45 protein-coding genes and 1 pseudogene (1 of these 46 running past the window's edge) are annotated in these 46178 nt (G+C 63.9%); 19 read left to right on the top strand and 27 right to left on the bottom strand.

Features of this window, described 5'->3' with window-relative positions; translation table 11 throughout:
* Positions 1 to 126: 126 nt before the first annotated feature.
* Positions 127 to 435, bottom strand: a pseudogene (locus tag C2862_RS15390) (integrase); the annotation flags it as partial.
* 180 nt (positions 436 to 615) lie between these two features.
* On the opposite strand from C2862_RS15390, the gene C2862_RS15385 reads away from it, so the two are divergent.
* Together C2862_RS15385 and C2862_RS15380 are read left to right on the top strand one after the other, a co-directional pair.
* Positions 616 to 1134: a hypothetical protein gene (locus C2862_RS15385; RefSeq protein ID WP_136221008.1), complete on the top strand. Its 519-nt coding sequence runs from the start codon at positions 616 to 618 to the stop codon at positions 1132 to 1134.
* Between the two features lie 198 nt (positions 1135 to 1332).
* Positions 1333 to 2070: a hypothetical protein gene (locus C2862_RS15380; protein WP_136221007.1), complete on the top strand. Its 738-nt coding sequence runs from the start codon at positions 1333 to 1335 to the stop codon at positions 2068 to 2070.
* A gap of 172 nt (positions 2071 to 2242) precedes the next feature.
* Here the strand turns inward: C2862_RS15380 and C2862_RS15375 are convergent, their stop codons facing one another.
* Complete coding sequence (locus C2862_RS15375) at positions 2243 to 2866, bottom strand: N-methyl-D-aspartate receptor NMDAR2C subunit (RefSeq protein WP_136221026.1); 624 nt, start codon at positions 2864 to 2866, stop codon at positions 2243 to 2245.
* A gap of 139 nt (positions 2867 to 3005) precedes the next feature.
* On the opposite strand from C2862_RS15375, the gene C2862_RS15370 reads away from it, so the two are divergent.
* The 5 genes from C2862_RS15370 (at position 3006) to dnaJ (ending at position 8975) form a co-directional block, all read left to right on the top strand.
* Positions 3006 to 3434, top strand: coding sequence for an organic hydroperoxide resistance protein (locus C2862_RS15370; RefSeq protein WP_136221006.1), 429 nt, complete (start codon positions 3006 to 3008; stop codon positions 3432 to 3434).
* A 154-nt stretch (positions 3435 to 3588) separates the two neighbouring features.
* Positions 3589 to 4692: a ferrochelatase gene (gene hemH / locus C2862_RS15365; protein ID WP_136221005.1), complete on the top strand. Its 1104-nt coding sequence runs from the start codon at positions 3589 to 3591 to the stop codon at positions 4690 to 4692.
* 459 nt (positions 4693 to 5151) lie between these two features.
* Positions 5152 to 5706, top strand: a complete 555-nt coding sequence (gene grpE / locus C2862_RS15360; protein WP_136221004.1) for a nucleotide exchange factor GrpE — start codon at positions 5152 to 5154, stop codon at positions 5704 to 5706.
* Positions 5707 to 5806: 100 nt separating this feature from the next.
* A complete protein-coding gene (gene dnaK / locus C2862_RS15355) occupies positions 5807 to 7747 on the top strand; it encodes a molecular chaperone DnaK (protein WP_136221003.1) in 1941 nt (646 codons plus the stop codon).
* 103 nt (positions 7748 to 7850) lie between these two features.
* Positions 7851 to 8975 carry a molecular chaperone DnaJ gene (gene dnaJ / locus C2862_RS15350; RefSeq protein ID WP_136221002.1) on the top strand — a complete coding sequence of 375 codons (1125 nt, stop codon included), beginning with the start codon at positions 7851 to 7853 and terminating at the stop codon, positions 8973 to 8975.
* A gap of 72 nt (positions 8976 to 9047) precedes the next feature.
* Here dnaJ and C2862_RS15345 read toward each other — a convergent pair whose 3' ends face one another.
* The 4 genes from C2862_RS15345 to C2862_RS15330 all read right to left on the bottom strand — a co-directional run bounded on the left by C2862_RS15345 (position 9048) and on the right by C2862_RS15330 (position 13155).
* Positions 9048 to 10106 carry a porin gene (locus C2862_RS15345; protein WP_136221001.1) on the bottom strand — a complete coding sequence of 353 codons (1059 nt, stop codon included), beginning with the start codon at positions 10104 to 10106 and terminating at the stop codon, positions 9048 to 9050.
* Positions 10107 to 10121: 15 nt separating this feature from the next.
* A complete protein-coding gene (locus tag C2862_RS15340; protein WP_136221000.1) occupies positions 10122 to 11438 on the bottom strand; it encodes an MFS transporter in 1317 nt (438 codons plus the stop codon).
* 32 nt (positions 11439 to 11470) lie between these two features.
* Positions 11471 to 11986, bottom strand: coding sequence for a gluconokinase (locus C2862_RS15335; RefSeq protein WP_229467452.1), 516 nt, complete (start codon positions 11984 to 11986; stop codon positions 11471 to 11473).
* Between the two features lie 146 nt (positions 11987 to 12132).
* Entirely contained in the window at positions 12133 to 13155 is a 1023-nt protein-coding gene (locus C2862_RS15330) for a LacI family DNA-binding transcriptional regulator (protein WP_136220999.1), read from the bottom strand.
* A 176-nt stretch (positions 13156 to 13331) separates the two neighbouring features.
* On the opposite strand from C2862_RS15330, the gene can reads away from it, so the two are divergent.
* Together can and C2862_RS15320 are read left to right on the top strand one after the other, a co-directional pair.
* A complete protein-coding gene (gene can, locus C2862_RS15325) occupies positions 13332 to 14009 on the top strand; it encodes a carbonate dehydratase (protein ID WP_136220998.1) in 678 nt (225 codons plus the stop codon).
* A complete protein-coding gene (locus C2862_RS15320) occupies positions 14006 to 14380 on the top strand; it encodes a nucleotide pyrophosphohydrolase (RefSeq protein WP_136220997.1) in 375 nt (124 codons plus the stop codon). Before can ends, C2862_RS15320 begins: the two co-directional genes overlap by 4 nt.
* 151 nt (positions 14381 to 14531) lie before the next feature.
* Here C2862_RS15320 and C2862_RS15315 read toward each other — a convergent pair whose 3' ends face one another.
* The 5 genes from C2862_RS15315 to C2862_RS15295 form a co-directional block, all read right to left on the bottom strand.
* Positions 14532 to 16253 carry a carboxylesterase/lipase family protein gene (locus C2862_RS15315; protein WP_136220996.1) on the bottom strand — a complete coding sequence of 574 codons (1722 nt, stop codon included), beginning with the start codon at positions 16251 to 16253 and terminating at the stop codon, positions 14532 to 14534.
* A 197-nt stretch (positions 16254 to 16450) separates the two neighbouring features.
* Positions 16451 to 16723 carry a hypothetical protein gene (locus C2862_RS15310; protein ID WP_136220995.1) on the bottom strand — a complete coding sequence of 91 codons (273 nt, stop codon included), beginning with the start codon at positions 16721 to 16723 and terminating at the stop codon, positions 16451 to 16453.
* A complete protein-coding gene (gabD, locus tag C2862_RS15305) occupies positions 16724 to 18178 on the bottom strand; it encodes an NADP-dependent succinate-semialdehyde dehydrogenase (protein ID WP_136220994.1) in 1455 nt (484 codons plus the stop codon).
* A 79-nt stretch (positions 18179 to 18257) separates the two neighbouring features.
* Complete coding sequence (gene uraH, locus C2862_RS15300; protein WP_136220993.1) at positions 18258 to 18668, bottom strand: hydroxyisourate hydrolase; 411 nt, start codon at positions 18666 to 18668, stop codon at positions 18258 to 18260.
* 23 nt (positions 18669 to 18691) lie between these two features.
* Positions 18692 to 19186 (bottom strand): heme-binding protein, encoded by a 495-nt coding sequence (locus C2862_RS15295; protein ID WP_136220992.1) that lies wholly within the window; start codon positions 19184 to 19186, stop codon positions 18692 to 18694.
* 117 nt (positions 19187 to 19303) lie between these two features.
* On the opposite strand from C2862_RS15295, the gene C2862_RS15290 reads away from it, so the two are divergent.
* The 5 genes from C2862_RS15290 to C2862_RS15270 all read left to right on the top strand — a co-directional run bounded on the left by C2862_RS15290 (position 19304) and on the right by C2862_RS15270 (position 25297).
* Positions 19304 to 19996: a heavy metal response regulator transcription factor gene (locus C2862_RS15290; protein ID WP_136220991.1), complete on the top strand. Its 693-nt coding sequence runs from the start codon at positions 19304 to 19306 to the stop codon at positions 19994 to 19996.
* A complete protein-coding gene (locus C2862_RS15285) occupies positions 19993 to 21354 on the top strand; it encodes a heavy metal sensor histidine kinase (protein ID WP_229467451.1) in 1362 nt (453 codons plus the stop codon). The genes C2862_RS15290 and C2862_RS15285 overlap by 4 nt, the downstream gene beginning before the upstream one ends.
* A 205-nt stretch (positions 21355 to 21559) precedes the next feature.
* Positions 21560 to 22318, top strand: a complete 759-nt coding sequence (locus C2862_RS15280) for a gamma-glutamyl-gamma-aminobutyrate hydrolase family protein (protein ID WP_136220989.1) — start codon at positions 21560 to 21562, stop codon at positions 22316 to 22318.
* 122 nt (positions 22319 to 22440) lie between these two features.
* Positions 22441 to 23811, top strand: a complete 1371-nt coding sequence (locus C2862_RS15275; RefSeq protein WP_136221024.1) for a glutamine synthetase family protein — start codon at positions 22441 to 22443, stop codon at positions 23809 to 23811.
* Between the two features lie 37 nt (positions 23812 to 23848).
* On the top strand, positions 23849 to 25297 hold the full coding sequence (locus C2862_RS15270; protein ID WP_136220988.1) for an aspartate aminotransferase family protein: 1449 nt from the start codon (positions 23849 to 23851) through the stop codon (positions 25295 to 25297).
* A gap of 87 nt (positions 25298 to 25384) precedes the next feature.
* Here C2862_RS15270 and C2862_RS15265 read toward each other — a convergent pair whose 3' ends face one another.
* On the bottom strand, positions 25385 to 26845 hold the full coding sequence (locus C2862_RS15265; protein ID WP_136220987.1) for a sodium:solute symporter family protein: 1461 nt from the start codon (positions 26843 to 26845) through the stop codon (positions 25385 to 25387).
* 131 nt (positions 26846 to 26976) lie between these two features.
* Between C2862_RS15265 and C2862_RS15260 the strand changes: the two genes are divergently transcribed.
* Positions 26977 to 28464, top strand: coding sequence for an aldehyde dehydrogenase (locus tag C2862_RS15260; protein WP_136220986.1), 1488 nt, complete (start codon positions 26977 to 26979; stop codon positions 28462 to 28464).
* A 44-nt stretch (positions 28465 to 28508) separates the two neighbouring features.
* Here the strand turns inward: C2862_RS15260 and C2862_RS15255 are convergent, their stop codons facing one another.
* Both C2862_RS15255 and C2862_RS25275 read right to left on the bottom strand, forming a co-directional pair.
* Positions 28509 to 28982, bottom strand: coding sequence for a hypothetical protein (locus C2862_RS15255; RefSeq protein ID WP_136220985.1), 474 nt, complete (start codon positions 28980 to 28982; stop codon positions 28509 to 28511).
* 255 nt (positions 28983 to 29237) lie between these two features.
* A complete protein-coding gene (locus tag C2862_RS25275; protein WP_168710073.1) occupies positions 29238 to 29738 on the bottom strand; it encodes a hypothetical protein in 501 nt (166 codons plus the stop codon).
* Between the two features lie 284 nt (positions 29739 to 30022).
* Here C2862_RS25275 and C2862_RS15245 point away from each other — a divergent pair, with 284 nt between their 5' ends.
* From C2862_RS15245 to C2862_RS15235, 3 genes are all read left to right on the top strand, one after another.
* Positions 30023 to 31372 carry a glutamine synthetase family protein gene (locus C2862_RS15245; RefSeq protein ID WP_136220984.1) on the top strand — a complete coding sequence of 450 codons (1350 nt, stop codon included), beginning with the start codon at positions 30023 to 30025 and terminating at the stop codon, positions 31370 to 31372.
* Positions 31373 to 31451: 79 nt separating this feature from the next.
* Positions 31452 to 31736: a type II toxin-antitoxin system Phd/YefM family antitoxin gene (locus C2862_RS15240; protein ID WP_136220983.1), complete on the top strand. Its 285-nt coding sequence runs from the start codon at positions 31452 to 31454 to the stop codon at positions 31734 to 31736.
* Entirely contained in the window at positions 31702 to 31995 is a 294-nt protein-coding gene (locus C2862_RS15235) for a Txe/YoeB family addiction module toxin (RefSeq protein WP_136220982.1), read from the top strand. Before C2862_RS15240 ends, C2862_RS15235 begins: the two co-directional genes overlap by 35 nt.
* Before the next feature lie 18 nt (positions 31996 to 32013).
* Here C2862_RS15235 and thpR read toward each other — a convergent pair whose 3' ends face one another.
* From thpR to hda, 7 genes are all read right to left on the bottom strand, one after another.
* On the bottom strand, positions 32014 to 32523 hold the full coding sequence (thpR, locus tag C2862_RS15230) for an RNA 2',3'-cyclic phosphodiesterase (protein WP_136220981.1): 510 nt from the start codon (positions 32521 to 32523) through the stop codon (positions 32014 to 32016).
* A gap of 10 nt (positions 32524 to 32533) precedes the next feature.
* Positions 32534 to 33391 carry a 3-methyl-2-oxobutanoate hydroxymethyltransferase gene (panB, locus tag C2862_RS15225; RefSeq protein WP_136220980.1) on the bottom strand — a complete coding sequence of 286 codons (858 nt, stop codon included), beginning with the start codon at positions 33389 to 33391 and terminating at the stop codon, positions 32534 to 32536.
* 79 nt (positions 33392 to 33470) lie between these two features.
* The gene (locus C2862_RS15220; RefSeq protein ID WP_136220979.1) at positions 33471 to 33818 is read right to left on the bottom strand and encodes a DMT family protein; all 348 of its coding nucleotides are present in this window, start codon (positions 33816 to 33818) and stop codon (positions 33471 to 33473) included.
* A 1-nt stretch (position 33819) separates the two neighbouring features.
* Complete coding sequence (folK, locus tag C2862_RS15215; RefSeq protein WP_136220978.1) at positions 33820 to 34299, bottom strand: 2-amino-4-hydroxy-6-hydroxymethyldihydropteridine diphosphokinase; 480 nt, start codon at positions 34297 to 34299, stop codon at positions 33820 to 33822.
* Positions 34296 to 35684 carry a polynucleotide adenylyltransferase PcnB gene (pcnB, locus tag C2862_RS15210; RefSeq protein ID WP_136220977.1) on the bottom strand — a complete coding sequence of 463 codons (1389 nt, stop codon included), beginning with the start codon at positions 35682 to 35684 and terminating at the stop codon, positions 34296 to 34298. Before pcnB ends, folK begins: the two co-directional genes overlap by 4 nt.
* A complete protein-coding gene (locus C2862_RS15205) occupies positions 35677 to 36351 on the bottom strand; it encodes an HAD family phosphatase (protein ID WP_136220976.1) in 675 nt (224 codons plus the stop codon). The genes pcnB and C2862_RS15205 overlap by 8 nt, the downstream gene beginning before the upstream one ends.
* Positions 36348 to 37058: a DnaA regulatory inactivator Hda gene (gene hda / locus C2862_RS15200; protein WP_136220975.1), complete on the bottom strand. Its 711-nt coding sequence runs from the start codon at positions 37056 to 37058 to the stop codon at positions 36348 to 36350. Before hda ends, C2862_RS15205 begins: the two co-directional genes overlap by 4 nt.
* A 283-nt stretch (positions 37059 to 37341) precedes the next feature.
* Between hda and purM the strand changes: the two genes are divergently transcribed.
* A complete protein-coding gene (purM, locus tag C2862_RS15195; protein WP_136220974.1) occupies positions 37342 to 38385 on the top strand; it encodes a phosphoribosylformylglycinamidine cyclo-ligase in 1044 nt (347 codons plus the stop codon).
* A gap of 69 nt (positions 38386 to 38454) precedes the next feature.
* Here the strand turns inward: purM and C2862_RS15190 are convergent, their stop codons facing one another.
* The 6 genes from C2862_RS15190 to C2862_RS15165 form a co-directional block, all read right to left on the bottom strand.
* Complete coding sequence (locus C2862_RS15190; RefSeq protein ID WP_229467450.1) at positions 38455 to 40485, bottom strand: S9 family peptidase; 2031 nt, start codon at positions 40483 to 40485, stop codon at positions 38455 to 38457.
* Between the two features lie 106 nt (positions 40486 to 40591).
* The gene (locus tag C2862_RS15185) at positions 40592 to 41815 is read right to left on the bottom strand and encodes a 6-phosphofructokinase (protein ID WP_136220973.1); all 1224 of its coding nucleotides are present in this window, start codon (positions 41813 to 41815) and stop codon (positions 40592 to 40594) included.
* A gap of 173 nt (positions 41816 to 41988) precedes the next feature.
* On the bottom strand, positions 41989 to 44037 hold the full coding sequence (locus C2862_RS15180; RefSeq protein ID WP_136220972.1) for a sodium:solute symporter family protein: 2049 nt from the start codon (positions 44035 to 44037) through the stop codon (positions 41989 to 41991).
* Complete coding sequence (locus tag C2862_RS15175) at positions 44034 to 44360, bottom strand: DUF4212 domain-containing protein (protein ID WP_136220971.1); 327 nt, start codon at positions 44358 to 44360, stop codon at positions 44034 to 44036. Before C2862_RS15175 ends, C2862_RS15180 begins: the two co-directional genes overlap by 4 nt.
* A complete protein-coding gene (locus C2862_RS15170; protein ID WP_229467449.1) occupies positions 44350 to 45897 on the bottom strand; it encodes a sensor histidine kinase N-terminal domain-containing protein in 1548 nt (515 codons plus the stop codon). Before C2862_RS15170 ends, C2862_RS15175 begins: the two co-directional genes overlap by 11 nt.
* Positions 45894 to 46178, bottom strand: partial view of a response regulator transcription factor gene (locus C2862_RS15165; protein WP_136220970.1) — the end only. The gene runs 426 nt beyond the window's last position; only the last 285 of its 711 coding nucleotides appear in the window; its start codon lies beyond the right edge, outside the window; it ends in the stop codon at positions 45894 to 45896. Before C2862_RS15165 ends, C2862_RS15170 begins: the two co-directional genes overlap by 4 nt.

Genomic DNA, 46178 nt, shown 5'->3' with positions numbered 1-46178 from the left:
CCTACTCGCACCGCTCGGCTATATACCGCCAGCCGAAGCTGAGGCAAACTATTACAAGCAACTGAGCAGTCAAGCCATTCCGGCCTGACTCACACTAACCGGCCTCCACGAAAGCCGGGGCGATTCAGAGTTCCGGGTTTGCTCCGTAATCTCGAACTGAACCGGCCGACCGGTCTTACGCTGCATGACGATCGCGCGGTGAAAGATGCTTCGCCCCTGCGAAACGTCCTTGACGCGCAGACTGACGAGGTCGCAGCCGCGCAGCTTACTATCGATAGCGAGGTTGAACAGCGCGAGGTCCCGCACCCGCGCGGACAACTGTAGACGAATGCGAATCGCCCAAATTTCCCGTAACTTCAACGGGAGCTTTTGCCCGACAAGACGTCCCTTGTTCCAGGGTCCTGCACTTTTGGCTTTGCTAGAGATCGAATCCATGAGGCCTCCGTGGTTGTGGAGTCCCATTGTGGGCACCTGGTGGTCCAGCAACCCCTAGCGCAGCCTTTGCTTGCCTTGGGAACAACCACGGCTGTACACTGAGCTGTATCGAACGGCCGAGATCGGCCAAAAACGGCCCTTCAACACATCCCAGCGAACGAACTACCGATCCAAAAAACTATGTCGAGCCGCCGCGTTGCTAATGTCCCAAAAGTTCGTCAACGTGATCTCGCCATCCAGTTTCCTTGGCTAATGGAGGTCGACCTGAGCGAGCGGCCCGAGAACGTTCAAACACTCTCGGTCTCGGTATTCGACCACTGGCTGTCGCAAGAAGAAGCGGGTGAGAAGCTAGAAAATGTTCCTGCAGTTGAACAGGCGCGTCGCGACGCCTTGCTCGGAGATTTTTGTTCTCGGATGGTTGGCTCAACTGAAGTAATCTCGTTCGTGCAGCGCGGCCGTCAATGGCGCCGCATAATTTTTCGCAGATTTTTGTCTGACGCAGTAATCTCCGAGTATTGCAGACCAGGCGGAGGTAGGGTCTTCGGGCACCGTCACTTTCAGGTCGTGCTTCCAGAATTTCGGTGTGCGTTTTATGAAAGCTGGGACGATACGTACCATTTTTTCTTTGTGCAACCGGGGATAGCAGAAGCTGCACGTGTTTGGGCGAGTCAGAGCGGTGTCTACCTGCTTGATCGATGACCTCACCTCGAGCGTCTGCAACGGGTCGTAAGCGGACGCTACAATACGTCTGCAACCGGCCAGAAGCAGTCGTTCAACTACCTTCGTATAGAAAGACATTTTCGCGCCGGCAATTGATCGGTATATTACCGCTTGCCTAGTAAGTGTTATCCGAACAAGAATTTCTATCCTCATCCATAAAAACAGGGGTGTATTTGCATGAAATCTCTACGTGTCCTGGCCTTTTCTTGCGTGGTTCTCATCGCTGGCTGTGCAGTGGACAAATACCAGTTAGCGACCCCCAGCTTCAAGCGAACACCTGCGGGGAACAATGGTGATGAGGTCGTCGTGTTGCTCCAACCAGTTTTTGCTGGTAAGCCCTTTTCGGAGATCGTGTGCGATAACACCGTCGGTGTCACATGGAGCCCGGCGGAATCCCGGAATATCGGATTTACCCAGCGCTATGCCAACTCAATCGCAAAAAATGCTCCCCAGCTGACCATGCTGGCTGCGTTGCCGGCCAATCAGCGCATCGGCATGTCTGCATCGGGAACCCTGCAGCCACTCAATGTCGATTCGCGGATTTTGGTACCGGTTGGACGCTACATTGCGGAGAACCTCAAGCTGGCGATTGGTGCCAACGGGCAGGTCTGTGAAGATCAGGAATGCTTCCGTCAGGCCATGCAGGAGCGGCCGGCCGCGCGCTTCGTCTCTGTCGAGTTCACAAAATTTCGCGTTGCAGAGGATCAACGCAACATGTTGACGATTGAAGCTGAAGGCGCAGCCACGGTAAGCGGTATCAATATCGCAAGAACAACTGTCCCAATTCGCAGTGTGGTCAACCGTAGCATTACCAGCGAAGGCATGTGGCATAGCGATTTTTTGCGGGCGATGAATAATATCGCGAACGAAAGCAGCTCAATAGTCGCTGAAAAAATCCGAACTGCCGGCCACTAATTGCTGCATAACGGACTGCCGAGGAGGGACTCAGCCTTTTCGATAAGGCGTTGTCTGCTTCGGGTCGAGAGCTGACATTCAGAAGACGAATCCTATTGAACAGGTCAGCTCTGGCATTCAAACTCGGCCTCAATACGAGTAGAGTGGGTAAGACGAAGGCTTGGTCCAAAAGTCAGGCTTGACTTCGTGTTCTGACTGTTTGACACAAATTCATTCGCGCTCGTCCCTCCAGCCTCGCATGCAGTTCAGCCGTCCTGTAAATCGCAGGCCTTTGCAGGAAGCGCGCCAGCAGCTCGCCGCGCTTTTGCCGGTACAGCTCATCAGGCACGCTGGCGTATTCGGCACGCACCTGCTCTTCGTATTCGGCGAAGCGCGCCGGTTCCGCGCCGAGGATCGCCAGGTCGACGTCGATCACCAGGCGGGCATCGCTTTCTTCCTCGGCCTGATGATGCGCCGTCGCCATGATCAACGCCTGGATGCGTGCAATCACATCCTGATCGGCACCGGCCGCGAGCAGCGCTTCGGCCGCCCACGTCGCACTGCGCGCCTCGTTGTCTGCTGCCTGCGGCACGTAGACGGCGTCGTGGAACCAGAGCGCGAGCGCCGCTTCGCCGGGGCGTTGGGTCAGGTGCGCGACCTGGTCGAAGAGGTCCAGGCATTCCGCCAGATGCTGCAGCGTATGGTTGTGGCGCTGCGGCTGCGCATAGCTGGCCAGCAGCCGGTCGAGCAAGGCGGCGTCCCCGGTCCGGCCGAGACTGGTCCAGTCACGTTTCCAATGTTGCTTGAAATCGATCATGGCGTTCACGATAACAGATCCGGAATCAGGGGCGGGAAGCGGGCGGCACGAATCCGGTGTCGCCGCGGTGACGCTACCGGGCGCTCCGCCATTTCTACCTCTGCCAGAATCTCCTTCCAACCAAAACAAGGAGGTTCGCATGAGCATCGACAAAGTCCTGTACCGCGCCAAGGCCACCTCGCAAGGCGGCCGCGAGGGAACATCGCGCAGCGACAACGGCGTGCTGGACGTCAAGCTGACGACGCCGAAAGAGCTGGGCGGAAATGGCGCGACCGGTACCAATCCCGAGCAACTGTTTGCGGCCGGCTATTCGGCCTGCTTCCTGGGAGCGCTGAAATTCGTCGCCGGCCAGGCCAAAGTAAAGCTGCCGGAAGAACTGACCGTCACCGGCGAAGTCGGCATCGGCCAGATTCCGACCGGCTTCGGCATCGAAGTCGACCTGACGATCCATGGTCCCGGCATGGAGCAGCAGCAATTGCAGGAGCTGGTCGACAAGGCCCACATCGTCTGTCCGTATTCGAATGCGACGCGCAACAACATCGACGTGCGCCTGAAAGTGACGACCTGATGTGATGTACACGGCGCGCCGGCCGCAGCGATTCGTGGCGCCGGCGCGACCACAACATTGCTGAACGGCTGGGCTATCGCACCGATCGAAAATATCGATTCGAGGCGGGTAGGCACCCACATATAATGGAGGCCCCTTAGCCTCCTATTCGCTCATGCCCTTCAGAAAAGAACCGGCCCACACCCACGGCGCGATTGCGCGCAGCGCGATTGTCCTCGTCAACCTCGGCACGCCTGACGCGCCGACCCGATCGGCGGTCAAGCGCTACCTGAAGCAATTCCTGTCCGACCCGCGCGTGGTGGAAATCCCGCGCCTGGTGTGGTGGTTCATCCTGAACCTGATCATCCTGCCGTTCCGCTCGGGTGCGTCGGCGAAAAAGTACCAGACGATCTGGACGCGTGAAGGTTCCCCTTTAAAAGTGCACACGCAGAAGCAGGCCAACCTGCTGGCCGAAACGCTGGAAGAGCGCGGCCACGAAGGCGTGCAGGTCCGCATGGCCATGCGCTACGGCTCTCCCTCGCTGCCGGAAGTGCTGGACGAACTGAAGGCGGAGAACTGCGACCGCATCGCCGTGCTGCCGGCCTATCCGCAGTATTCGGGCACGACCACCGGCTCGATCTGGGATGCCGTTTTCGCTCACTACAAAGACATCCGCAACGTGCCCGAGCTGCGCCTGGTCAAGCACTACCACGACCACGACGGCTACATCGACGCGCTGCACGACACGGTGCTCGCGCACTGGGACGCCCACGGCCGCGGCCAGAAGCTGGTGATGAGTTTCCATGGCGTGCCGAAGCGCACGCTGCTGCTGGGCGACCCCTACTATTGCGAATGCCAGAAGACGGCGCGCCTGCTGGCGAGCCGCCTGCGCCTGACGCCGGACGAGTACGTCGTCACTTTCCAGTCACGCTTCGGCAAGGCCGAGTGGCTGCAGCCCTACACGGCGCCCACCGTCGCCGAACTGGCGCGCCAGGGTGTGCAACGGGTGGACGTGATCTGCCCTGGCTTCACCAGCGACTGCCTGGAAACCTTGGAAGAAATTTCGATGGAAGTGAAGCACGATTTCGAGGCGGCGGGGGGCAAGGAATTTCATTACATCCCTTGCCTGAACGAGTCGCCGACCTGGATTATTGGCATGGCGGAGATTGCTGAACAGCATCTGATTGGCTGGCCGACCATGATGAGTCCGTCGCAGCGCGAGGCGGAGCGGCGCGATGCCGAACTCGGGCGCGAGCATGCGCTGCGGTTAGGCGCTTAAACCCAATTCGATTGCCGGCACCGGCGCATCATATCGGGCACTACCTATCACCACTGGGCGGGAGACCCGCCCAGCCTACGCCTCCCGGTCCGCTTTGCGGACCTGTTAAAATGGCACGTTTTGACGGCGCGTTCTACACCCCGGCGTAGCAGATGCACGCTACCGCAAGCGCGGTATAGACCACGACGGCGCTGCTGATCAATCGCAATTTCATGATGGCTCCCTTGGCCCTGGTTCTTGTTCTTCGCATGTTCTGATGCCTTGCAAGAATGGTAGAGCTTCCGGTCCGGGGAAGGATTACCTCATCGGTAAATCTTGTAACAATTGTTGTCAGGTTTTCTGCTGACGGCCTTGCAATACCCCTTGAATTTGTAGGAGATCGCCCCATATGCGGCGCTGTACGACAAGCAGCATCCGTCTAATTATTCAGCCAAGTATTTGATTTCAGGAGTGTTTTCGATGCAAGATCAAGAAAATCCAGAGGTGATTCCCCAGCCGGAGAGCGACGCCGCTGCCTCGGCATCTGCCTCCCAGGCAGCTGCCGCCCCCGCAGAGCCCGGCCTCGAAGAACAGCTGAGCGCGACCGAAGCCAAGCTGGCTGAAATGCACGACGCGTTCATGCGTGCCAAGGCCGACGCCGAGAACATCCGCCGCCGCGCCCAGGAAGACGTCAGTAAAGCCCACAAATTCGCGATCGAGAGCTTTGCCGAGGCCATGGTGCCGGTGCGCGACAGTCTCGAGATGGCGCTGAAGGTCGAAGCGCCGACGGTCGAATCGATCAAGGAAGGCGTCGAGATGACCCTCAAGCAGCTCACCGCCGCGTTCGAAAAGAACCGCCTGGTCGAAGTGATGCCGCAACAGGGCGACAAGCTCGATCCGAACAAGCACCAGGCCGTGGCCGTCGTGCCGGCCGACCAGGAAGCCAATACCGTGGTCAGCGTGCTGCAAAAGGGTTACATGATTGCCGATCGCCTGTTGCGCCCGGCCATCGTTACCGCAGCAGCACCAAAATAAGAAAAATTTCAGTGTGCTGACCGGCAAAAACCCTTGAAAGCACGCAGTTTTTCCCAATATTCCAAAACATCCGAAACTTAGCATTTAAAGGAAAATAATCATGGGCAGAATTATCGGTATCGACTTGGGCACCACCAATTCGTGCGTCGCGATCATGGAAAATGGCCAGCCTAAGGTCATCGAAAACGCGGAAGGCGCGCGTACCACCCCGTCGATCATCGCTTACCAGGAAGATGGCGAGATCCTCGTTGGCGCCCCGGCGAAGCGCCAGGCCGTCACCAACCCGAAAAACACCCTGTTCGCCGTCAAGCGCCTGATCGGCCGCAAGTTCGACGAAAAGGAAGTCCAGAAAGACATCTCGCTGATGCCGTACGCGATCACCAAAGCCGACAACGGCGATGCGTGGGTCGGCGTGCGCGACAAGAAGCTGGCTCCGCCGCAGATCTCGGCTGAAGTCCTGCGCAAGATGAAGAAGACCGCTGAAGACTACCTCGGCGAAGAAGTGACCGAAGCCGTCATCACGGTGCCTGCTTACTTCAACGACTCGCAGCGCCAGGCAACCAAGGATGCCGGCCGTATCGCGGGCCTGGACGTCAAGCGCATCATCAACGAGCCGACCGCGGCCGCACTGGCTTTCGGCCTGGACAAGACCGACAAGGGCGACCGCAAGATCGCCGTGTATGACCTCGGCGGCGGCACCTTCGACGTCTCGATCATCGAGATCGCGGACGTGGACGGCGAGAAGCAGTTCGAAGTGCTGTCGACCAACGGCGACACCTTCCTCGGCGGCGAAGACTTCGACCAGCGCGTGATCGACTACATCATCGACGAATTCAAGAAGATGAACGGTCTCGACCTGTCGAAAGACCCGATCGCCCTGCAGCGCATCAAGGCCTCGGCCGAGCGCGCGAAGATCGAACTGTCGTCGTCGCAGCAGACCGAAATCAACGAGCCGTACATCGCCATGGCGAACGGCGCGCCGGTCCACCTGAACCTGAAAATCACCCGCGCCAAGCTGGAGTCGCTGGTCGAGGAACTGATCGCCAAGACGATCGAGCCATGCCGCACCGCCATCAAGGATGCCGGCGTCAAGGTTTCGGACATCGACGACATCATCCTGGTCGGCGGCATGACCCGTATGCCGAAGGTGCAAGAGAAAGTCAAAGAGTTCTTCGGCAAGGATCCACGCAAGGACGTGAACCCGGACGAAGCCGTCGCCGTCGGCGCTGCGATTCAAGGTTCGGTCCTGTCGGGCGAGCGCAAGGACCTGCTGCTGCTGGACGTGACCCCGCTGTCCCTGGGTATCGAAACCCTGGGCGGCGTGATGACCAAGATGATCCACAAGAACACCACGATTCCGACCAAGTTCTCGCAGGTGTTCTCGACCGCCGACGACAACCAGCCAGCGGTCACCATCAAGGTGTACCAGGGCGAGCGTGAAATCGCTGCCGGCAACAAGGGCCTGGGCGAATTCAATCTCGAGGGCATCCCGCCGGCACCACGCGGCACCCCGCAGATCGAAGTGACCTTCGACATCGACGCCAACGGCATCCTGCACGTCGGCGCGAAAGACAAGGCCACCGGCAAGGAAAACAAGATCACCATCAAGGCGAACTCGGGCCTGACCGAGGACGAAATCCAGAAGATGGTGAAGGACGCCGAGCTGAACGCCGAGGAAGACAAGAAGGTCAAGGAACTGGCCGAGTCGCGCAACCAGGCCGATGCGCTGGTGCACTCGACCCGCAAGTCGCTGACCGAATACGGCGACAAGCTGGAAGCCGGCGAGAAGGAAAAGATCGAAGCCGCCATCAACGACCTGGAAGGCGCGATCAAGTCGGGCGACAAGGCCGACATCGACAACAAGACGGCCGCCCTGTCGACCGCTGCGCAGAAGCTGGGCGAGAAGATGTACGCCGACATGCAGGCACAGCAGGCAGGCGGTGCCGGCGCCGAAGGCCAGCAAGCCGGTGGTGCGGATTCGTCGGCCCAGGCTGACGACGTCGTCGACGCCGACTTCAAGGAAGTGAAAGACGCGAAGTAATTTGTAAGCGCGTACAACGGCCGAGCCGATGAATCCTAAAAGGTTCGCGGCTCGGTTTTTTTGCTCAGACAGTTTCGTTAAGTAGACAACAGCAAGGTGCCAAATGGCAAAGCGTGATTTTTACGAGATCCTTGGGGTCGCAAAGGGTGCTTCGGAAGAAGAGATCAAGAAGTCCTATCGCAAGCTGGCGATGAAGTACCACCCGGACCGCAACCCTGACAACAAGGAAGCGGAGGAGAAGTTCAAGGAGGTCAAAGAGGCCTACGAGATGCTGACCAATCCGGAGAAACGCGAGGCCTATGACCGTTACGGTCACGCCGGCGTCGACCCGAACATGGGTGGCGGCGGAGGCTTCGGCGCCGGCGGTTTCGGCGACGCCTTTGGCGATATCTTCGGCGACATCTTCGGCGGCGGCCGCGGCCGCGGCTCGAGCGGCCCGCAGGTCTACCGCGGCGCCGACCTGCGCTACAACCTCGAGATCACGCTGGAACAGGCGGCCAACGGCTTCGACACCACCATCCGCGTGCCGAGCTGGGACAAGTGCGACACCTGCCACGGCAGCGGCGCCAAGCCGGGCACGCAGCCGGTCACCTGCACCACCTGCGCCGGCCACGGCCAGGTGCGCATGCAGCAGGGCTTCTTCAGTATCCAGCAAACCTGCCCGAAGTGTCACGGCAGCGGCAAGATGATTCCGGAACCCTGCCCATCGTGCTCGGGCGCCGGCCGCATCAAGCGCAACAAGACGCTGGAAGTCAAGATTCCGGCCGGTATCGACAACGGCATGCGCATCCGTTCGACCGGCAATGGCGAGCCGGGCACGAACGGCGGTCCTTCGGGAGATTTGTACGTCGAGATCCACATCAAGCCGCATCCGGTGTTCCAGCGCGAAGGCGACGACCTGCATTGCGAAATGCCGATCTCGTTCTCGAAAGCGGCCCTGGGTGGCGAGATCGAAGTGCCGACGCTTACCGGTAAAGTCTCGTTCACGGTGCCGGAAGGTACGCAAACGGGCAAAACCTTCCGCCTGAAGGGCAAAGGCATCAAGGGCGTGCGCTCGGGTTATGCCGGCGACCTGTTCTGCCACATGATCGTCGAGACCCCGGTGAAACTCACCGAAAAGCAGAAGGACCTGCTGCGCGAGTTCGATCGTCTCACCAACGAAGGTGGCGCCAAGCACAGCCCGCAAAGCAAGGGCTGGATGGACAAGGTCAAGGACTTCTTCGAGTAAGCCGCTTCAAGACAAAACCGCCGGGTGGCATCAGCCCCTGGCGGTTTTTTCATGCCTGTGCGCGCTGCGCGTTCAGAAGCGGTGGCGCAGCCCCAGGGTAAATTGGCGGTCGCCCGTGCCGGCTTCCTCGCTGTTGCCTTCGGTGTAGGCCGCGCCATGGAGGTTGTGGATGCGTGCGAACGAGGTGTAGACGTCGCTGCGCTTCGAGAACGCATACATGTAGGCCAGGCCGAGCTGGCGCGCATCCTGGTCGAAGCGGGTGCGGTCATCCTTGCGCACGTAGCTGGCCACGACTGTGCTGGCGCCCAGCGGCATGCTTGCCGCCAGCAGCAGGTCGCGGCTGTCGGTGGACGCTACCGGCGCGGCGCCACCGAACAGCGCCTGCGTATTGTTCAGCGGCGAGCTGCCCGGTCCCCGGTTGAGCTCGTAGCCGAGGTGGGCGCGCAGCGGACCGAAGTCGTAGTTCGCACCCACCAAGGTATTGCGCGCGTCTTCGCTGCCTTTGACGATCGCCGTGTCGTTGTTGCGGCGGTGGTAAGCCACACGCGCATTGAGCCGGCCTCGGCTGTAGCCGAGCGAGCCGCCCCAGGCGCGCGCCGCCGCGCTGTCGCCGGCCACCTCTCCCGGCACATACATCAGGTCGCCGCTGAAACCGCTGAAGTCGGGCGAGCGGTACAGGACCGAATTGCCGGCCCGAAAGCCGGTCGGCGCCATCAGGTTGTTCGAGCGGATGATGCCGTTGCGCAGCGGGTCGACCACCACGTTCAGCGTCGTAAACAGCGGCGTGTCCTGCAGGCCGATCGACAGCGCGCCGTAGCGCCCGCGCAGGCCGACCAGCGCGGCGCGGCCGAACAAGGTGTTGTTCTGGGTCGAGTCGCCCTTGTCGGCGTGGATGCCGCCTTCGAGGACGAAGAAGGCGCTCATGCCATTGCCGAGTTCCTCGCTGCCGCGAAAGCCCCAGCGGCTCTGGGTCGCCATGCCGCTGGTGACGCGGGTTGCGCTGCCGCCCAGGCCGCCGCCGTCGACCGACAGGCCCAGGTCCATCACACCATAAAAATTCACTGCGCTTTGCGCGCACGCGGCGCCGCTGCCCAGCGCCAGCAGGACAAGGGAAAAACAGGTTTTGATCATGTTCGTCCCGTTGGCTCAGGTGGCAGGCAAGGCGTTGGCGCGGGCCTGCGGCTCCGGGATCGGCTCGATCTTGCCCATCACGAAGACAAAGCAGACGATGCCGATTACCAAAATCACACCAGCAACAAAGAACGCATTCGTGAAGGAATTCGTCGCTCCGACGATGATACCGGTGACGATGGGCGCGGCCGCTCCCATCAGGTTGTTGGCGAAGTTCATGATGCCGCCGATGGTGCCGGCGCCGCCTTTCGGGGCGATCAGCGAGGGCAGGGACCAGCCTACCGGCGCCGCCGAGGCCAGTCCGCCGAGCGCGATCGAGATCCAGAAGATCGCCCAGGCCGGATTGGTGGTCTGGGTCGCGCCGAACACGGCCAGGCCGAACATCATCCCGACCACCAGCACGGTTTTACGGACCTTGGATTCGTCCTTGCCCTTCTTGACCAGGTGGTCGATCAGCCAGCCGCCGACGAACAGGTCGGTGAGCGTGGCGAAGGCCCAGGGGATGGCGGCATAGCCGGCCGACTTCAGGATGCTCATGTGCATGGTCTGGACCAGGTAGCCGGGCAGCCAGGTCAGGAACAAATAAAAGGTGTAGCCGTAGGCGGCGAAGCCGATGGTCAAGCCCCAGACTTTGGACCGGGTGAGCAGGTAGCCGAGCATGCTGACGGCGCCGGCGTCGGACGGGCCTTCCGGCGCACCGCCGTTGTCCTTGATGTAGGCGTATTCGGCCTTCGAGAGCCGGGTGTCGGCGCTTGGGTCGCGGTAGAAGAAATAAAAGGCGAAGAAATAGCTGAAACTGAGCGCCGCGGTCAGTGCAAAACCCCAGCGCCAGCCCAGGGTCACCACCGTGATCGCCACCAGCGGCACGCCGATCACGTTGGAGAACTTGGCGGCGGCATCGAAAATGGCGGTGGCCAGGCCGCGCTCGTTGCGCGGGAACCAGTAGCCGGTCGCCTTGGCGCTGACCGGGAAGGCCGGCGCCTCGGCGATGCCGAGCAGGACACGGGCGGCGAAGATGCCGGCAAAGCCGCTCGAGAGCGCGGTAATGACCGAGGCCATGCCCCACAGGAAGGCGCCCCAGCGGCCCACCCGGGTAGGGCCGAAGCGGTCCATCACCATGCCGACCGGGATTTGCAGCAGCGAATACGACCAGGCGAAGGCACTGAACAGCAGGCCCATTTCGACAGCCGTCAGCGCGAACTGTTCCTGGATTTGCGGCCCCGCGACCGACAGGCCGATGCGGTCGATGTAGTTGACCAGCACGCCGATGCCGAGCAGTGCGCCGATGCCCCAGCGGCGGCGGCCGATGCCTTTGGTGGATGTGAATCTCATGTTGTCTCCTTGAATGTCATTGTGGATGGGCTCTAGCGGCCCTGGGTGTGCAGGATTTCCTGTGCCAGGTCGGCGGGATCCTTGACGATGTCGAGCCGCAGTCCCTGTTCGTCCGGCCCCAGTGGTTCGAGGTCGGCCAACTGGCTGTCGAGCAGGGAAGTGGGCATGAAGTGGGCCGTGCGCGCCAGCATGCGCTGGGCGATCAGGGGCCGTGCGCCGTCCAGGTGGACGAATTGCAGGGCCGGATCGGCCTCGCGCAGCAGGTCGCGGTAGCGCCGCTTGAGGGCGGAGCAGGCCAGCACCAGCCCCTCGCCGCGGGCATGGGCGGCGGCGATTTCGTCGCGCAAGGTGGCGAGCCAGCCGGCCCGGTCCGTATCAGTGAGGGGAATGCCGGCGGCCATCTTGGCGACGTTCTCGGCGGGATGGTAGGCGTCGCCTTCGAGGAAGGGCACGCCGAGCGCGGAGGCGAGGCGCCGGCCGACTTCGCTCTTGCCGCAGCCAGATACGCCCATCACCACCCAGCGCAGGGGAGGCTTGCTGTTGTTCATCGAAACTGTCTCGTGTTGGGTTGACGCTTTTGGTAGCGCTAACATTTTCGGGCAAGTCTACGCCGACGAGAAAATTTGTAAACAATTATTTATGCTGCAATGCAGCGTGCGCGCTGGAGCGCGTAGCAAGCAAAAGCCGCGTGGAATCAGGCGCTTTCGCGCGCCATCAGGGTGAAGCCGAGGTCGATCCGGGTCTGGGCAGGAACGGTGCCCTTGATGATAGCGCGCAACAAACTGGCCGCTTCATAACCCACGCGGTAGCGCGGGGTGCCGATGGTGGTGACGGACGGATTCATCCAGGCCGAGGCCGGCAGATCGTTGAAGCCGCAAATGGCCAGGCGCTCCGGTACGGCGATTCCGCGCCGCTGGCACTGGTAGATCGCGCCGTGGGCCAGGTCGTCGTTGCAGCAGAAAATCGCGTCGCAATCCGGGGTGACCGCCAGCATGCGGCCCAGCAGTTCGGCGCCAAGTGCGATGGTCGACGGATCGGACACCATGGTTTCCAGCTGTGGATCGTAGAGGCCGGCTTCCTGCATCGCCTTGCGATAGCCCTCGGCGCGCTTGAGCGTACGCTCGTCGAGCTGGGCGCCCATGAAACCGATGCGTTTGCGGCCCTTGTCGATCAGGTAGCGCGTCATGGTATAGCCCGCCTGCAGCTGGGAAAAGCCGACCGAGTAGCGGTTCGGATCGCTGGCCAGGTCCATCATCGACACCACGGGCAGGTTCGAGCTGGCAAGCAATTGCGTCACTTTCTCGCTATGGGTGAGGCCCGAGAGCAGGATGCCGGCCGGATGCGACTGCAAATAAATGCCCAGCAGCTTTTCCTCTTCCGCATCCGAATAACGCGTGTTGCCGATCAGGATCTGGTAGCCGTCGGCCTCGAGCGCGTCCTGGATGCCGGCCAGCACCGCGGTGAAGACGGCGTTCGAGAGCGAGGGCACCAGTACCACGATGACATTCGATTCCGCCGTGGCCAGCGCGCGGGCCGCGCGGTTGGGCACATAGGCCAGGTCGGCAACGGCTTGTTGCACGCGGGCGCGCAGCGCGGCGGACACCTGATCGGGGTGGCTGATCGCACGCGATGCGGTCATCGTGGCCACGCCGGCACGGGCCGCAACGTCGGCGAGGGTGGCGCGGCCGCTGGTGCGGCTTCTGGCGGTCTTGGTCATGGAAACAGAGGCAGGTTTGGTATCGTTATCATACCTTGACTGAAGCATAGGGAAGCAGTGGGCATTGCGACGCTTTCGACTTTCACTGTGTGCTTCCGGTGTTGCGTTTACAATACGCAAAGTTCACCAAATATCACAGGGCGCGTTCCGCGCCTTTCCTTCAGCAGGAGAATCCAATGGCGAAAACACCGACCGGCCTGACAGCTGCCGACCTCTTCGAACGCAACCGCAAGTGGGCGGCCACGATGGTCGAGGAAGACCCGGGCTTCTTCAAGGATCTGGCTTCGCAACAGGCGCCGGAATACCTGTGGATCGGCTGCTCGGACAGCCGCGTGCCGGCCAACGAACTGCTCGGCATGGCGCCGGGCGAGCTGTTCGTCCACCGGAATATCGCCAACGTGGTCGTGCACTCGGACCTGAACTGCCTCTCCGTATTGCAGTTCGCGGTCGACGTCCTGAAGGTCAAGCACATCATCATCTGCGGCCATTATGGCTGCGGGGGTGTGCATGCGGCCCTCACCGATACCCGCGTCGGACTGGCCGACAACTGGCTCGGTCACGTGCGCGACGTGCGCGAAAAGCATGGCAAGTACCTGGGCAACGTGGCCGGCGTCTCGGCCACCAACCGCCTGGTCGAACTGAACGTCGCCGAGCAGGTGATCAACGTGGCGCAGACGACCATCGTGCGCGACGCCTGGGAGCGCGGCCAGCCGCTGACAATCCACAGCTGGGTCTACGGCGTGCACGACGGCCTGCTGCGCGACCTCGGCATTACCGTCAGCAGCTTCGAGGAAATCGCACCGAAGCTGGCCTCGGTGCTGGACGGCTACCGCGACCGCGGGGAAGAGCTGTGAGTGAAGCAGCCGGCCCGGGAGAGCTGGCCCGGCTGCGCGAGCTGGTGCGCACTTTCGTGGACGAGCGCGACTGGGACCAGTTCCATACGCCGAAGAATCTGTCGTCGGCGCTGGCGGTCGAGGCGGCCGAGCTGCTCGAACATTTTCAGTGGCTGCAGCATGGGCGCATCGAGGAACTGGGCGACGAGAAACTGGTGCAAGTGCGCCATGAGATGGCCGATGTGCTGGTCTACCTGGTGCGCCTGGCGGATAAACTCGACGTCGACCTGATGGCGGCGGTCGAGGAAAAGATGCTCCTCAACCGCGCCAAGTATCCCGCCGACAAAGTGCGCGGCGACGCGCGCAAGTATTACGAATACAAAGACGTTTAACGAGGCAGTTGCGTACGTAGGGTGGGCTCTCCGAGCCCACGCGTTACGCACGTTCCCACTGTGCGTTGGCTGTGACCTATCGCCGTATGGTGGTCAAATCGTCCGCACGTAACGCGTGGGCACGGGTGCCCACAGGCAGGGAACAAGGCCGTTAGAACGTCACGATTCTTCCCCAAGCTGTCGTGCACTTGTGGTCCGCATCGAAGCTCGTCAAGGCTCTTACTCCGCCACCCGAGGCTACATCCAGCCCCAGCACCCGATTGTCCGTTACCGTGAACGCCGGCCACTCCGCCGGCACGCTGCCGCCGCTGTTCGGATTGCCCGTCTTCGCAAAATTGCTCCAGTAGGTCGTCATCGCCGTCTGCAGCGTGCGCCGTTCCTCGTTGCGCAGGTCTCCCAGGTTGTACAGGTATTGCAAGTCATACGAGTGCGCGGCGCCCTGCGGGAAGCTCAGGTAGTAATTGCCGTTCGCCACACCGACAGTCGGCAGCGCCGTCTGGTCGCGGAATTCGTACATGTAGACCGGTGAACCCTGCGCGGCGATGCGCTGCGAGGTGCGTAGCGCCGGGCAGGAGAAGCCGAGGTCGGTCGCCAGGCTTGATGCGGCCAGGCTCGGCTGGGTGGCCGGATTGCTGCCGTAGTTCGACAGCGGATAGAAGTTCGCAATGACCGCGTTCACGTCGATGCCGGTGCCCGCGGTCAGGCCGGCGATCGTTGGCGCATAGCCGGCGGCCGGCAGCGAGAAACTGGTGTTGGCCGGGTCGAAGTTGGCAGCCGCGGCGCGGCGCCCCGCTTCGTTGATGGCGATGTACAGCGCATACTCGTCCTCGTTGGTGCCGTTGACGGTCGGCACCTTGATGTTTTCGCCGGCGGCGAAAGTCGCCTTGACCGACTTCGGCAGCACTTTGCCGTCCACCGAGGGCACCATGATCGGTAGCGCCGTGCTGATGGCGTTAGCGAGATAGGTGCGGATGACCGAGTCCGGCAGGCTGCGCAGGCAGGCGGCCGTGACCGCGCCGGGATCGCAGTTGATGCCGGTGACGCCCGCTGCCCTGGCGCTATTGATCGCGGTGTCGACGATGGACTGGCTGACCGCCCCCATCTGCGCCGCGCTCAGTTGGCGGTCGTTGCCGTAGTTCCCGCTCTGGATCATCGCCTTCTGGAACAGGCCTTTCGAGCCGGGCGAGGCGAGGTGCGTCATGACGCTGAAGCCGCCGGCCGACTCGCCGAACACGGTGACGTTGTTCTTGTCGCCCGCGAACTGGACGATATTGTCCTGTACCCATTTCAATGCCGCCTGCTGGTCCATGATGCCGTAGTTGCCGGCGGCGCCGTCCTGCGCCAGCGTCGGGTGCGCGAGGAAGCCCATCGCGCCCAGGCGGTAGGCGACGTTCACGACGATCACGCCCTTGGTGACAAGCGGCGAGGGATCGGCATACACCGAGGCGCCGCCCGTATTGAAAGCGCCGCCATGCAGGTTAACCATGACCGGGAACGGGCCGAGTCCGGTCGGCGCGTGCACGTCGAGGTAGAGGCAGTCTTCGCTGTCGCCGGACAGGCGGAAGGGGCTGGCGCTCGTTTGCAGGCAGGGCGCCGCCGATTTGGTGGCGGCCAGCGTCGCCGTCCAGGGCTGCGCCGGCGCCGGCGCTTGCCAGCGCCGCTCGCCGACGGGAGGCGCCGCGAAGGGAATGGCGAAATAGCTGCGCATGCCGAGGCGGTCGACGGCGCGGACTTCGCCGCCGGCGGTGCGCACGACATCCATGGCGACGCGCGACGGCGGTGCCGTGTCGTTGTCGTTACCGCCGCAGGCGGCAAGCAGTACGACGACGCTCGAGGCGAGCAAGGGTTTCAGGTGCCGGGGGTGTTTCAACACGTTCTTTTCCACTGCATGTCTCCTGTTATGTTGGCCCGTGACGTGGGTCAATTGATCATAACGACTTATTGAACAGTGCGGAGCGAAGACGGCGCGCAAGGACGCCGGATCATGCAGCGTGGGTAAGAGGGGTGCAGTCAGCGGTGGTCGGGCCCGAGGATGCCGTCCGAACTGCCGATGCCGAGGATGTCCATCAGCTACTCGAGCGCGCTGCGGAACTGCGTGCGCGCTTCCAGGTCTTCGCCCTCGACGGCCTGCAAGGCGTCCCGGAACTGCCGCATCACCCAGAACTTGGTCGGATGCGCCGCCACGCCAGCGAGCAGGCGATCGAGCAGCGCATCCAGCTGGGCGCCGGCCGGGTTTGCGGACCGCGGCCGCTCACGGTAGGCCCGCAACGCGTCGAGCACCCGCGGCACAATGAACAGCGGGGCGTCGACGACGCTGGAGAGCGGATCGCGCGTGATTGTCATTCAAACGCCGCCCATGCAGATGTATTTCACGACCAGGTAATCGTCCATCCCGTAAATGGAACCTTCGCGGCCCAGGCCCGATTGCTTGACGCCGCCGAAAGGCGCGACTTCGGTCGAGATCAGGCCGGTGTTCACGCCCACCATCCCGGTCTCGATCTGCTCGGCCACGCGCCAGACGCGCCCGATGTCGCGCGAATAAAAATAGGAGGCCAGGCCGAACTCGGTGTCGTTCGCCATGGCGATCACCTCGTCCTCGGTCTTGAAGCGGAACAGGGGCGCCAGCGGTCCAAAGGTTTCTTCGCGCGCGACCGCCATGCTGGCATTGACGTCGGCGAGAACGGTCGGCTGGAAGAAGCTGTGGCCGAGTTCGTGGCGCTTGCCGCCCAGCAGCAGGCGCGCGCCCTTGCCCAGCGCGTCGGCGATGTGCTGCTCGACTTTTACCACGGCCTTCTCTTCGATCAGCGGCCCCTGGTTGACGCCCGCCTCGACGCCGTTGCCGACTTTTAGTTTGCCCACCGCGGTCACCAGCTTCTGCGCGAATTCCTCGTAGACGCCGTCCTGCACGTAGATCCGGTTGGCGCAGACGCAGGTCTGGCCGGCGTTGCGGTACTTGGAGGCGATCGCTCCCTCGACGGCGGCATCGATGTCGGCGTCGTCGAACACGATGAAGGAGGCGTTGCCGCCCAGTTCCAGCGAGACCTTCTTGATCGTCGGCGCGCACTGTTCCATGAGCAGGCGGCCGACGGCGGTCGATCCCGTAAAACTGAGCTTGCGCACCAGTGGGTTGCTGGTCATTTCGCCGCCGATCGCCTTGGCGTCGCCGATCACGACACTGAACACGCCTTTCGGTACGCCGGCGCGCTCGGCCAGCACGGCCAGGGCCAGCGCCGAATACGGCGTCAGCTCGGCCGGTTTTAAAACGATCGGGCAGCCGGCTGCCAGTGCCGGCGCGACTTTCCTCGTGATCATCGCGGCAGGAAAATTCCAGGGCGTGATGGCCGCGCAGACGCCGATCGGTTCCTTGGTGACGACGATGCGGCGGTCCGGCCAGGGCGACTGGATCGTCTCGCCGGCGACACGCTTGGCTTCTTCTCCGAACCACTCGAAGAAGGAGGCGGCGTAGGCCACCTCTCCTTTCGCTTCCGCCAGGGGTTTGCCTTGTTCGGCCGTCATCAGGAGCGCCAGGTCGTCGGCGTTTTCCAGCATCAGGTCGTTCCACTTGCGCAGGACGAGGGCACGTTCGCGCGCGGTCTTCCTGCGCCAGGCCGGCCAGGCCGTGGCGGCGGCCTCGATCGCACGCCGGGTTTCCTGCGCGCCCATGTGCGGCACGGTGCCCAGCTTCTCTCCGGTGGCCGGATTGATCACGTCGACAGTGGCGCCTTCGTTGGCATCGCACCATGCGCCGTCGATATAGGCTTGCTGGCGCAGCAGGGTCGGGTCTTTCAGAGTCAGCATGGGATCCTCGTTAGTATTCAGACACGTTCGATCCCACATGGTAGACCTTTTTCGGTGCGTTTGCCCCGAACGAAACCGCTCAGTTGCCGCGGTAGGTCGAGTAGCCATAAGGGCTCAGCAGCAAGGGGATATGGTAGTGCTGGGCCGTATCGTCGACCTTGAATTCGACGGGGATCTGCTCGAAGAAGGTCGGCTGGCGCAGGCGTGCATAGTGTTCGCCGGTATTGAAAACGATCCGGTAGACGCCTTTGCTGATCGGCTTGCCGGCCGGGTAGAGCGCGCGCACGCGGCCTTGCTCGTCGGTGACGGCATTGCCGAGTGCGCGCCAGGCTTGCCCGTCGCGCTGCTCGAGGGTGACGCCGACCCCGGCGGTGGGTTGGCCGCTCTGCAGGTCGAGGATGTGGACACTGAGCGGGTTGTCGGCAGCGGCGGCCAGCAGGGAGGCGCTTGCCAGGGTGGCGCCGAGGAGGATGCGGGTGATTGTTTTCATGGTGGGTTCCTTCAATGCGATGCTTAGTTGATGGATGGGCGCTCGAACACGGCATTGGTGGAGATGGCCGCCGTCGCGCAGGCATGGTCGTTGCGCGCGCCGCCGCCACCGGCCACGCCGATAGCGCCAACGACCTGGCCCTGCACACGCAGCGGCACGCCGCCGCCCAGCAGCAGGAGTTCGGGTAGGTAGGCCAGGTTGCGCGCATCGGGCTCGGCGGCGGCGTTTCTCGCCAGGTCGAGCGTGGCGCTGCGGGTCGATAAAGCCGTGTACGCCTTACGACGGCTAGCTTCGGTGTTATGCGGGCCGACACCGTCGGCGCGCTGGACGGCGACCAGGTTGCCGCCGCGGTCGACGAGGGAGACGACGATGGCGCGTCCCTGCGCCGCGCAGGCGGCGACCGCGGCGCCGGCAAGACGATTGGCGGCCTCGAGTGACAGGTCGGTGAGCTGGGGTAGCGCGGCCGAGGCCGGCTGGGCGAGCAGGGCGGCGCACAGCGCCAGGATGGGCTTGACCATGGAATTCCTTCGTTCGGTGATGCGGCTACTGTAGAGGCGCCTACCCCACAGGCGCGTGACGCGAAGATGACAATTCCGTCATGTTCGAACCAAGGAGCGCAGCTTAGAATGCGTCGCATGCACATCCTCATCATCGAAGACGAACCGAAGACCGGCGACTACCTGCAGCGCGGCCTGCGCGAGTCCGGTTTCACGGCCAGCCTGGCGCGCAACGGCCGCGATGGCCTGCACATCGCCGGCGAGGAAGAGGTGGACTTGGTCGTGCTCGACGTGCTGCTGCCGCGCATGAACGGCTGGGAGGTGCTGGCCGCCCTGCGGGCGAACGTGGCGACGGCCAGGCTGCCGGTGCTGTTCCTGACTGCGCGCGACGAAGTGCAGGACCGGGTGAAAGGGCTCGAACTGGGCGCCGACGATTACCTCGTTAAACCCTTCGCCTTCGTCGAACTGGTCGCCCGCATCCGCACCCTGCTGCGGCGCGCGCCGGTGCGCGAGGACGAATTGCTGCGCGTGGGCGACATGGAGATCGACGTCATCGCCCGCAGCGTCAAGCGCCAGGGCAGGGCCGTTGCACTGACGGCCCAGGAATTCAACCTGCTGCACCTGCTGGCGCGGCGCCAGGGCCAGGTGCTGTCGCGTTCCCTGATCGCGTCGGCGGTATGGGACATGAACTTCGACAGCGATACCAACGTCATCGATGCCGCGATCCGGCGCCTGCGCCGCAAGATCGACGATCCCTTCGCCCTCAAGCTGATCCATACGCGGCGCGGCATGGGTTATGTGTGCGAGGCACAGGCGGAGCCGTCCGCGTGAAGGGTTCGCTCACCCTGCGTGTCAGTCTCGCCTTCGTGCTGATCGTGGCCGCCAGCGCGGCGGGACTGGGCCTCTACCTGTATCACGCCTTCACCGGCGAGATCGTGCGCCGCGACGAGATCGCCCTGCGCGGCAAGCTGCGCCAGGTCCAGCAGCTGCTCGGTACGCCGGACGCCCAGACCCTGCTGCACGAACGGCCGCAATATTTCCGCGACACGATGAGCGGACAGGAGAATGCGCTGGTGCGCATCTTCGATGCCGCCGGCCGACTGCTGCTCGACATCAATCCATTGGACGAGCGCTATCCGGTGCCCTTGCTCGCCGAGAGGGTGGAGCAGACGCCGGTCGTGGCCTGGACCAGCCGCGCGGGTGCGCCGGCCCAGGTCGTCTCCGGCAGTGCCCGACTGGGCGGACAGCCGGTGCGCATCGTCGTGGCGCGCGTGTATGCCGACCGCACGGCCATGTTCGCGCGCTACCGGCGCCAGATCGTGCTGGCCTGTGGGGCAGCGGCCGTGCTGGCCGGCCTGCTGGCTTTCCTGATGCTGGTGCGGGGCCTGCGGCCACTGCGCGCGATCGCGGCCCACGCCGCCCTGGTGCGGCCTGGCCGCCTCGACAGCCAGCTCGACAGCGCAGGCGCACCCAGCGAGCTGCAGCCCCTGATCGGGACCCTGAACGCGATGCTGACGCGCCTGCACGACGGCTATACGCGCCTGTCCGGATTTTCCGCCGACCTTGCACACGAGTTCCGCACCCCGGTCAACAACCTGCTCATGCAGACGCAAGTGGCGCTGGCGCATCCGCGCAGCCAGAGGGAATACGAGGAATTGCTCGCCTCGAACGTGGAAGAATTGGAACGCCTGTCGCGCATGGTCGACAGCATGCTGTTCCTGGCGCGCGCCCAGCAGGAAGACGTGGTGCCGGTGCGCCAGCTGCTGTCGATCGAGGACGAGTTCGCCCGCATGGCGGAATTTTTCGAGGGCATGGCCGAAGAGCGCGAGCTCGAGCTGGCCTGCGCCGGCGTTGGCAGCGTGCAGGCCGATGCCCAGCTGCTGCGCCGCGCGCTGGCGAACCTGCTGTCGAATGCGATCCGCCACGCCCATCCAGGGACCACCGTCACCCTCGCGGCCGGCGTGCACGCAGGCTGGACCGAGCTGACGGTCACGAACCAGGGCGATCCGATTGCCGCAAGCGACCTGCCGCACCTGTTCGAACGCTTTTATCGGGCCGATGCATCGCGCGGCGCGGGCTCGACCGGGCTCGGCTTGTCGATCGTCCGCGCCATCATGATCCTGCACGGCGGCCGGGCAGAAGTACGCATCGCGCCGGGAACGGTCAGCTTCGTCTTGCTATTTCCTTGAAGCAAGCGCCGCTGCCGGGGCAGCCGTGTTGGCATGCTTCTTCAGTTAACGTTACCCTTTTGCCATGAAACTGCGAATTCGTTAGCAGATCCGCACGCTGTTTGCGCAGTAAAAGCATCGTGTTTGATCTGGATTAATGGCCTCTCGCGCTCGGACCAGATTGCTCGTATGATGATCCCAGTGCGCTCACGACAAGGTAGACACCATGCGCCCCATCGTCATCGTTCCAGCATGCACGCGTGATTTCGGCGAACACCCGTACCACGCGGCCCAGCACAAGTATGTCGACGCCATCGTCCTCGGCGCTGACTGCGCGCCCATGATCCTGCCGTCCCTCGGCAAGGACCTGGACCTGGAGACCATGCTGCAGCTGTGCGATGGCATCATGCTCACCGGTTCCGCTTCCAACGTCCACCCCAGCTATTACTCCGAAGAGGTGCTCGACCCTTCGCTGCCGCAGGATCCGGCGCGCGACGAAACGACCTTGCCGCTGATCCGGGCGGCGGTCGGACGAGGCATCCCGATCATTGCGATCTGCCGCGGTTTCCAGGAGATGAACGTGGCCCTGGGCGGCTCGCTGCACCAGGCGGTGCAGCTGGTGGAGGGTAAATTCGACCACCGCGAAAACCCCGAACTCGGCATGGATGAGCAATACGGCGATGCCCACAAGATCACCCTGGTCCAGGGCGGCATGCTGCACGGGATCGTCGGCGCCGATGAAATTCCCGTCAATTCCCTGCACGGACAGGGCGTCAACGAACTGGCGCCGGGGCTGGTGATCGAAGCGACCGCCGAAGACGGCCTGGTCGAAGCATTCTCGGTCGGCGCCGCACCCGGCTTTACGCTGGCGGTGCAATGGCACCCGGAATGGCGCATCACGCACAACCCGTATTCCATGAAGATGTTCGGCGCCTTCGGCCAGGCTTGCCGCGACTACCGCGCCAAAAAGCAGGGGCGATCATGACCACTGGCGTCCATTGGGAAATGCGCTGGGTGGCGCGCGCCGTTCCCTAGCTTGCCTCGTTCTCTCCCCACGTGCAGGACGCGCGTCGCGTCCTTGCGACTTCGAACAATTGAGAGGCAATGATGGCAATCCGCGAGAATTTTTCCTACACCGACATGGACGAGTGGCTCAATGCCAAGCGCGTCACCGAAATCGAATGCCTGGTCCCCGACCTGACCGGCGTTGCCCGAGGCAAGATCCTGCCCCGGGTTAAATTTACCGAAGAGCGCGGCATGCGCCTGCCGGAAGCCGTGCTCGGCATGACCGTGACCGGCAACTCGCCGGTCGGCGACGAGGCCTACGACCAGGCCATTTCCAGCACCGACCGCGACATGATCTTAAAAGCCGATCCGACTACCATCACGATGGTGCCGTGGGCGGTCGATCCCACCGCACAGGTGATCCACGACTGTTATTTTGCCGATGGCGAGCTGGTCGACTTCGCCCCGCGCTCGGTGCTGCGCCGGGTCTTGAAACTATATGCGGAGAAGGGCTGGAAGCCGCTGGTGGCGCCCGAACTCGAGTTTTATCTGACGGCGAAGAACATCGACCCTGACTTGCCGCTGGCCGCCCCGATCGGCCGTAGCGGCCGCGCCGAAACCAGCCGCCAGGTCTACAGCATCGACGCCGTCAACGAATTCGATCCGCTGTTCGAGGACATCTACGATTACTGCGACCTGATGAACCTCGACGTCGACACCCTGATCCACGAGATCGGCGCCGGCCAGATGGAAATCAATTTCCAGCACGGCGACCCCCTGGGCCTGGCCGACAAGGTCTTCTATTTCAAGCGCACCCTGCGCGAAGCGGCGCTGAAGCACGACATGTACGCCACCTTCATGGCCAAGCCGATGGCGGGCGAGCCAGGCTCGGCGATGCACGTGCACCAGAGCGTGGTCGATGTGAAGACCGGACGGAATATCTTCAGCGGCGAGGACGGCAAGGAATCGAAGCTGTTCCAGCAGTACATCGGCGGCCTGCAGCGCTACATGCCCTCGGCCATGGCGATCGTCGCGCCCTACGTGAATTCCTACCGCCGCATCGTGCGCCACACGGCCGCGCCGATCAACCTGCAGTGGGGCATCGACAACCGGACGGTCGGTTTCCGGGTGCCGGTCTCCGGTGCCCAGGACCGCCGCATCGAAAACCGCATCATCGGCGCCGACGCCAATCCCTACCTGGCCCTGGCCGTGACCCTGGCCTGCGGCTACCTCGGCATGGTCGACGCGCTCGAGCCGACCCCGATCGTCGAAGGAAGTGCCTACAAGATGCCTGTCGAACTGCCGCAAGGCCTGCCGGAAGCATTGAATCTGGTGCGTAACGAAACGCGCCTGCGCGAAGTGCTGGGCGACCGTTTCATCGACGTTTATTCCGCGATCAAGGAACTCGAGCACCAGGAGTTCATGACCGTGATCAGCCCATGGGAGCGCGAACACCTGCTACTGCATGTCTGACCAAACTAGGGTTTTCTAAACTAAAAGAGGTGCCATCATGGCAACCGACGAAACGGCGGTCCTTGCCGCCAGCATTGCTTCCTTGGGTCCATCTGGTGTGGCGGCGTTCGACACGCGCGCCATCCAGGAGCTCGACGCGGCCCACTTCCTCCATCCCTTCACCGATCACGCGGCGCTGCGAAGTCGCGGTGCGCGCGTCATCGTACGCGGGCAGGGCGTGTACCTGTGGGATTCCGACGGCCACCAGCTGATTGACGGCATGTCGGGTCTCTGGTGCGTGAACGCGGGTTACGGCCGCACGGCGATCTCGCAGGCGGTCTACCGCCAGATGGAAACGCTGCCTTTCTATAACAGCTTCTTCAATACCACCAACGTCCCGGCCGTGCAGCTGGCGGCCGAACTGGTGGCGCTCGCGCCGCCCCAGTTCAGCCACGTGTTTTTCACCGGCTCCGGCTCGGAAGCGAACGACACGATCGTGCGCATGGTGCGCCGCTACTGGGACATCCTCGGCCAGCCCGAGCGCCAGGTCATCATCAGCCGTCACAACGCTTATCACGGCAGCACCATGGCCGGGGCTTCGCTGGGCGGCATGGCCGGCATGCACGCCCAGGGCGGACTGCCGATCCCGGGCATCCGCCACATCGGCCAGCCGAACTATGCCGAACACGGGCAGGGCCTGAGTGAGAACGCCTTCGGCCTGGTGGCGGCCGGCTGGCTGGAAGACGAGATCCTGGCAGTCGGGCCGGACAAGGTGGCCGCCTTCATTGGCGAGCCGGTACAGGGCGCCGGCGGCGTCATCATTCCGCCGCCGACCTACTGGCCGGAGGTGCAGCGCATCTGCGACAAGTACGGCATCCTGCTGGTCGCCGACGAGGTCATCTGCGGCTTCGGGCGGCTCGGCACCTGGTTCGGTTCGGAACTGATGGGCATGCGGCCCGACCTGATCAGCTTTGCCAAGGGCGTCACCTCCGGCTACGTGCCGCTCGGCGGCGTGCTGGTGGGAAAACGCGTGGCGCAGGCCCTCATCGAGCAGGGCGGCGATTTCAACCACGGTTTTACCTATTCCGGCCACCCGGTCGCCTGCGCGGCGGCGCTGGAAAACCTGCGTATCCTGCGCGAGGAAAAGCTGATCGAGAACGTGGCGCTGGAAACCGGGCCGCATTTGAAAGCGGCATTCGCCGAGCTGGCGACGCATCCGCTGGTCGGTCACGCCGAGAGTTGCGGCATGGTGGCGGGGCTGAACCTGGTGCGCGAGAAGGGGACCACGGTACACGACTGCGTGCGCTTCGATCCGGCGCTGCACGTCGGCATGGTCTGCCGCGGCTACATGTTCGACAATGGCGTCATCATGCGCGCGGTGGGAGACCGGATGATCGTCGCACCGCCGCTGGTGATGACGAAGGCGGAGATCGACGAGATGGCGCTGCGGATCTGGAATTGCCTGGATCTGACGCTCGCCGAATTACGAACGCGTGGATGGATGTAGGCCGTAGGGTGGGCGCCCCGTGCCCACCAAAACGATGCGCCAACGCGGCGCATGTTCTCGGTGGGCACGGGGCGCCCACCCTACCGCTTACGCGTTGACCTGGATATGCTTCGGCGCTTCCGTGCGGTTCTTGAGCACCTGCGGGGCCAGCGAACCGACGAACATGCCGGCAAATGCCGCCAGCAAGCCGGCCAGCTGCCCCGGGAAGACTTCGCCCAGCGAGGAAATCTGCGGGAAGAACAGGATCCACACGAACAGGCCGGCCGCGATCGAGAAAATCGCGCCCTGGGTCGTCGCGCGCTTCCAATACAAGCCCATGACCAGCGGTACGAAGGCGGCGACCAGGGTCACCTGGTAGGCCGAGGACACCAGCTCATAAATCGAGGTGCCTTCCATCGCGATCGCATAGGCCAGCACCAGGGCCGCGAAGATCACGATGGTCATGCGCATCGCGAACAGCTGCTGCTTGTCGTTCATGCCGGGACGCAGATTCTTGAGGATGTTTTCCGTAAAGCTGGTCGATGGCGCCAGCAGCGTCGCCGACGAAGTGCTTTTAATCGCCGAGAGGAGGGCGCCGAAGAACAGGATCTGCATCACCAGCGGCATTTTCGTCATGACGAAGGTCGGCAGCAGGCGCTGGTAATCGTTCTTGGCGATGTCCATGGCGTTATCGCCCATCACCACGACCGCGGCGGCGACGATGAACATCGGCACGAAGCCGAACAGGATGTAGCTGGCGCCGCCGATCACGGCGCCGGTGCGCGCCGTCGGGGCGTCCTTGGCCGACATCACGCGCTGGAACACGTCCTGCTGCGGGATGCTGCCGAACATCATGGTGATGGCGGCGCCGAAGAAGAAGATGATGTCGGTGAAAGTCGGCTCCGGCCACAGGCGCCAGAGGTCGGCCTGCTGCGCCATGCCGAGCACGCGATCGGCGCCGCCGGCGAGGTCGGCCGCGAAGAAGGCGATGACCGACATGCCGATCACCAGCACGATCATCTGGACGAAGTCGGTGAGCGCGACGGCCAAGAAGCCGCCGACCACGACGTAGATCAGCACCGCCAGGGTACCGATCACCATGCCCATGGCCGGCGCCATCGCGCCATTGGTCAGCACCGAGAATACGAGGCCCAGCGCCGTGATCTGCGCCGCCACCCAGCCCAGGTAGCTGAGGATGATGGCCACCGAGCAGAACACCTCGATGCCCTTGCCGTAGCGCTGGCGGTAATAGTCGCCGATGGTCAGCAGGTTGAGCTTGTACAGTTTAGTGGCGAAAAACAGGCCGACCAGGATCAGGCAGGTGCCGGCGCCGAACGGGTCTTCGATGACGGCATTCAGGCCGCCCTGCACGAACCTGGCGGGGACGCCCATCACGGTCTCCGCCCCGAACCAGGTGGCGAAGGTGGTGGTAATCACCATGATCAAGGGCAGGCTGCGTCCGGCCACCGCGAAGTCGCTGGTATTCTTGATGCGCGTACCCGCCCACACTCCCCGCGCGAGCGTGCCCAAGAGGTAGAGCACGACACAGGTAATCAAGGTGTAGTTCATTTAGAAGCAGCTCCGGGGAGTGAAAAATTATCGGGCGGAAAATCGGCGATTATAGCGGCAGAAGCCCGTCGTAGGATGGGGTCTGCGCCGTTTTTCCTCGTGTTTTTATTCAGTTTGAAAGGAACACTGGCATGCCAACAACACCATGGCAGGAACGGGCCGCCACGCTGCGGATCGATGGCCGTGCTTTCATCGATGGCGAACGGCTCGATGCCCGCTCGGGCGCCCGCTTCGATTGCGTTTCTCCGGTCGACGGCCGCAAGCTGGCCGAGGTGGCGCGCTGCGACGGGCCTGATGTCGACGCGGCGGTTGGCGCCGCCCGCGCCGCTTTCGAGGATCGGCGCTGGGCGGGAAAGGCGCCCAGCGAGCGCAAGAAGATCCTGGTCCGCTTTGCCGACCTGATGCTGGAACACCGCGACGAGCTGGCGCTGCTGGAAACCCTCGATATGGGCAAGCCGATCCGCTACAGCCGCAGCGTCGACGTCCAGCTGGCCCAGAACTGCATCCGCTGGTACGGCGAGGCGATCGACAAAGTGTATGACCAGGTCGCGCCCACGGGCGAGGACAGCCTGGCCCTCATCACGCGCGAGCCGGTCGGCGTGGTGGCGGCCATCATTCCCTGGAATTACCCGATGTTGATGGCGGCCTGGAAGATCGGCCCGGCGCTCGCCGCCGGCAACAGCCTGGTGCTGAAGCCATCGGAAAAGGCGCCATTGACGTCGCTCAAGTTGGCCGATCTGGCACTGGAAGCGGGCGTGCCGCCGGGCGTGTTCAATGTGTTGCCCGGCTTCGGCCAGGAAGCCGGCCGCGCGCTCGGGCTGCACATGGACGTCGACTGCATCGCCTTCACCGGCTCCACCCGCACCGGCAAGGACATCGTGCAGATGGCGGGCCAGTCGAACCTGAAACGCGCCTGGACGGAATTGGGCGGCAAGTCGGCGAATATCGTCTGCGCCGATTGCCCCGATCTCGACGCCGCGGTCGCCGCCGCCATCGGCTCGATCTATTTCAACCAGGGAGAAAGCTGCAACGCGCCCTCGCGCCTGTTCGTCGAGGCCTCGATCAAGGATGCCTTCCTCGACAAGGCTTTACGCATGATCCCGGACTTCGCGCCCGGTGATCCGCTCGACGACGCCACCGTGATGGGCGCGATCGTCGACCCGGTCCAGATGAAGACCGTGCTCGGCTATATCGAATCGGGCAAGTCGGATGGGGCGCGCCTGCTGGCCGGCGGCAGGGCGGCGCGGGTCGAGTCCGGCGGGCTGTATATCGAACCGACCCTGTTCGATGGCGTCGAGGCGTCGATGCGGATCGCACGCGAGGAAATTTTCGGGCCGGTGCTGTCGGTGCTGTCGTTCACCGAGCTCGACGAGGCCGTGCGCCAGGCGAACGCCACGCCCTACGGCCTGGCGGCGGCGGTCTGGACGAGCGATATCGGCAAGGCGATTCGCACTTCACGCGCGCTGCGCGCCGGCACCGTCCACGTCAACCAGTACGACAACGACGACATCACGGTGCCCTTTGGCGGCTATAAGCAGTCGGGCAACGGGCGCGACAAGTCGCTGCATGCCTTCGATAAATACACAGAGCTGAAGACGACCTGGATCCAGGTCGGGTAAGAAAAAAGCGGGTTCGCGTCGGCGAAACCCGCTTGGCTGCCCGCTCAGGGCTTGTAGTACTTGACGGTGCTCTGCGCCGCGCCGGCGCCGCTGAGGGCAATCTTCGAACCTTCCGGGAAATAAAAGGTATTCGCCGAACCGGTGACGGTGACGGTGGCCGGCGTCGCGCTCGGCTTGAAGACGAAGGTGTTCTGGCCGCCGCCAACGGTGACCGTACCGCCGGCCTGGGCAGCATCGATCCAGAAGCGGTTCAGATTGCCGCCGACGTTGAGATCGGTCGCGCCCTTGAAGCTCAGCTGGTAGTCGCCGCTCGATGCGGTGGTCGACATGCTCGCGGTCGAGACGGGAATCCCCGCAGCCGTGGGCGGCGTCGCCAATGTCGTCGCAGGCACAGCGGCGGCGGGTGCCGGCGGATTGGAAGTCGCGGCCGGTGCGGCACCAGAGCTCGCGCCACCGCCGCCACCGCCGCAGGCAGTAAGCAGGGCGGCAACGAGCACATAGGAAAATGATTTAATCATGACAGTTCATGAAGTTGATTGAGGGAAATTCATCCTAGCAAGCTCCTGATTGCGGCCGCTTCACTCTTGCTACTCAATGATCTGCGCCAATGACCGGGGGGCATATTGCAGCGTATTGCATACGTTTCTCCAAAGGGGGCACCACATTCCCGGCCGAGTTCACGAAGCTGACCATCACCTGGATCCAGCGTGGATAAGAAAAAAGCGGGTTCGCGTCGGCGAAACCCGCTTTCTGTCGTAGCAGATGGCTATTGCTTACGGCTTGTAGTACTTGACCGTGCTCATTTCTGCGCCGGCGCCGTCGAGCTTGATCGGCGAGCCTTCCGGCATGTAGAAGGTGTTGGCCGAACCGGTGACGGTCACGGTGGCTGGGATCGCGGTCGGCTGGAACACGACCGTGTTCTGGCTGCCGCCGATGAGGACCGTGCCGCCCGCTTCGTTCGCGTTCAGCCAGAACGAGTTCAGGTTGCCCGAGGCGGTCAGGTTGGTGCCGCGGTTGAACTGGATGGCCATGGTGCTGCCGGAGCTGTCGGTATTGACCGAGCCGGCATAGAAGCCGATACCGGGAGAAGCCGGACGCGTTGCCAGGGTGGTCGTCGGGGCGGGTGCCGGGGCCGGTGCTGGCGCGGCTGCCGGCGCCACAGCTGGGGCCGGTGCCGACGTTGCACTTGCCGCAGCGGCGGTGCTGTCGCTACCGCCGCCACCGCAGGCGGTCAGGGAAGCGGCGATCAGGATCAGAGGGAAAAAGTGTTTCATGATTCAGGATGCGAAGTTGGCTTGGGGAAACAAATGTTAGCACCACGATTTTCCATGTGGAAATAAATTGCGTGGTTTTGCCGTGTTTCGAGAAAACTGTGCGTTTTTCCCGACAGTGGCGCAATAAATTACCTCGGCAATTCTCGCCAATTGTTTCATCTAGAGTCGCTTTGCTGCCTGTCTTTTAATGTTGCATGTGAATATTCACACTACTTGAGCAGTACACCGGACGGCCCGCAATACCGCACCGTGCTACATTGACCGGTCCAGAGCCGGGAGCCCAGATGAGTGCTGCGACGCTTGACGCCATGCGCGAATTCCTGCGCGAGCACGGCATCCACGAAGTCGAGTGCGTCATCACCGATATGACGGGGATCGCGCGCGGCAAGATCCTGCCGAAGGATCTCTTCCTCGACGGCGAGCACATGCGCCTGCCGAAAAGCGTCTTGCTGAATACCGTCAACGGCGAGCAGCCGAACAATCTGCCCTATGTCGGCGCGACCGATCCCGACATGGTGTGCGTACCCGATGCGGCGACGATGCGCGTCGTGCCCTGGGCTTCGGAGTCGGTCGCGCTGGTGATCCACGACTGCATGAATTTCGATGGTTCCCCGGTCGATCTGGCGCCGCGCGCCGTCCTGCGCCGCGTGCTCGGCCTGTATGCGGCGCGCGGCTGGAAGCCCGTGGTGGCGCCCGAAATGGAGTTCTATCTCGTCGCGCGGAATGTCGACCCGAACGTGCCGCTGATGCCGCCCATGGGCCGCAGCGGCATGACCGAACTCGGCCGCCAGTCCTATTCGATCGACGCCGTCAACGATTTCGATCCCTTCTTTCTCGAGCTCTCAAGTTTCTGCAAGACCCACGGCCTGGGCGTGGAGACCCTGATCCACGAAGCGGGAGCCGGGCAAATGGAAATCAATTTCGCCCATGGCGACGCGCTGGAGCTGGCCGACCGCGTGTTCCTGTTCAAGCGCGCGGTACGCGAGACGGCGCTGCGCCACGGCATCTTCGCCACCTTCATGGCGAAACCGATGGAAACCGAACCCGGCAGCGCCATGCACGTGCACCAGAGCGTCATCGACACCGCGAGCGGCCGGAATATTTTCACGCAGTCCGACGGCGGACCGAGTCCGCTGTTTTTCCATTTCATTGGCGGACTGGAAAAGTACGTGCCCTCGGCATTATTGATGTTCGCGCCCCACGTGAACTCTTACCGGCGCCTCTCTCGCTTCCAGTCGGCGCCGACCAACGTGCGTTGGGGCTACGACAACCGTACCTGCGGCATCCGCGTGCCGAACTCGTCGCCGGAAAACCGGCGCGTCGAGAACCGGGTGCCGGGCGTGGACGTCAATCCCTATCTCGCCATGGCGGCCACGCTCAGTTGCGGCTACCTCGGCATGATCGAAGGAATCGAGCCGTCCGAACCCACCGCCGACAGCGCCGAGCACATCCACGACGACCTGCCGCGCAACCTGGAAGACGCGATTTTGCGGATGCGCCAGTGCCCGCCGCTGTCGAACATGCTGGGAGACTTATTCGTGCAGGCCTTCTGCGAAGTGAAGGAACTGGAATTCGCGACCTTCAGCCGCGTGATCAGTTCGTGGGAGCGGGAGCACCTGATGCTGCTGGTGTGAAAAAGCGATCAGTCCCGGCTTGGTTTGACCGCTTGTACAAGATTACGTACAATTGGCTATTCCTTGGAGATTTAAACCTATGAACATCCTCACTTTTAGCGAGGCACGCGCCAGCTTGAAGACGGTGATGGACGACGTATGCAAAGACCATGCACCAACGGTTGTGACCCGGGTCAACGGCGAACACGTGGTGATGTTGTCACTTGCGGATTTCAACAGCATGGAAGAGACAATGTACCTTCTGAGCTCGCCGAAAAACGCAAGCCGTCTGATGCAATCCATTGCCCAGCTCAAGGCCGGCAAAGCCCACATCAGGGAATTACTGCGTAATGAACAAGAAGGTCCAGAACAAGAAGGAAGCTAAGCAATTCGCGTTTGCGTGGACTGATAACGCCTGGGAAGACTATCTCTACTGGCAAGAAGAAAATCCGAAGATCGTCGACGAAATCAACCGGCTTCTGGAGGAGTGCCGTCGCGATCCCTTTCGTGGCACCGGCAAGCCCGAGCCGCTCAAGGGCGACTTGACCGGCTACTGGTCACGACGAATCACCAAAGAGCACCGCCTCGTTTATCTCCCTGCAGACAACGGCATCTATGTCGTGGCCTGCCGCTACCACTACTGAAGCTGCGTTAAAAGCGATTCAGTATTGCTGTATCACCGTATAGCCGCCGCCATTCGCCGGCTTCGATTCAACGAGCGCAAAGCCGTCGATCTTCCAGACCAGCGGCTCTGCCTCGGGCGGCACGACGGCATTGTTGGCGCGCCGCGCCAGCGTCACGTGCGGTTTGTAGCTGCGCGCCTCGGGCTGCAGGCCGAGCGCAAGCAGGGCAGCAGACAGATTCGCGTGCAATTCGATCAGCTCGGCCGGCTGCTCGTGCGGTTCCAGTACGGCCACGCCATGCGGCCAGAGTTTCGGCACGCCGATCGACAGCGTAAATGGCTGGAACGGCACCGCAAAGCCGCGCCGCAGTTCCGGCACCCGTTCGCTCGGCACTTCGCCAAGGAAGTGCAGGGTCAGGTGCAGTTTATCCGTATGGACGGGACTGGCGCCACGCGGCCAGTCCCAGGCGTCGCGCCGTTCGCGCAAGGCATGCCGGATCGCCGGATCCGGCCACAGCGCCAGGAACAATCGCGTGTTCGGGGCGTCCATTGTTTCGTTTTTAGAAACAGTGTTCCGGAGCCGGGAAGCTGCCGTCCTTCACGCCGGACACATAGGCGCGCACGGCGCCTTCGATGCTGGCTTGCCCCTCCATGAAGTTCTTCACGAACTTCGCCTTGTGGCCTGGGAACACGCCCAGCATGTCGTGCATGACGAGCACCTGGCCCGAGCAGTCGGGGCCGGCGCCGATGCCGATGGTCGGCACCTGCAGCAGTTCGGTGGTTTGCTTGCCCAGCGCGGCCGGCACGGCTTCCAGCAGCACGATGGCGGCGCCGGCCGCCTGCAGGGCCAGCGCGTCGTTTTTGAGGCGCTCGGCGCCTTCGTCGGTCTTGCCCTGCACCTTGAAGCCGCCCAGCGCGTGCACGAACTGCGGGGTGAGGCCGATGTGGGCGCACACGGGGATGCCGCGTTCGGCGAGGAAGGAGACGGTCTCGGCCAGCCAGGCGCCGCCTTCGATCTTGACCATCTGGGCGCCGGCACGCATCAGCGCGGCCGAGCTCTCGAAGGCCATTTCCTTGGTGGCATAGCTGCCGAAGGGCAGGTCGGCGACCAGCAGGGCGTTCTTGTTACCGCGCGCCACCGAGGCGGTGTGGTAGACCATGTCGGCCAGGGTCACCGGCAGCGTCGAGCTGTGGCCGGCGCAGACCATGCCGAGCGAGTCGCCTACCAGCAGGATGTCGACGCCGCAGCGGTCCATGAGCGAGGCGAAGCTGGCGTCGTAGCAGGTCAGCATGGCGATCTTGTTGCCGGCCGCACGCATCGCCTGCAAGGCCGGAATCGTGACGGCCTTTGCTACCGGCTTGACCGGCGCAGGAGCCGCACCGCCAGTCATTTCCTGTCCCTGCAAATAAGCGCTCATGGTGATCCTTTTGAAAACAATTAATTCGACGGCGTAGTGTAATCCGACGGAAAAAAACCTGCCGAATGCGCCGATTTTTTTAGCTGCGGAAGATGAAATACACAGCCCCGACCAGGCACAGCGCCGCCCAGACGTAATCGAGCTTGAAGGGCTGGTTCATATAAAACATGGCGAAGGGCACGAACACGGTGAGCGTGATCGCCTCCTGCATGATCTTCAGCTGCGCCAGGCTGTACTGGGTGGCGCCGATGCGGTTGGCCGGTACCTGCAGCAGGTATTCGAACAGGGCGATGCCCCAGCTGATCAGGGCGGCGATATACCAGGCGCGGTTGTTCAGGCTTTTCAGGTGCCCGTACCAGGCGAAGGTCATGAAGATGTTCGACAGCACGAGCAGGCCCGCGGTCTGGAAGAAAACGGGGATCTGCATATTAATCCTGGTAAAGGCGCTCGATGGCCTGGTCGGCGACCAGCGGCAACAAGTCGGCGGCGCGGCCGCGGCCCGGAATCACCGTGTCGGGCGCGATTTCCAGCAGCGGCGCCAGCACGAAGGCGCGCTCGTGCATGCGCGGGTGCGGCACCGTCAGGGCCGGGGTGTGGATGATCTCGTCGCCGTACAGCAGCAAATCCAGGTCGAGCGTGCGCGGGGCGTTGCGGTAGGGGCGTTCGCGGCCGTGCGCCGTTTCGATCGCGTGCAACGTTGCCAGCAGCACGTGCGCGTCGAGGTCGGTATCGAGCAAGGCCACGGCGTTGATGTAGTCGTCGCCCGAGGAGTCGATCGGCGCGGTGCGCCACAGGCTGGAGGCGGCCACCAGGCGGCAGCCGGACTGGCGTCCCAGGCGCGCCAGCGCGTCGACAACGTTGCCGCGCGCATCGCCCAGGTTGGCGCCGATCCCGATCAGCGCGATCATTCCTCGCCGGCGCCCGCGGCGGAATTGGCCGGGGCGGCGCTCGCGCCTTCGCCGCCGCCACTGCGGTTGCGCGAACGGCGCGGCGGACGCTTGCGCTTTTCTCCGCTCGGGGTCGGGCGGTTGGCCTGGGTCACCAGGCGCTCGCGCTCGCCGGCTTCGGCATCGTAGAAGGCGGTCCACCATTCGCCGATTTCCTTGTCCAGCTCGCCCGACTCGCAGCGCAGCAGCAGGAAGTCGTAGCCGGCGCGGAAGCGCGGATTTTCCAGCAATTTGTAGGGCGCGCGGCCGGCGCGGCGCTCGAAGCGCGGCTGCATGGCCCAGATGTCGCGCATGTCGGTGGCGATGCGGCGCTGCAGGGCCAGGTTCTCGGTCTGGGTGTCGAGCACGTCGTCGGCGGCCAGGTGCAGGGCCGGGATCGGCGACTCGCCGGCGGCCCGATACGCCGTCCACTTTTCCAGCACCTGGTGCCACAGCAGGGAAGCGAACAGGAAGCCCGGCGACACGCCCTTGCCGGCCTTTACACGCGCATCGGTCGATTCCAGCGCCAGGGTCACGAACTTCATGCCGATCGGCTGCTCGAGCACGACGTCGAGCAGGGGCAACAGGCCGTGGTGCAGGCCGGCCGAGCGCAATTCCTTCAGGCAGGCCAGCGCATGGCCCGAAAGCAGCAGCTTCAGCATCTCGTCGAACACGCGCGCGGCCGGCACGTTGTCGATCAGCGGCGCCATCACGGGAATCGGTGCGCGCGTGGTCGGCTCGATCGTGAAGCCGAGCTTGGCGGCGAAGCGCACCACGCGCAGCATGCGCACCGGATCTTCGCGGTAGCGCGCTTCCGGCATGCCGATGATGCGCAGGGTCTTGTCACGGATGTCGGCGATGCCGCCGTGGTAGTCCAGCACGGTTTGCGTGGCCGGATCGTAGTACATCGCGTTGATGGTGAAGTCGCGCCGCGCGGCGTCCTCGTGCTGCGGACCGAAGTTGTTGTCGCGCAGGACGCGGCCATGCTCGTCCTTCGGCGCATTGGCGCTGCCGGCGCCGCGGAAGGTCGTCACTTCCAGCAGCTCCTGGCCGAACATCACGTGCACGATCTGGAAGCGGCGGCCGATGATGAAGGCGCGGCGGAACAGTTTTTTCACCTGCTCCGGCGTCGCGTCGGTGGCGATGTCGAAGTCTTTCGGCTTCACGCCCAGCAGCAGGTCGCGCACCGCGCCACCCACGACGAAGGCTTTATAACCGGCTTCCTGCAGGGTTTGGGTCAGGCGGATCGCGTTCGGCGACACGAGTTTCGGGTCGATGCCGTGTTCTTCCGGTCCGAGGATGTGTGCCTGGGTTGGATCGCGCTCGTCTTTCACGCCAAGGATTTTACGAATGAATTTTTTAATCATTGAACAGATGGAGTAAAGGCCAGCCCTGGGCATGCGCATGGCTGGCGAGCGCGGCGCTCGGGTTGGTGGCGACCGGATGCGAAACCACGGACAGCAGGGGAATGTCGTTGTGCGAATCGCTGTAGAAATGGCTGCTCTCGAAGCTCTCGAACGGCCGGCCCAGGCGTTCCAGCCAGGCGTGCATGTGCGTGATCTTGCCCGGTCCCGAGGTCGGCGTGCCGGCCAGTTTCCCGGTCAATTTCCCGCTGGCGTCCGTTTCCGGCATCGCCGCGATATGGTGCTCGACCCCGAACAGGCGGGCGATCGGCGCCGTGATGTAGTGGTTGGTGGCGGTAATGATCGCCACCAGGTCGCCGGCGTCCAGGTGGCGCTTGACCAGGTCCAGCGCCTGCGGGCGCACCGCCGGCTCGATCACGTCAACCATGTATTGCGCGCGCATGGCTTCCAGATCGCTCCGCGGGAAGCCGGCCAGGGTGCCGAGGGCAAATTCCAGGTACTCGACCGGATCGAGCACACCGGCCTGGTACTGGGCGAAGAATTCGTCGTTGCGGCGCGCATAGGCGACCGCATCGACGGCGCCGATGCGCACCAAAAACTGGCCCCACTCGTAGTCCGAGTCGATCGGCAGCAAGGTGTGGTCGAGGTCAAACAGGGCGAGCTTGTTCATGGTTTGGTCTCTGACTGCGTTGTTTCCGACTGCGCAGCATCGGCCGGGGGATGGGACAGCAGCAGGTCGCGCAGCAGGGGCAGCGTGACCGGGCGCTGGGTCTCCAGCGAATACTGGTCGAGGGCATCCAGCATCGTGGCGAGCGAGCGCATGTCGCGTTTGAAATGGGACAGCAAATAGGGTAACACGCTGGCCGACAGCGTCAGGCCGCGCGCCTCGGCCGCCTGGGTCAGCGCCGCGATCTTCTGGTCGTCGGACAGCCCGTGGATCAGGTAGATCAATCCCCATCCCATGCGTGTTCTCAGGTCTTCGCGCACCGGCAGCACGGCCGGCGGTACCGGCCCGGTCGAGACCATGTAGGCGCCGTGTTCGCGGATCTGGTTGAACAGGGCGAACGCATCGATCTGGGCCGCGGCCGACAGGCGGTCGCAGTCGTCCAGCAAGTAAAGCGAAATGTCCGGCGAATACACGAAGTCGCCGCTCGGGGCATCGGCCGCGATGTAGCGCGAGTTCGGGGTGGCGGCCAGGGCCTGCAGCAGGTGGGTCTTGCCGGCGCCCGTGTCTCCCCACAGGTAGGCGAAATGCTCGCGCGATGCACGCTGCGCGAACTGGTGCATCAGATGCGCCAGTTCGGCATTTTCCCCGACCTGGAAGGTATCGAGGCTGTGCGCCGGCTCGGCGCCTAGATCGAGCACCAGCTGTTTCATGGCGTTCGTTTCATCCTGGAAGTGTCATACGCATGCAGCATTATAAAAGCTGTCGCGCAGACAAGGGCAAAGCCGGGGTGCGCAGGCGTGAAACCCGCTGCGCCAGTGCCGTCGGGAGCGCCGGCGCGAGGGCAGGCTGGGTAGGCTCCGGATGGCGGGAAAAATGGCATGTTTTTGTTGTTATCTCGGTTTGGCAGGGGTGGGCCGGGCCGTTTTGTTAAAATAGCGGATTGACTGAAACAGGTCTTCGCCTTCTATTTTACCGCCTCCGCTGCCAAATACCATGAGCCAACCATCTAATGTTTCTCTCTCCTACCGCGACGCCGGTGTCGATATCGACGCCGGCGACGCCCTGGTCGAAGCGATCAAGCCGTTTGCCAAGCGCACCATGCGGGAAGGCGTGCTCGGCGGTATCGGTGGTTTCGGCGGGCTGTTCGAGCTCAGCAAGAAGTTCAAGGAACCGGTGCTGGTCTCGGGTACCGACGGCGTCGGCACCAAGCTGAAACTGGCCTTCGAGCTGAACCGCCACGACACGGTCGGCATCGACCTGGTCGCCATGAGCGTGAACGACATCCTGGTGCAGGGCGCCGAGCCGCTGTTCTTCCTCGACTATTTTGCCTGCGGCAAGCTGGACGTGGCGACGGCGACGGCCGTGGTCAAGGGCATCGCCCAGGGCTGCGAACAGTCCGGCTGCGCCCTGCTGGGCGGCGAAACCGCCGAAATGCCGGGCATGTACCCGGACGGCGAATACGACCTGGCCGGCTTCGCCGTCGGTGCGGTGGAAAAATCGCAGATCATCGACGGCAGCAAGATCGTGCCGGGCGACGTGGTGCTGGGCCTGGCTTCGTCGGGCATCCACTCGAACGGCTACTCGCTGGTGCGCAAGATCATCAGCGTCGCCAAGCCCGACCTGGAAGCCGATTTCCACGGGCGCAAGCTGGCCGACGTGCTGATGGCGCCAACCCGCCTCTACGTCAAACCGCTGCTGGCGCTGATGGCGTCGATGGAAGTGAAGGGCCTGGTGCACATCACCGGTGGCGGCCTGGTCGAAAACATCCCGCGCGTGCTGCAGGAAAACCTGACCGCCGTGCTCGACGGACAATCGTGGACGATGCCGCCGCTGTTCCAGTGGCTGCAGCAGCACGGCGGCGTGGCCGACGCCGAGATGCACCGCGTGTTCAACTGCGGCATTGGCATGACGGTCATCGTCTCCAAAGAGAACGCGGACGCGGCCATGGCCCAGCTGCGGGCGGCGGGCGAGACCGTGTACCGGATCGGCGAGATCCGCGCGCGCGAAGAGGGTCAGGCGCAGACTGTGGTGCTGTAAGCCTGCGGCAGCACCCGGCATGAAGAAAAGGCGCCCCGCGGGGCGCCTTTGTCGTATCGGACCTGCAGTTCAGTTGGCCTTTGCGCCGCTGCCGATGTTCTTGTCGAGGAATTTCTCGACCCGGCTCCAGAAATCGACCCGGTTCTTCGGCAGGCTCCAGCCGTGGCCCTCGTCCAGGTACTCGATCCACTCCACCTGCTTGTTGTGCGGCTTGACGGCATCGAGGAATTTGCGGCCGTGGTACATCGGCACGCGCTGGTCGACGCCGCCGTAGGCCAGCAGCAGCGGCGCCTTGATGCGCGCGGCCTGCTCGATCGGCGAGGTGGCCTTCAGTTGGGCCGCATCCTTGACCCGGTCGCCGACCAGGTCGGGCATGCCGTACTGTTTCCATTGCTCCGACATGTCGGAAGTGAAGCTCCAGTGACCGTCGTAGAGCAGGTTGATGTCGGTGACGCCCACCCAGCCGACGCCGCATTTGTACAGGTCGGGGTCGTTTGCCAGCCCCATTAGCACGGCATAGCCGCCATAGCTGGCGCCGGCGATGCAGATGCGCTTGGGATCGGCAATGCCCTGGGCAATTGCCCAGCGCGCGCCGTCGGCGATGTCGTTCTGCATCGCCAGGCCCCATTGCTTCCAGCCGGCGCGGAAGTGCTTGTCGCCATACCCGGTGCTGCCTCGGAAGTCGGGTTCCAGCACCGCATAGCCGCGCGACGCCAGGAATTGCGTGTCCGGCTTCCAGCCCCAGCGGTTGCCGCGCAGGTAAGGGCCGCCGTGCACCAGCACCACCAGCGGCGCCTGCTTGGCGCCGCCGGGCGGCAGCGTCAGCAGGGCCGGAATCTCCATGCCGTCGCGCGCCTTGTAGCGCACTGGGTCCTGTTGGCCCATGGCGCGCAGGTCCAGGCCGGGGTAGGCTTCGCCCACCGGATCGAGCGCGCCCGTGCGCAGGTTGAACAGCGTGTAGGCTAGCGGCCGCACGTCCGAGAACGAGCGCACCAGCGCCCACTCCGCCCCGTTCTGAGCCGGGAAGGACATCAGGTTGACCGTGCCGGGCAGGGCCGCATCGAGTTTTTTCTGGGCCTCGGCCATGGCGGGATTGAACCAGACGATGCTGTCGGCGTCGGTCCGCACCCGCGCGCCGGCCACCTTGTCGCCGCTGTACACCAGGTCCCCCGTGAAATCGTAGCCGGGGGTGACGACCAGCGGCTCCGGCTTCGGTTTGCCGGTGGCGAGATCGACCGTTACTAGTCCCGTCGTATCGCTGTTGCCGTAGGCGGTCGCGAACAGAGTGCCGTCGCTGCCGAAGCCCAGCGGCTCGAAGGCGTCCTTGCCGCCCTTGTAGCTGTCGAAACTGCTCAGCACGCGCCACTGGCCGTTCGCGGGATCGAGGTAGTGAATGGTGGTGACGCCTTTTTCGCTCGACATGGCCAGGCGCGGCTCGCCCTTGTGGTCGAGCATCCAGCCGTGGACCCGGCCCGGACGCGGCACCGTCTGGGTGGCGGCCGTGATCGTGTTCAGCCGCAGCAGGTTGACGTTGCGTACCTCGCTGCCTTCCAGGAACTCGACGCTCTCGACATACACGGAGTCGGAATTCTGGGCGCCGCGCTGGTCGAGCATGAAGGTATGCCAGGGCAGGACCTTGTGTGCGATATGCGAGCCGATCGACATGGGCGGCTCGCCGCGGCGCCCCGCAAGCTGGCGCAGGTTGCCGCCGTCGCGGTCGACCGCAAACAGTCCGGCCGCCATCTCCACGCCGCCCGGGGCGATCTGGTGGTCGGTCAGGTCGAACAGCAGGCGGCCATTGTTGACCCATTCGAAGCGGCGGACGTCGGCGTTCTGGTAGCCGGCGACCGTCTTCGCCGTCTTCTTTTCCAGGTCGATCACGATCAGGTAGGCGCGCCGCCCGGACGCGCCGGAAATGGCGGCGAGGTAGCGTGCGTCGGGAGACAGGCTGGCAGCGGCGAGTTGCGGATTGACGAAGAAGCGTTCGATCGGCGGCGTGGGCACGGAAGCGGGGGCGCGGGCGGCGTGCAGCGGCGCGGCGGCGGCCAGCAGCAGCGCCAGCGCGCCGCCGAGCCGACGCATGGGAATGCGTGGGAGCATGTTGTCTCGTTCAGGATATTGTTGTCGTGATGCCGTGGCATCGGGCCACGCAGCATAGCAGGTGGCGCCGCGTCTAAACCTATCAAAATGTCACGGTAGCATCGAATCAGGACCGGTCCGGATGCAGCACCCTGGGTACCCGCGCCCCGCGCAGCCGGAACGCATCCGGCATGCCCGATCCGAGCAGCGGGCGCAGGTAGAGCCTGAAGGCATCCGTCACGTCGGTGCCGCTCTCGCTGATGAATTCGTCTTCCATGGTGCGCGTCTTGCCTGCGACCTGGTCCAATGGCAGCAGGTCGTAGTCCACCGAATAAAAGCCGGTGCGGCGGATCACGACCGAGCCGTCGCGCTCGCCCCACATCGCGAACTGCACCGCCTTCTCGCCGACTTCCCGCGCCTCGCGCTGGTCGACGTCGGACACGCAGCCGATGAAGGAGCGCTGCAGGTAGCCGAAGGTGTCGCCGCGCACGCGCTTGATGCCGAGTTTCGACTTGATCTCCTCGCACAGCAGGTCGGCCAGGGCGCCGGTGCCGGACAGTTGCACGTTGCCGTGCGCATCTTTTTCGATTTCTTTTGCCAGCAGGGTCACGATCGGCTCGCCCGCCGCGTCGTGCACACCCTCGGAGACGGCGATCACGCAGCGTCCGTAGCGGGCATAGGTCGCCTTCACGTCGGCCAGGAAGCGCTCCAGCTCGAACGTGCGTTCGGGTAGGTAGATCAGGTGCGGCCCATCGTCGGGGAACTTTTTACCCAATGCCGAGGCCGCCGTGAGAAAGCCCGCATGCCGGCCCATGACGACGCCGACGTACACGCCGGGCAGGGCGGCATTGTCGAGATTGGCACCGGCAAAGGCCTGGGCAACGAAGCGCGCCGCCGAGGGAAAGCCCGGCGTGTGGTCGTTGCCGACCAGGTCGTTGTCGATGGTTTTCGGGATGTGGATTGAGCGTAGCGGATAGCCGGCCGCGTGCGCTTCCTCGCTGACGATGCGCACCGTGTCGGCTGAATCGTTGCCGCCTATGTAGAAGAAATGTTCGATCTCGTGCGCACGCAGGACCTCGAAGATGCGCTGGCAATAGGCCATGTCCGGCTTGTCGCGGGTCGAGCCAAGTGCGGAGGACGGTGTGGCCGCCACCAATTCGAGGTTGTGGCTGGTTTCCTGGGTCAGGTCGAGGAAGTCCTCGTTGACGATGCCGCGCACGCCGTGCAGGGCGCCATAGATGCGGTTGACGTTACGAAAGCGCCGCGCTTCCAGCGTCACGCCCACCATCGACTGGTTGATGACGGCGGTCGGACCGCCTCCTTGTGCAACGAGGATTTTGCCGGACGACATGACACCTCCTTTACGTGGGTAGGGTGCGCATTCATGCGCACGCGGTGCCACGGGCGCGTGTCGAAATGCGTTTTCGACACGCATACGCCGCACCGCGTGCGCATGAATGCGCACCCTACAATATCACCGGTCTGCGGGCACGGCCATACGCTCAGGATATCGTCGCTTAATTGCTACTCCGGCGCCCGAATATAGTCGACCAAGGCATCACTACCCCGTGCCGGCGGCGCCGTCAGCAGGCTGGCGACGACCACCGCCAGCATCCCCGCCGGCACCCCGAAGATACCGGCCGACATCGGCGCGATGTCGAACCAGGCTGCGTCCATGCGCCCGCCCAGCATCGGGTGCACGCGGATCATGTAGTAGAGGCAGACCAGGAAGCCGCTCACCATGCCGGCGATCGCCCCGGCGTGATTCGCGCGCTTCCAGAACACGCCCAGCACCAGCGGCGGGAACAGGGCCGAGGCCGCCAGCGAGAAGGCGGCGCCGACCAGGGACAGGATGTCGGCCGGCTTTTGCGAGGCGGCATAGGCGGCGATGAAGGCCACCGCCAGCAGCAGGAGTTTCGAGATCGTCACCCGCTTCTGGGTCGAGGCGCCGGGATCGACGATCTTGTAATAGATGTCGTGCGAGAGCGCGTTCGAGATCGCCAGCAGCAGGCCGTCGGCGGTGGACAGGGCCGCCGCCAGGCCGCCGGCCGCCACCAGCCCCGAGATCACGTAGGGCAGGCCGCCGATCTCGGGCGTGGCCAGCACCAGCACGTCGCCGTCGATCGCGATTTCCGCCAGCTGCACCAGGCCGTCGCCGTTGATGTCGGTAACCTGGATCAGCGGATTCACCTTGTCGATATTCCCCCAATAGGAGATCCAGGTCGGCAGCGAAGAAAAATCGCTGCCGACCAGGCTCGTATAGATGTCGTATTTCGCCAGCACGGCCAGCGCCGGAATGCTCAGGTAGATCAGCAGGATGAAGAACAGGGTCCAGAATACCGAGACCCGGGTCTCGTGCACCGAGGGCGTGGTGTAGGAACGCATCAGGATGTGGGGCAGGGCGGCGGTGCCGAACATCAGGCAGAACACGAGCGCCAGGAAGTTGTTGCGGCGCGCATTCGATTCCGCCTCGGTCGCGCCGGCGAAGGGGGCGGCATGCGGTTGCGGCGGCTGGGCCCGGGCCAGCAGGCGAGATCTCTGCTCGCGCCACAGGGCTTCGGCCTCGTCCGCCGTCTTCGGGTACGCCGCCAGCGCGCGTTCGGCGTTGCGTACGTCGGCCAGCGACAGGTTGCGCAGGCGCGCCGTATCCAGCCGCCGCTGCGCCTCGACCTTGCCCTGTTCCCAGGAGGCGGGCAGCGCGGCCAGGCGTTCCTGGTAGGCGTCGGCCTCCTTCTGGAAGCGGGCGCGCACCTCGTGCTCGCGTGGGTCGGCGGCCAGCTGCGCTTCGCGCTGGGCCAGCTTCGGCAGCACCGAACCGTAGGCCACCTGCGGCAGCGGATTGTCGGCGTGCTTGGCCGACAGCCACATGGTCGGAATCAGGAAGGCGACCAGGATGATGATGTACTGCGCCACCTGCGTCCAGGTGATCCCGCGCATGCCGCCCAGGAAGGAGCAGACCAGGATACTGGCCAGTCCCAGGAAAATGCCGACCGAGAAGTCGACGCCCGTGAAGCGCGAAGCGATCAGCCCGACGGCATAGATCTGCGCCACCACGTAGATGAAGGAGACGATGATGGTGGCGCCGACGGCCAGCGCCCGCACCGGCCCGCCGCGCCCGCCCGCGCCGCCGCCGTAGCGCGCAGCCAGGTAGTCGGGAATCGTGTACTGGGCGAACTTGCGCAGGTAAGGCGCGATCAGGAGCGCGACCAGGCAATAGCCGCCGGTCCAGCCCATGATGTAGGCGAGGGCGTCGAAGCCGGACAGGTACAGGCCGCCCGCCAGGCTGATGAAGCTGGCCGCCGAGATCCAGTCGGCGGCCGTGGCCATGCCGTTGAACAGGGCCGGCACGCGGCGGCCGGCGACATAGTATTCGGTGACGTTCGAGGTGCGGCTGACGACGCCGATGGTGGCGTACAGCACGATGGTGGCGAACATGAACAGGTGGCCGATCCACAGGCGCGGCATGCCTTCGTTTTCGAGCACCGTCAGGGCCAGCAGGAAGCCGGCGAAGCAGACGCAGAACCAGGCGTAGTAACCGGAGAGGCGGCGGAAATAGCGCTTCTGGCGGGTCATGCATTCACCCCGGCCTCATTTCCCATGGTGCGCGCCAGGTCGCGGTCGTAGCGGCGCATGCGCCAGGCGTAGACGCCGATGATCGCCAGGCAGATCAGGGAAGCACCCTGGGCCGCCATGTAGAAGGACAGCGGCCAGCCGAAGATCGTCACCCGAGCCAGTTCGCGCGCAAAAAACACGGTGCAGAAGCCGGTCGCCAGCCACAAGGCCATCAGCACGAAGGTCAAGCGGCGCGTGCGGCGCCAGTGGGTGGCGCGGGCCGCCAGCAGACGGCGCTGGCGCTCCAGGTCGGGTTCGTTTGGTGGCGCGGTTTCAGGTGGCATCGAGGGCGTCGTCGACAGGTGGCGGGAAGGTCAGCCGGAACAGGCTGCCCGGGAATTTGGCCGAATGGCTGCGCGGATTATTAAAAATGTCGACCTCGGCGCCGTGCTGGCCGGCGATCTCGCGCACGATGGCCAGTCCCAGGCCGCTGCCGCTCGCGCTCGAGCCGAGGATGCGGTAGAAGCGCTCGAACACGTGGGCGCGCTCGCTCGGCGCGATGCCCGGCCCGGTATCCTCGACTTCGAGCAGGGCGACGTCGCCGTCGCGCCGCACGCGCACGGTGACGCTGCCGCCGGCCGGGGTGTAGCGCAGGGCGTTGTCGATCAGGTTCGACAGCAGCTCGCGCAGCATCAGGGCGTTGCCGGCGATGACGACGTCTTCGTCCTGCGCTTCGTAGCCGAGGTCGATGTTGTGGGCGAACGAAGCCTGCACCCAGTCCTGCACCACGCCGCGCGCCAGGCCCGCCAGGTCGATTTCCTCGAAAGCGAGGCCGGCGTGCGGCTGGTTTTCGGCACGCGCCAGGGCTAATAACTGGTTCACCAGGCGCGTCGCCGATTCCGAGCTCTTGGCCAATTGTTCGAGCGAGCGGTGGATTTCATCGGGGTCGAGTTGGCGCAGGGCCAGTTCCGACTGCATACGCATGCCCGCCAGCGGCGTCTTCATCTGGTGTGCGGCGTCGGCAATGAAACGCTTCTGCATGTCGATGGTTTGAGAAAGGCGGCCCAGCATCTCGTTGAGCGAACCGACAAGCGGAGAAATTTCCTCGGGCACCTGACGCGAATCGATAGGAGAGAGGTCGTCGGAAGAGCGGGCGCGGATCCGCTCCTGGAGTTCCGCGAGAGGTGACAAGCCGCGCGAGAGGGCGAACCAGACCAGCGCCAGGATGATCGGCAGGATGATGAACTGGGGCAGGATCACACCCTTGATGATCTCGTTGGCGAGCAGGGCGCGCTTGTCCAGGGTCTCGGCCACCTGCACCAGGGCTTTACGGGGAAAGGCAGGGGAGCTGCTGTCGGGCGGCGCCAGCGGATCGAGGTTGATGTACAGGTAAGCGATGCGCAGCGGATTGCCGTGCAGGGCGGCATTGCGGAAGTGCACGGCGCCATCCTTGTCGGCGTCGCCATCGCTATCGTGATTGGGCGGGCGCGGCAGCTCGCGGTCGCCGTCGACGTGGCGCCCGGCGGCATCGAGTACCTGGAAATACACGCTGTCGATGTCGTCCGCGCGCAGGATGTCGCGCGCGCCGTTGGGCAGGCGGGTCGTGATGACGCCGTTTTCCTCGCGCACCTGCTGGGCCAGCACCGTGACCCGGTTTTCGAGCGCATGGTCGAAGGGTTGATTCGCGATTGATTTCGCGACCAGGTAGGTGATCGCAATGCTCATCGGCCACAGCAGCAGCAGGGGCGCCAGCATCCAGTCGAGGATCTCGCCGAACAGCGAGTGCTGGATGTTTTCTTCCGGTTCCGGATTCGGCGGGACGTAGAGCGGCTCGGGCAGCGCGGCCGCCACGTCCGTCAAGCCCGCATCGCGTTCGTTCACTTCGATTCGGCGCCCGATTCGGCTCCGGCACGTGCGGCATCGGAATATTTTTCGAGGCAGTAACCGAGGCCGCGCACGGTGGCGATGCGCACCCCGCCGACCTCGATCTTCTTGCGCAGCCGGTGCACGTAGACTTCGATGGCGTTGTTCGAGACTTCTTCGCCCCATTCGCACAGGTGGTCGACCAGCTGCTCCTTCGAGACCAGGCGCCCGGTACGGGCCAGCAGGATTTCCAGCAGGCCGAGTTCGCGCGCGGAGAGATCGAGCATCTGCTCGTTGAT

It is taken from the genome of Massilia sp. Mn16-1_5, from assembly GCF_004798585.1.
GTDB lineage: Bacteria > Pseudomonadota > Gammaproteobacteria > Burkholderiales > Burkholderiaceae_D > Telluria.
Note: the sequence above shows the minus strand (reverse complement) of the source record. Positions and strands in the feature narration are given on the sequence as shown.

Coding starts and splice junctions, on each gene's coding strand:
- C2862_RS15260 (WP_136220986.1), top strand. CDS start 26,977: ATGCCAACAACACCATGGCAGGAACGGGCCGCCACGCTGCGGATCGAT.
- C2862_RS15255 (WP_136220985.1), bottom strand. CDS start 28,982: ATGATTAAATCATTTTCCTATGTGCTCGTTGCCGCCCTGCTTACTGCC.
- C2862_RS15345 (WP_136221001.1), bottom strand. CDS start 10,106: ATGATCAAAACCTGTTTTTCCCTTGTCCTGCTGGCGCTGGGCAGCGGC.
- C2862_RS15265 (WP_136220987.1), bottom strand. CDS start 26,845: ATGAACTACACCTTGATTACCTGTGTCGTGCTCTACCTCTTGGGCACG.
- C2862_RS15380 (WP_136221007.1), top strand. CDS start 1,333: ATGAAATCTCTACGTGTCCTGGCCTTTTCTTGCGTGGTTCTCATCGCT.
- purM (WP_136220974.1), top strand. CDS start 37,342: ATGAGCCAACCATCTAATGTTTCTCTCTCCTACCGCGACGCCGGTGTC.
- uraH (WP_136220993.1), bottom strand. CDS start 18,668: ATGAAAACAATCACCCGCATCCTCCTCGGCGCCACCCTGGCAAGCGCC.
- C2862_RS15335 (WP_229467452.1), bottom strand. CDS start 11,986: ATGAACAACAGCAAGCCTCCCCTGCGCTGGGTGGTGATGGGCGTATCT.
- C2862_RS15235 (WP_136220982.1), top strand. CDS start 31,702: ATGAACAAGAAGGTCCAGAACAAGAAGGAAGCTAAGCAATTCGCGTTT.
- gabD (WP_136220994.1), bottom strand. CDS start 18,178: ATGCTGACTCTGAAAGACCCGACCCTGCTGCGCCAGCAAGCCTATATC.
- C2862_RS15280 (WP_136220989.1), top strand. CDS start 21,560: ATGCGCCCCATCGTCATCGTTCCAGCATGCACGCGTGATTTCGGCGAA.
- C2862_RS15180 (WP_136220972.1), bottom strand. CDS start 44,037: ATGACCCGCCAGAAGCGCTATTTCCGCCGCCTCTCCGGTTACTACGCC.
- C2862_RS15385 (WP_136221008.1), top strand. CDS start 616: ATGTCGAGCCGCCGCGTTGCTAATGTCCCAAAAGTTCGTCAACGTGAT.
- grpE (WP_136221004.1), top strand. CDS start 5,152: ATGCAAGATCAAGAAAATCCAGAGGTGATTCCCCAGCCGGAGAGCGAC.
- hemH (WP_136221005.1), top strand. CDS start 3,589: ATGCCCTTCAGAAAAGAACCGGCCCACACCCACGGCGCGATTGCGCGC.
- C2862_RS15370 (WP_136221006.1), top strand. CDS start 3,006: ATGAGCATCGACAAAGTCCTGTACCGCGCCAAGGCCACCTCGCAAGGC.
- C2862_RS15190 (WP_229467450.1), bottom strand. CDS start 40,485: ATGCTCCCACGCATTCCCATGCGTCGGCTCGGCGGCGCGCTGGCGCTG.
- C2862_RS25275 (WP_168710073.1), bottom strand. CDS start 29,738: ATGAAACACTTTTTCCCTCTGATCCTGATCGCCGCTTCCCTGACCGCC.
- folK (WP_136220978.1), bottom strand. CDS start 34,299: ATGATCGCGCTGATCGGGATCGGCGCCAACCTGGGCGATGCGCGCGGC.
- C2862_RS15245 (WP_136220984.1), top strand. CDS start 30,023: ATGAGTGCTGCGACGCTTGACGCCATGCGCGAATTCCTGCGCGAGCAC.
- C2862_RS15275 (WP_136221024.1), top strand. CDS start 22,441: ATGGCAATCCGCGAGAATTTTTCCTACACCGACATGGACGAGTGGCTC.
- C2862_RS15220 (WP_136220979.1), bottom strand. CDS start 33,818: ATGCAGATCCCCGTTTTCTTCCAGACCGCGGGCCTGCTCGTGCTGTCG.
- dnaJ (WP_136221002.1), top strand. CDS start 7,851: ATGGCAAAGCGTGATTTTTACGAGATCCTTGGGGTCGCAAAGGGTGCT.
- thpR (WP_136220981.1), bottom strand. CDS start 32,523: ATGGACGCCCCGAACACGCGATTGTTCCTGGCGCTGTGGCCGGATCCG.
- C2862_RS15330 (WP_136220999.1), bottom strand. CDS start 13,155: ATGACCAAGACCGCCAGAAGCCGCACCAGCGGCCGCGCCACCCTCGCC.
- C2862_RS15340 (WP_136221000.1), bottom strand. CDS start 11,438: ATGAGATTCACATCCACCAAAGGCATCGGCCGCCGCCGCTGGGGCATC.
- pcnB (WP_136220977.1), bottom strand. CDS start 35,684: ATGATTAAAAAATTCATTCGTAAAATCCTTGGCGTGAAAGACGAGCGC.
- C2862_RS15185 (WP_136220973.1), bottom strand. CDS start 41,815: ATGTCGTCCGGCAAAATCCTCGTTGCACAAGGAGGCGGTCCGACCGCC.
- dnaK (WP_136221003.1), top strand. CDS start 5,807: ATGGGCAGAATTATCGGTATCGACTTGGGCACCACCAATTCGTGCGTC.
- C2862_RS15205 (WP_136220976.1), bottom strand. CDS start 36,351: ATGAACAAGCTCGCCCTGTTTGACCTCGACCACACCTTGCTGCCGATC.
- C2862_RS15175 (WP_136220971.1), bottom strand. CDS start 44,360: ATGCCACCTGAAACCGCGCCACCAAACGAACCCGACCTGGAGCGCCAG.
- C2862_RS15270 (WP_136220988.1), top strand. CDS start 23,849: ATGGCAACCGACGAAACGGCGGTCCTTGCCGCCAGCATTGCTTCCTTG.
- C2862_RS15375 (WP_136221026.1), bottom strand. CDS start 2,866: ATGATCGATTTCAAGCAACATTGGAAACGTGACTGGACCAGTCTCGGC.
- C2862_RS15310 (WP_136220995.1), bottom strand. CDS start 16,723: ATGACAATCACGCGCGATCCGCTCTCCAGCGTCGTCGACGCCCCGCTG.
- C2862_RS15295 (WP_136220992.1), bottom strand. CDS start 19,186: ATGGTCAAGCCCATCCTGGCGCTGTGCGCCGCCCTGCTCGCCCAGCCG.
- C2862_RS15240 (WP_136220983.1), top strand. CDS start 31,452: ATGAACATCCTCACTTTTAGCGAGGCACGCGCCAGCTTGAAGACGGTG.
- panB (WP_136220980.1), bottom strand. CDS start 33,391: ATGAGCGCTTATTTGCAGGGACAGGAAATGACTGGCGGTGCGGCTCCT.
- hda (WP_136220975.1), bottom strand. CDS start 37,058: ATGAAACAGCTGGTGCTCGATCTAGGCGCCGAGCCGGCGCACAGCCTC.
- C2862_RS15290 (WP_136220991.1), top strand. CDS start 19,304: ATGCACATCCTCATCATCGAAGACGAACCGAAGACCGGCGACTACCTG.
- can (WP_136220998.1), top strand. CDS start 13,332: ATGGCGAAAACACCGACCGGCCTGACAGCTGCCGACCTCTTCGAACGC.